Source organism: Bacteroidales bacterium (assembly GCA_013141385.1).
Lineage (GTDB): Bacteria > Bacteroidota > Bacteroidia > Bacteroidales > Tenuifilaceae > UBA8529.
This window is the reverse complement of record JABFRB010000022.1, coordinates 57,672-115,342: the sequence shown is the minus strand read 5'-3', so window position 1 is coordinate 115,342 and position 57,671 is coordinate 57,672. Positions and strand designations below refer to the sequence as shown.

The window sequence follows — 57,671 nt, the reverse complement described above, 5'->3', positions numbered from 1 at the left end:
GAATTAGAAGCAGAATCGTTCTCTAAAATGTTTGAAAACGATGGTTCTGAAGGAATGAAGGCATTTCTCGAAAAAAGAAAACCAAATTGGAATTAGTTAATAAAAATGTAAAAGTTTATCATAATGAACTACGAAGAAAAACTTCAAAACGTATCGGTATTGGGAGCCGCTGGTAAAATGGGATCAGGTATCCTTTTATTAACAGCGGTTGAAATGGCCGATTTACAATTAAAGCCAGAGAATAAGGCTAAAAACTTTATTCTAAATGCCATTGATGTTTCTCCTGTTGCTTTATCTGGACTTTATGGTTATTTAAGAACGCAGGTGAAAAAAATTGCTGAAAAAAAGGTTATTCAACTGCGTCAAGTTTATAAGGATAATTCGGAATTAATTGAGAACTCTGAGGTTATCGATCAGTATGTTGATGATGTAATGAAACTTGTACTTTTTAGTACTCGTATTGAGTCAACATATGAATCAAGTTTAATTTTTGAGGCCATAGTAGAGGATTCTGATATTAAGGTTAAAATTTTCTCTCAAATTTTAGAAAATAATAAAAAGAACCCTTGGTTCCTAACAAATACATCCTCAGTACCAATTGCTGAGTTGGACTCTAGGTCGGGATTAAAAGGAAATATTTTAGGTTTCCATTTTTATAATCCTCCTGCAGTTCAAAAACTTGTTGAATTGATTACAACCAAGAATACCAATAAAGAGCTAATAGAATTCTCAAAAATCTATGCTAAAAATCTGAATAAAAAGTTAGTTCCATCCAATGATTTTGCCGGATTTATAGGTAATGGACATTTTATGCGTGATTTGCTTTTTGGCATTAAAAAGGTTGAAGAATTAGCAATGGAAATGTCGCTTGTAGAAGCAGTTTATACTGTTAATAGAGTAAGCCAAGATTTCCTTATTCGACCTATGGGTATTTTTCAGCTGATGGACTATGTAGGTGTTGATGTTTGCCAGAAAATTCTTCAAGTTATGAAATCGCGTTTAAAAGATGAAAACCTTCATAGTTTTTTAATCGACAAGCTAATATCACTAGGTATAAAAGGTGGACAGAACTCAGATGGTTCCCAAAAATCAGGCATTTTTTTATATGAAAAAGGAAAACCCGCAGCCATTTATGATTCAAAGAAAAAGGATTACGATCATATTGAAGCTTTTAGATCTTCAATAGATATAAAACTTGGAAAACTTCCAACTTCTCATAAACCATGGAAGGATGTTATTGCTAACAAGCAAAGGGATGAGTTTCTCAAGAATTATTTCAAAGAACTATCATCTTTAAATACGTTTGGTTCAAAGTTGGCTATGGAGTATCATATCAACTCAAAAAATATTGGATTAAATCTGGTTAAAGAAGGTATTGCTGATAATGATGAAAATGTTAATACAGTTATGCTAACTGGATTTTTCCATGCTTATGGGCCAATAAATAGTTTTCTTGACTAATAGACTTTATAATTTGAAAAATAGATTGCTATGAAGCGAAAAATATATATGACTGCTGGTTATAATACCATCTCACTTGGAACTGGACGTAAAGAGTTTAATCCCAAAAAACCTCGACCTAGTATTGAGCACTATATTAAAGAGGCTGGAAAGGCTACTGTTAAATCGCTCGGAGGTGCAAAAAATGTAGATGAGGGCGTAATTGGTAATTTTATGGCCTGTCGTTTTGTTAAACAAGCTCATCTTGGTGCATTTATGCCAATTATTGATGATGGATTACGCTATAAACCTTCGCTTAGAGTCGAAGGGGCTTGTGCTTCGGGAGGATTAGCGTTAATTTCTGGCATTAGATCAGTCCTTTCAGAATCAGCAGATGTTGTACTAGCCATGGGAGTTGAGGTTCAGAATACAGTTAAGGCAATCTATGGTGCCGATATTTTAGCGGGTGCAGGATGGTTTGCTGAACGTAAAGAGGGACATGCCTATTTTTTCCCAGGACAATTCAGCAACCGTGCTGGAGCCTATTATGACAAGTTTGGTAGGGATAAAACGCGCCAAGCTTTTGCCGTATGGTTTAAAAATGCAATTGAGAATGCAAGGCTATGTCCAACAGCACAAGAGTACGAAAATAAAGTTGAGGATCTTATTGCTCTTGCTCTCACAGAGCCTAACCCAAAAGGTTTTACCGATTTTCTAAATGTGTTTGATTGTTCAAAGGTTTCTGATGGTGCTTCGGCAATTGCAATATGCTCAGAAGAGGGACTTAAAAGAGCAGGTATCTCAAAATCGGACGCAGTTGAAATAGTTGGATGGGCTCAGATTGTTGATAATATTACTGAAAAACCGAAAGATCTTACCAAACTTATAGCTATCGAAATTGCTGCAAAGAGAGCGTTAGAATCAGCCAAAATTACCATAAACGATTTGGCAACTATTGAGGTTCATGACTGTTTTACAGTTGCTGGTATTTTAAGCGTTGAAGCACTTGGGTTGGCTAAATATGGAGAGGGTCCAGAATTTGTAATTAACGGAAATACTTCACGTAATGGTAAAATTCCTATTAACACAACTGGCGGGTTAATTGGTTGGGGTCATCCAACTGGTGGCACAGGTGTTCATCAGGCTGTTACCATTTGGGAGCAACTCACAGGTAAGGCAGGTGCAGCACAAATCGAAATTCCAAAAGAAAAGCCATATGGAATGACAATTAATATGGGAGGTGATGATAAAACAGTTGTTGCAATTGTCTACAAAAAAAATATTTAGTTTCATATATATTTATGATTATCAATTAGTATAGTTTCTATAATATTAAAATAAAATTATTATGAACTTTAATTATAGCGAAGAGCAATTGATGATAAAGAAGACCGCTCGTGATTATGCGCAGCGAGAGTTGTTTAAAGATGTTATTGAACGCGATACAAATGCAGTTTACCCCGTACAGCATATTAAAAATATCGCCCAGTTGGGTTTTTTTGGTATGCTTATTAGCCCTGAATACGGTGGTGTTGGTCTTGACAATGTTTCGTATACTTTAGCTCTTGAGGAGATATCAAAGGTTGATTCTTCGGTTGCCGTTATTATGGCTGTTCATAATTCACTAACTGGATATGGTATCGAAACTTTTGGTACCAAGGAACAGAAAGAGAAATATCTGCCCTTATTGGCTAGCGGTGAGAAGATAGGTGCTTTTCTGCTAAGTGAACCCGAAGCAGGCTCTGATGCTTCTTTCCAAAAAACATCCGCAATCGATAAAGGGGATCATTATGTTATCAATGGCATAAAGAATTGGATTACAAGTGCTAATACTGGAGGTCTTTATTTAGTAATAGCTCAAACTTGGCCTGATAAGTGTAATAAAGGGATTAATGCTTTTATTGTTGACCGTAATTCAGCGGGGATTACACTTGGCCCACACGAGGATAAAATGGGAATGCGTAGTTCCGACACTCACTCAGTAATGTTCACCGATGTTATTGTACCAAAAGAGAATAGGATAGGAGAGGATGGTTTTGGTTTTAAGTTTGCCATGAAACTTTTAGAAGGAGGTAGGATAGGTATCTCCGCTCAGGCATTAGGAATAGCCACTGGTGCTTATGAATTGGCCTTAAAATATGCAAAAGAGCGAAAAACATTTGGAACAGAAATAATACACCATCAAGCAGTTGCATTTAAGCTTGCAGATATGGTTGCTCAGATTGAATCTGCTCGATTGCTCGTTCATAAAGCGGCATGGTTAAAAGATAACCATCAACCTTACGGAACGGCAAGTGCAATAGCAAAACTCATTGCAACTGATGTGGCAATGAAAGTAACTACCGAAGCAGTTCAAATTCATGGTGGGTATGGCTATGTTAAGGAGTATCACGTTGAACGGCTAATGCGTGAAGCTAAATTAACTCAGATTTATGAAGGTACATCAGAGATACAAAAACTAATTATATCAAGAGCAATATCAAAAGAATAATCAGCTAATCCAAAACAGCAAATATGCCAGCAACAGTGCAATATACAGCACCTGATCACTATTTGGTTGATGATCTCTATACCGATGAGCATAAACTTGTTCGAAACTCTGCTAGAGATTGGGTAAATCGGTCGGTAAAACCAATAATAGAAGAGTATTGCGATAAATCAAAATTCCCTTTACACCTTGTTAAGGAGATGGGTGAGTTGGGCGCATTTGGCCCTTTCATTCCAGTTGAGTATGGAGGTTCAGGATTAGATTATATATCTTATGGTTTGATAATGCAAGAACTTGAGCGTGGCGATTCAGGTATTCGTTCTATGGCATCAGTTCAAACCTCTTTAGTAATGTTTCCAATATTCAAATATGGAAGCGAAGAGCAAAAAAAGAAATACCTTCCACGATTGGCTGCTGGTGAGATTATTGGCTGCTTTGGTTTAACAGAACCCGATCATGGCTCCGATCCTGGAAGCATGAAAACAAGAATAAAAGATAAGGGTGATTATTACCTTCTTAATGGAGCTAAAATGTGGATCACAAACTCTACAATTGCAGATATCGCTATTGTTTGGGCTAAAGATGAAAAGGATAGAATTAGAGGGCTGATTGTTGAAAAGGGATGGAAAGGATTTACTGCACCCGAAACTCATGGAAAATGGTCGCTAAGAGCCTCAGTAACAGGGGAACTTGTTTTTGATGATGTCAAAGTCCCCAAAGAGAATATTCTTCCTAATATTGAAGGGTTAAAAGGACCTCTTGGCTGTTTGGATTCAGCTCGTTACGGAATTGCGTGGGGAGTTATCGGTGCAGCAATGGATTGCTACGATGCAGCCCTACGTTATGCATTAGAGAGGAAGCAGTTTAATAAACCAATAGCATCATTTCAGCTACAGCAGAAAAAACTGGCTGAAGCATTAACCGAGATTACAAAAGCTCAACTTTTAACATGGAGACTTGGCGTACTTCGGAATGAAGGAAGAGCCACAGCTGCACAAATATCAATGGCTAAAAGGAATAATGTTGCTATGGCATTGAATATTGCTCGTGAAACACGTCAAATTCTCGGTGCAATGGGCATTACCAACGATTTCCCCATGATGCGCCACATGATGAACCTTGAATCGGTGATTACATACGAAGGAACTCACGATATTCATTTACTAATTACAGGTAACGAAATAACAGGTATACCAGCTTTTAAGTAGTATCGCATTTTGCGATATTATTAGGGGATGAAAATAAACACCCTTTTATACACTTATCAATGCACAGAGAAAATATAGATTTGCTTTGAGTAAAAGGCATTATGGAAGATGTTATTATGTTATCTTTAAAAATTCATATATCTTTAAATATCTTTCCAAAGATTTTGATTTGTAAAAATGTCTTATTAACAATACTTTACCGATGATTAAACGAATTTTCTTCCTCCTAATTGCGCTAATTATTAATAGCCAAATACTACTAGCCGTTAAAGCTTACCCTTACCCAGTTGAAATTACACAACCAGATGAAACAAAAATTATCATAATCCTAAAAGGTGATGAACATGTAAAATGGGCTCAAACAGTTGATGGATATTCAATTCTACGCAATAGCAAAGGTGTTTATGAATATGCAATGCTCGATTCTAATAACGATATGATACCATCAGGTATACACGCTAAAAATCAGAAGGAAAGGGGCAATTCCGATATCAAATTTTTAAATACAATCAAAAAAGGTATTGTTTACTCAAGAAGTCAGGTTGGTATAATGAAAAGCATTTCGAAGATGAACCAAAAGGGTTACCAGAAATCTTTTCCAACAACAGGAACACTAAAACTGGTTTGTGTTTTGGTGGAATTTACCGATACCCTATTTAAAAAAACCAAAACTGATTTTAATAACCTTTTTAATCAAGTTGGATATAATGCTGATGGTGCAACAGGTAGTGTATATGATTACTACAAAGAAAATTCATGGGGAAACCTTAGCTTAAGTGTAACTGTTGCTGGACCCTATAAGGTAGCCCATAACATGGCATATTATGGTGCTAATGATGCAAGTGGGAATGATCTTAAACCACAAGCGTTAATTACTGAAGCCGTAACTCTTGCAAATACTGATGTTAAATATTCCGATTTTGATAATGATGGTAATGGGGTCGTTGATGGAGTATATGTAATTTATGCAGGATACGGGGAAGAAGTTTCAGGTGTAAGCCCAGATGCTGTTTGGGCACATGCTTGGAGCATATCACCATTAACTTTAGATGGTGTAAGCATTCGCAACTACTCCTGTTCAGCTGAACGAAGGGGGAACAGCGGTTTTGGAATAGCTCGAATAGGTGTTATATGTCATGAGTTTGGTCATGTATTGGGTGCTTCGGATTATTATGATACAGATTATGCAAATAGTGGGGGAGAGTATGATGGAACGGGCGATTGGGATCTTATGTCCAATGGTTCGTGGAATAATAATGGGGTAACACCAGCTCATCATAACCCCTACACTAAAATAGTAGATTATGGATGGACAACAGCAACTACATTAACCACTGCTGGAGCAGTAACTTTAAACAATGCTGAGCTTTACTCGAATAGTTTTTATCGTATTAATACTTCTACACCAAATGAGTACTTCTTGATTGAGAATAGGCAGAGGCATAAATTCGATAGCTATCTACCTGGTCATGGAATGATTATTTACCATGTTGATGGTGACTATATTGAATCAAATGCTGGTAGTGGTGATATTAACACTTCAAGTCATCAAGGAATGTACCCAGTTTGTGCAAGTTCTACTGGAAATCCACCTTTAGAGTATGGCTCAACTAGTACTGATGGTTGCCCTTTCCCAGGATCTTATTTTAAAACTTCCTTTGATGATTATTCAACTCCTTACTCAAGATCGTGGGCTGGTGCAAATACATACAAAGCAATATCAAATATTGTTGAGAATTCAATAACCAAAACAGTAACGTTTAACCTTTCATTAACAACAGGAATAGAGTTGAATAATGGAGAAGTTGTAAGTAATCTCTCCCAAAACTACCCAAACCCCTTTGATCAATCAACTACAATAGATTTTTATCTGGTTAAACCAAGTTTTGTGAAACTTACTGTGTTCAATAATCTTGGAAAAGAAGTAGATGTGATTGTTAATGAATATCTGCAAGTTGGTAATCATTCAATCCAATGGAATCCGAAAGAAATACCAGCAGGAATTTACTTCTACCAGCTTAAAACCAATGGAATTAAATTAACAAAACGATTAGTTAAGAAGTAAAGATAGTACCTATAAAGAAAAGCCATCATTCAATTGAATGATGGCTTTTTTGTTGAAAAAGGAGATGAATTATCTATAACAATGGTTCGGTAATCTTTTTGGTGGATTTTTGTGACTTTGTGATTTAGTGACTTTTAATATTTTTTAGCCACCAAAACTCAAAAGCACCAAATTGCACCAAATCAGTAACTTAAAAATATTTGTTAAAAATTTACCGAACTATTGCTATAAAACAAACTATCCTAATCCAAAATCGTTATTATCATTTTCCTAGAAGATAAAGGAACATTATGTTGTAGAACTTATAATTTCTGTACCTTCTAACTATATGATTCTGTAATCAGCAAATCCTTATTCATTAATTTTTACTTATTTTTGTTCACGTTTTACTTTATCATTCATCAAACAATAAACTCAAAATAGAATGAGCAAAACAATTACTATTGGCAATAAGGGCAAAGGTGTTCGCTCAGACTGCTCTGTTACACTTGAAATTACAGAGAGCGGTGGCATTCAGCTACAGATTGACAGTAAGGTAAAAGCCATTTATGGAAAGCAGATCGAAAAATTATCTCTTGATATCCTTGCTTTCTACGATTTAAAAAACGTTAATCTTCTTGTTGAAGACAGTGGTGCTTTGCCTTTTGTTCATGCCGCACGCTTGGAAGCAGCGATTAGAAAAATTACAGGTTCTGAGAAGGAATACCTTCTCCCTTTCTTGGATAATAATAAATATCAAACTGCTCGCGATAAGAATCGTATTTCAAGGCTTTACCTGCCTGGAAATACCCCATCTTTAATGATAAATGCAGGGATTCATACTCCCGATGGGATTATCCTCGACTTGGAGGATGCTGTTGCACCTGACAAGAAGTATGAGGCAAGTTTCTTGGTACGAAATGCTCTTCGTAACATCGATTTCTATGGAGCCGAGAGAATGGTTCGTATTAACCAAGTTCCAAGAGGATTGGAAGATTTAGATTTTATTGTACCTCAAAACGTGAACCTTTTATTAGTTCCAAAGTGCGAGAGTGCTGATCAGATAAGACAGGTAAATGAACGTATTGAGGTGATCAAGAAAAGGCATAATATTCAGGGCAATATATGGTTAATGCCTATTATTGAAAGTGCTTTGGGAGTACTCAGATCATTCGAAATTGCCTCTGCTGCTCCAAACGTTGTTTCGTTGGCCATTGGACTTGAGGATTATACAGCTGATTTAGGTGTAAGACGTACATTAGAAGGCAATGAATCATTCTTTGCCCGCACACAGATTGTAAATGCATGCCGTGCTGCTGGTATTCAAGCAATCGACTCTGTATTCAGCGATGTTGCTGATATGGATGGACTAAAGGAGAATGTAAAAAGATCAAAGAGTCTTGGTTTCGATGGTATGGGATGTATTCACCCACGACAAATCAAGGTTATTCATGATAGCTTTGCACCCGAAGCTGAAGAGATCGATAAAGCCAAAAAGATTGTTAATGCCTTCATGGAGGCTACCGAAAGAGGATTGGGTGTTGTATCATTAGGAACTAAAATGATAGATCCACCTGTTGTGAAACGTGCACAACACACCATCGATATGGCCATTAAAACGGGTAAGTTAAATATAAATTGGAGGGCAGAAGAAAATGTCAACTAAGCTTGTGAAAAATGCTGTTGGGCGTCTAGTACCAACCGAAGTAAACGGTAAACCTCAGGTTCCTTATATGGGAGTTGGAAAGTATAAACCTACTGGTCGTAAATTTGCTCCTCCTATCGTTTCATGCGCTGACTACCCAGCCGATGGAAATAAAATAGTACCTTCATTAAAGGATGCACTTATTAAAGCCGGTTTATGCCATGGAATGACAATATCAACCCATCACCATTTTAGGAATGGAGATTTGTTAGCTATCCAAATCTTTGATATTGCCCATGAAATGGGCATAAAGGATCTAGTTTGGACTCCTTCTGCTTCGTTTGAATGTCATAGTCCGCTCACTAAATATTTGGAGGATGGAACTATCCATCACATTGAGGGTAGCATGAATGGTGCTCTTGGTAAATTTACTTCCGAAGGGAAGATGAAAGGTACTGGGATTTTACGCTCCCATGGAGGCCGATACCAAGCGGTTCAGGATGGTGATGTTGTTATTGATATTGCAGTAATTGCTGCACCAACTGCGGATTTCTTTGGCAATGCCACTGGTGATCGTGGTCCTGCTGCTTGTGGTCTTTTGGGTTTTGCTTTGGCAGATTCACAATACGCTAATAAGGTGATTGTAGCTACCGATAATCTTGTACCGTTCCCTTGTATACCATGGCAAATACATGGAAACTATGTTGATTACGTTGTAGTACTCGATAAAATTGGTATTTCGGAGAAGATCGTTTCTGGAACAACTGAGGTTACTAAAAGCCCCGACCGCTTACTTCTTGCTGAAATGACAGCTCAATTCTGCGATGAGGCTGGAATTATTCGCGATGGTTTCTCTTTTCAAGCTGGAGCAGGGGGTACAGCCCTTTCAATTGGGATCTACTTTGCCGAAATGCTAAAGACACGAGGAATGAAATCTCGTTGGGCTCGTGGTGGTAGCAATAAATACCTCGTTAAAATGCTTGAGGATGGATTATTAGAGTATATCCTCGATGGACAAACTTTTGATCTCGATGGTGTTCGCTCAATGCGTGAGAATCCAGGCCATTTGAATACAAGCCCTTTTACAAGCTATAACTACCATGGTAAAGGTAATTTTGCCTCAATGGTTGATGTTGTAATTCTTGGCGCAACAGAGGTAGATGTGAACTATAACGCTAACGTGGTGACCCATTCTGATGGAATGTTGCTACATGGTATTGGTGGATGGCAAAACTGCATTTTCTCAAAATGCACAATTCTTCCTATTCCATTGTTCCGCGACCGTATCCCTGTTATTCGTGATGAGGTTACAACTATTTGTGGTCCCGGTGAGCTAATTGATGTTATAGTTACCGAAAGGGGTATTGCAATAAATCCTTTACGTAAAGATCTTTTAGAGAAACTAAAGGATTCGAAACTTCCAATCAAAACTATTGAACAGCTAAAGGATGAAGCCGAAGCTATTTGTGGTAAACCTGAAAAAATTGAATATACCGATGAACCTGTGGCAGTAATTAAATGGGTTGACGGAACTATAATTGATACTGTTTGGAAAGTAAAAAAATAAGCAATAAAAAGCGGGCTTTTGACCCGCTTTTTTTATAGTACAACACTGATAGGGTTTTAAACCCTATCAGTGTTTAAAAATATTTATGCATTTTTTAGATAGTTGATCAATCCTTTTGCTTCAAATACTGCTAATAGTTGATCTGGCAATGGTGCAAACTTGAAAACTTTATCATTTATCTTAATTTCACCATTGGCAAAATTTACATCTACCTTATCTCCTTGTTTGTAATTGTTCACAGCCTCTGGTACTACTAGAATAGGTAATCCTTGGTTTACGGATGAACGGTAGAATATACGGTTAACCGATTTGCATATAACAGCTTTTACTCCAGCATGAGCTAAACCAACTGCTGGATGTTCACGTGAACTGCCACAACCAAAATTATCTCCTGCAACTATAATATCATTAGCCTTAACATTTTCTGCAAACTGCTCATCGAAACCTTTAAAAAGGTGAGGCATAATTGCTGGAGGATCAGAACTTAGTACGCTGTAGGTAAGATTTCCAGCAAACATCTGGTCGGTATTCAGGTTATCAGCATCTGAATAATTCCAAACTACATCAGCTTTGCGATTCTCACCTTTAGGAATTGAAACAGTTGTTCCAACTTGAACACTTGTCACAAACTTATCGTTGCCTTTGATTCCACGGGGATCGGTAATTTCACCATATATGGCTGAATAGGCAACTGCTGCAGGACTTGCTAAGTAGATTGAAGCATTCTTATTGCCCATTCTGCCTTTAAAGTTTCTGTTAGCTGTTGAGATAACGGTGAAACCATCAGCAGGAATACCCTGGCCTGTACCTAAACAAGGACCACAAGATGATGCTAGGATGGTTGCTCCAGCCTTCATCAATTTGGTGATATATCCTTCCTCAATAGCTTGCATGTAAATTTCCTTAGATGCAGGGATTACAAGGAGTTGAAAATCCTTTGCAATCTTTTTACCATCAAGAATTTCAGCAGCAATACGGATATCATCTAACCTACCGTTGGTGCAGGTTCCAATTACAGCTTGATTTAGTTTTGTGCCTTGAACCTCAGAGATTGCCTTTACATTTTCTGGGCTATGAGGTGCAGCAACTACTGGGAATATCTCGCTTAGGTTAATTTCCATAACCTTATCGTAGTGTGCATCAGCATCAGCCCAAACACCATTCATCTTATCAGTACCTAAATGCTTTGCAAGAACCTCATCAGCAGGGAAAACGGCATTCTTTGCGCCCATTTCCGATGCTAGGTTGGTAATTGTCATTCTTTCTGAGATAGATAAGGTTTTTACACCTTCACCATGATACTCAATCGACATGTAGTTAGCACCATCTGTGCCAATCTTTCCAATAATCCAAAGGCTTAAATCCTTGGCATAAACGCCTTTATTGAGTTTGCCTGTAAGGGTAATCTTCATTGATTCGGGTACACGAAACCATGTTTCACCCTTTTTCCATAATCCAGCTGATTCTGTACGGTCGATACCAGCTGCCATTGCGTTGAAAGCTCCAGCAGTACTAGTATGACTATCGCTACCAACTATAATCATTCCTGGTTTTGCGTAGTACGACATGATTTGGTGGCAAATACCATCGCCAGCATCATGAAACTTTTCTATTCCTTGCTCACGAGCAAATGTTCGAATAGAACTATAGTCGTTGGCTAGTTTATCATCCGTAGGAGGTGCATTGTGGTCAAGCGTAACCAATAGTTGGTTAGGATCAAATAACTTTTTCCCACCCATTTTCTCCCAAGTTTTGCGGATACTAGCAGTATTATCGTGGGTTAGCACGATATGTGGTTTGGCAAATACAATAGCTCCAGTTGGAGCACCAAATATTTTTTCTGCAAATGTTTTTCCCATATATCTTATCTATTAAAGATTTTGAAATACTATTTTAAAACTATAGAACGTAGATGACACTGACTTAACAGATAATCACAGATTAATAACTTTGCGTCTTTGCACCTTAGCGTCTTCTCTACAACAATCCCCCATTACGATATATCTCAATCTGAACATCGGTAAACTTATTGATATCAGAAGTCTTGCTATTCTTTAAATTAGTTACCTTACCGTTTGCCATATCAACCCGAATCTTATCACCATCCTTAATATCAATAGACTCAATTAAGCCGGGTTTGTAGGTGAGAATTGGAAAAGCTGCATTAATTGCATTTCTTTCGTAAATCGCACCATAAGATTCAGCAATTATGCAAGATATACCCAATGAAGCAAAGCAATCAACCGCTTGCTGACGTGAACTACCAGCACCAAAATTCTTGGAAGTAATTACGATATCGTTTGGCTGTGCCTTTTTAGCAAAATCCTCATAACCCTTTAGGTTATCGAAAGCGTATTGTCCCATCTCTTTAATATCGGTGATGGTAAGGTAGCGGTTGTGGAAAATCATATCGGTATCGATATCATCCTTAAGAATTACCCAAACACGACCTTCAACAACGAGTGGTTTATCTTTTTGTGCTTCTTTCTTAACTCCAAGTTTAAATCCTGTAACCTCTGGTTTTACAAATTCGGTAGGTTTTGCAGGGATCTCATCAGGTGTGGTAATAAAACCTGCAACGGCAGATGCAGCCACAATACTTGGAGATGCTAGGTAAACAAAACCGCTTCCTTGTTTTCCTTCGAAGTTACGGTTACCTGTGCTGATAGTTACCTCTTTAGGTCCATTCTGACCAACTTGGCCTGCTGCGCAACCTGCACAACCTGCATTAGAAACCATTGCACCAGCATCTTTGAAGATTTGGATTAAACCTTCGTCCATAGCCTGTTTCCAAATAGGATCGGTGGAAGGAACGATTTTAAGAACTACACCAGGTGCAACTTTTCTGCCCTTTAAGATCTTGGCAGCTTCCCTCAAATCTTCCATACGACCATTGGTACAGCTACCAATAAAGGCAGAATCAATTTTTTTACCCTTTTCATTTGCAACGCTAGAATTATCGTGAGGTTTCCCGGGACGAGCAAGCATAGGCACAAAACTACTTATGTCGATCTCTTTGATATCCTCGTATTTAGCGTCATCATCTGCTTTAAGAATCTCTAGTTTTTTTCCAACTTTCTTTTCGCAGTATTCGTGAATTGCTTTGCTGGCTGGAAATAGGAAGATAATAGCACCCATTTCAGTTGCCATTGAGGCAATGGTGATACGTTCATCAAGAGTTAGCGCATCAATGGCTTCGCCATAAAACTCAACAGATAAACCGAGGAGTTTATTTGCGCCAAAAATCTTCAGAAGATTTAGTGTGATGTCCTTTGCTGAGATATTTGCTGGACGTTTTCCTTTAAAAACCAGTTTCACTGATTGCGGTACCTTAAACCAAAGCGAACCTTTTGCCCAAGCAGCAGCAATATCCTGATCACCCATTCCCTGTCCGAAGGAACCAATTGCACCCATAATATTGGCGTGAGAATCGGTACTAACAAAAGTACTACCGGGCCAAGCAAGACCGCCATCAATGGCAAGGTGGGTTCCAATTCCTGCATCAATATCAAATACTTTGATATTATTCTCCCTTGCATACATTCGGCAGTACTGCTGGTTTGCAGCATACTTCTGATCTGATCCTGTGGGATTACAATCGAAAGTAAAAAAGGTACGTGCAGGATCATTAACAGTTAAACCGTTGCTTACAAGATTTTTAACCACGTTTGCTCCGCCAAAGTCACGAGCTGCACGGGTATCAATTAGAATATCGACGATTTCGTCGGCGCAAACAATTTTCTTGTTGCTATGATTGGCAATAATTTTCTCTATTAGGTTCATGGATGATGAATTTTATCTATCGTTTTCAGTTTGACTAATCAAGATTTGTTTTCAAATCTATCAAAGAGTCTTCTCTACTTTTTGATTTAAGAACAAGGATTAACGAATTTTGATTTAAGATCTTTGTAAATAGGTTTGTTTCTTGAGAACTTCAAAAATTTTAAATCGTTAATCATCATTCGTTATTCAATTCAAAGATTATAGTTTCAACCTATCCTTAAATGGCTCAAAGGTCATAAAATCGGCATGATGAACAACAAAAGCCTCAGTAGTGCGCTTTACCATATCGCCTTCACCAGCGTGAGTAGCAATAATATGGCAAACTGCTGGTGGAACATCGCACATTTCGGCTAAAGAAACGCCTGAAAATGGGTGTCTTAGATATTTACCGTAACTACCTTGAATTGATTTACCATCTTTCATCTCGTACTCAAGAAGTTTTCCAACATCAGCAAGAATAGCACCTGCAATGAGTACGTCCATATTAACAGGAAGATCAGTTTTGAAGAATTTATTCATCTGATCACCGCAATCTTTTGCAATATGAACCACTGCACGTTTATGCCCCATGAAGGTAACCTTCAAATCTGGACCACAAAGAAGGGTAAATGGAATAGTGTTTAAATCGTCAGGAGTTAAAACACTTTTTTGAAGAGCTAATGCCCATGTACGAGTTGTTTGTTCTTTCAACTCACTATTTTTAATCCATTCAAGTTCAGGCCATAATTGCTTGGCTTGTTCAATGAACTTTGATTCAATTTCTATCTTCATCATAGTTTTTCTTAATTAATGGTTATAAAAATGGCCTTAAATTTCAAGGGAAGAAAGATAAGGCCATTAAGAAATTAATTTATTTAAGTTTTGCTATAATTGCGTCAGCCATTTGTGTTGTTGAAGCAGCTCCGTTATTTATAACTTCTTGCTTACCGCTCATTTTCATCATATCGTAGCATTTTACTTTACCCTCTGCTACTACTTGTAAAACGGCATCTTTAATGCGGTTAGCAATTTTATCTTCACCAATATGCTCAAGCATCATAACTGCTGAAAGAACCATTGCAATTGGATTTACAATACTTGGATTTAATTCAGCGTATTTTGGAGCTGATCCGTGAGTTGGTTCAAAAACACAAACTCCAGTTTCTGGGTTAAACTGGGCAGAAGTTGCAAAACCTAGTCCGCCAATTAAACCAGCAAATGCATCGGAAACGATATCACCGAACATGTTTTCAGAAACAATTACATGATAGTTTTCTGGGTTTTTGGTCAACCACATCATCATTGCATCAATATTAACATCTTCAACCCAAATGTTAGGATACTCATTTTTACTCATATCCTGAGCAATTTTTAGGATCATTCCAGATGTTTCGCGAATAACATTTGGTTTCTCGCAAACTGTAATCTTATCAAAACCACGTTTTTTAGCGTATTCAAAAGCGGCTTTAATTATTCTTGTGGAATATTTCTTTGTTACAATTCTTGTTGAGATAGCTAATTCTGGTCTTGGACACCAAGCAAAATTCTCTTTGAATCTTGGATGTGTCATGAATGTATCATAAACCTGATCGTTAGGATTTGTCCATTCAACACCACCGTATAAACCTTCGGTATTTTGACGAAAAACCATACAATCAACAACAGGCTCATCTACTCCACCTTTAGCGTTGCGACGAACGAAATTCAATGGATTACCGGGTAGGGTAATACATGGTCTCATACAAATATCCAAACCGAATTTTTGACGCATGGTCACGATTGGACTATAGTATATGAATCCTTTATCTTTTAATTTAGGATCTAATTCAGCTAAGGTTTTATCCTTTGGTTTTGAAGTAATTGCACCAAAAAGACCAATTTTGTGTTGCTCAAGTAATTTAATAGTACGATCAGGAAGGGGATTGCCTTCTTTACACCAAAATTCCCATCCGATATCACCATTAACATATTCAGCATCGAAACCGGCTGCATCAAGTACACGAATTGTTTCATCTAATACAACTTTTCCAATGCCATCACCGGGCATGGCTACGATTGTTCTTTTTGCCATAAATTTTGATTTTAGAGTTTATTGTTTTTTAATTTCTTTTCATTTGTTTGTTAAAAACCAATTGCTTCTTTAGTAACTATTATTTCTAAATTTCACGGTAAAACTATATATTTTTTAAATACGAACAAATTGAAAGATTGAAGTAAAAATGAAAAATTTGACTTGTTTTTTAACATATTAATAATTACAATAAACTTAAATTTGCTTCTGTTTTCTTGCTATATAATTCGAATAAATATTGCCAATTACGATGAAAAAAATAGTAGCAATAATACTTGCATAGGTTTTGTCTATATCAAACCACCCCATTTTCCGTGCAATAAGGCTAAATAGGATAGCTAATGTTCCTCCGATGAAAGCAAATCGAACAGCGTGCTGAGATATCCAATTTAACTTGTAAATACCTAATAGAATAACTATTGCGCCAATAGCTCTTATTGCATACGAGATATACCCTGCATCGAGAACTGCTCCATGAATAAAAATAGCCATTGGAACTGTAATGAGGTTAACAAGTATTACAAGGCGACGTGCAAATTTGAATATTTTCTCATCTGAAGCATTTTTGTTTATTAATCCTTGGTAGATGTCTTTTGTAGCAATTGTTACTATGGCAAAGTTAACAGGGCCTATAGTTGATAGTATTGCTGCAAGTATTGCTGCCAGAGCAATACCACCTAGTATAGGATGAATAAATGAAGGCGTCATCAGAAGAGTAGGGAGAACCTCTTTAGCATCAGCAATTGTGGATGGATCGATGAATATACCGCTACGTGCCATAAGACCTAGATAAGCGGTCATTATACCAAAGGGAGCGATGAATAATGCCGATAATATTGCGGCACGTTTTGCAGTCACTGGATTTTTTGCGGCAAATATGGGTTGAATGCTTGCCTGAGCAGCCATTCCGCCTAAGATTCCTCCAAGGATTAAGCTGAATGCTGCTGTCCAACCTACACTGAATGGGTTATAGTAGTTATGAGGAGCTCCAGCAGCCACTAACTTTTCTGATAGAATAGACATATCGCCAATTGCGATTATACCAATAATAAGTGCAATGCCGATGCCAATATAACGAACCACCAGATTTATAATTGCAACTATTGTAAGGGCATGCATTCCACCAATATACATGTAGATAGTTGTAATTAACGAACCTAGGAGTACTGCCCAAACCCAGTTGATATGTAGGATTGGTGCAAGTACATGCGAAAATGTAGTTAATTCTACATAAGCAAGAGTGATAAAGGCAATTAGAAAAGCGATAGCGGATATTGTTCTGACTTTCTTTCCAAAGATATTCTCTATCATTTCGCTAACAGTATGTACTTTATTCTGACGATAATGCTTTGCAAGTGTAAAACCAAGGATAAGCATTCCAATTGCTGTAGAAATATTGTAGAGTATTGGTTGTAACGATTTTGTGTTAAACGCTTTTTCGCTAACGCCAATAGTGCTTAATCCACCAAGCCATTCAGCAGCTACAACAATTGCGCAAACTAGAACACCCAGATTTCGACCTGCTATTAAATATTCAGATGATGATTTTGAAGCAATTTTTTTTGTCAGAAAAGAGATACCAATAACTAACGCAAAATAGGAGAGAACAACCCAAATGTAGGGGTTAGAAAATATTGAACCCATATATTATTGATTAGTAAATGAGTTTTTGAAAAATTTGCTGTGAAGATATTAAAATCTAAAATTGAAGAGGTAGAATTTTATTTTTTGATCTTAATTGATCATAAAATCATCAGCATCCAGATGCGCTGGAAATGAGGTACGAAAATCAAGAACCTCTTGAATAGAGATATTTGATGTTATTATCTGATTCTCGTTAGGTTTTGCACTTACCAATATTTTGCCTTTTGGGTCGATAATTTGAGAATCACCAGAATAGTTAACCTCGTTTCCATCCTTTCCAACTCTATTACATGCCACAACAAAACATTGGTTTTCTATAGCTCGTGCTGATAACAACGTATTCCACGCGTTGCGACGGGCTTCGGGGAAGTTAGCTACAATTAGAATCATATCGTAATCGTTACGATTTCTGCTCCATACTGGGAAACGAAGGTCGTAGCACACAAGCAATAGAATTCTAAAATCTTTATAGGTTACAATTTTGCGACTTGTTCCAATATCATAATATTTATGCTCGCCCGACATTCGGAATAGGTGGCGTTTATCGTAGTGCTCCAGTTTTCCATCGGGATGAACAAATACCAAACGATTATAATACTTATTGTCATCCTCAACAATCAAACTACCCGTTAATGCAACTTTCTTTGATATTGCAACCCTTTGCATCCATTTTACCGAAGGGCCAGGCCATTTCTCTGCTAGGTTTTCTGGTGACATCGAGAAACCAGTGCTAAACATTTCAGGTAGAACAATCAAATCAATATTACTTTCGATGGTACTAATTTTTTCATCGAACATCTCCCTGTTTTTCGAGGGTGATTCCCAATACAAATCGGATTGAATTATTGATACGTTCATTTTATGAAACTTTAAAATTTGAAATGTCCCTTGCAACAGCATTATAATATTGCTTGGTCAAAGAAATTATTAAAGGTAATTCAACTCTATATATATGGTTATCAATTGAAGCAATTGGAAGTATTCCGGGAGAGGTACCTGTTAGTATAGCACCATCAAATGATGAAATTTCATCAGCAGTAATTAATTCTTCTTTAACTTGTATTCCAATCTCTTTCGCTGCATTTACAACTACCTGACGAGTAACTCCATTCAAGATCATTTTCAAAGGAGCGCTGATTAGGTAATTATTTTTAATAAAGATAACATTGGATCGACTTCCCTCAGTGATATAACCATCTTTATTTATAAGGAGAACATCATAGCACCCAGTTTCTTTAATAATGGCATTAGCGTTGGCCCTAAGATTAATATTTTCAATTTTGGCATTTGGATTATCTCTATTAGCATTTAGAAATTTAATTTTAATGCCATTTGTTTTCTGACTTTCGGTTGGGTAAGTGCTGGGAATAAAGTAAATGAGTAGATCTGGTTTTGAATTCGAGTTGTAAACTAATGAAATTCGAATATTGTTCTCAGCAACGGGGTTTGCTTTAAGTAGTTCAGTAATTTTTCTTGTAATAACACCTCTCTCAGGAGCATATAAACCCATCAACTTTATTGAATTGAAAAGCCTATCGAGATGAAGTTCCAAGAAAATAGGGGTAGAGTTAATAACTCTAATCACCTCATATATAACTTTATCAGAGTCAGAATATGTATAGTTAAAATCAACCACAGATAGAATTGATTCATTGAATGCAATAAATTTTTCGGTTAAATTGAGGTGGTTTGCCATGGTGAATTAGCATATGATTGAAGTTCAAAAATAGCTATAATAGCCAAAAAGAACATTCAATATCTGCCATTTAAATTTTAGTAGAGTTTATTAAATCCACATAGTAATTAGTGTCCGATGATGTTGGGTAGCACGATTTACCAATACAAATTTTAATATTGTTAGCAGTCTCAGTGCATTGTGTGGATGATAAACTAACAGAAGTAAATATTGTTGAACATAGTACTTTGCTAAGTATTTGATTTAATTGAAATTTATGTATGTCAGGGTTGATAGTTAGATGAATGGCAGACAATTGTTGCATAAGCACAAGCTTAGCCCAACCAAATACGTAAGGTCCACCATGATTTAGGGAGTCACTAATATTTGCAAGCATTTGATTCGACATTAGGATGTATTCATCCTTTTTAAGTATTGTACCAATTTCAAACAACGCTTGAGCCATAATCGATCCTGATGATGGAGTCACACCATCGGTTAAATCCATTTTTCTTGCAATTAGTTTATTTTCAATTGTTGAAGCATAAAAAAACATACCTGATGATTCATCGTAAAAATTTTCAATTACAGTGGTCAAAAGTGATTCAGCATTATTTACCCATTTTTTATCCAGAGTGATTTTGTAAATTGATACGTATGCTTTTATAAGATGAGCATAATCTTCCAACAGACAATTAATTGCTAGTTTACCTTTACAGTAAACTCGTTTCAATTGATTATCAGAATAATGATATTCCTGAATGTAATTAGCGCATCCAGTAGCAGCTTCAAGATAATTCGCTTCACCAAAAGAAATATACGCTTCGGTAAGTGCTGAAATCATTAAACTATTCCACGATAGAATAATTTTATCATCCAATGCAGGCTTAACTCTGAGTTTTCTATGTTCAATAAGTTTATGTTTTGATTGCAAGATTTTCAGTTCAACGGTTTGAATATCTAATGAAAAAATGCTTGCAAGTTGCTCGTTTGATGCCGATTGAATGAGAACATTACTTTTATTAAAATTGCCAGTAGCTGTTACTCCATAAGCGACTGAGAAAAGTTCTGCATCCTCTTTTAAAATTGCTTCGAGTTCTTGCTTTGTCCATATGTAATAGGTGCCTTCATGACCTTCGCTATCGGCATCATAGGATGAATAGAACCCCCCTTCGGGAGCTCTTAATTCGTTGATTACAAAATCTATTGAATACTTTACAGCGTCCAAGTAATGTTTGTCTGGATTTATACGGTATGCCTTTGAGTATATTGAAATCAGCTGGGCATTATCGTATAACATTTTCTCAAAATGTGGAATATGCCAGTTTTCGTCAACTGTATAGCGAGAAAAACCACCTCCTAAATGATCATAAATACCACCTGATGCAATTTTATTGAGTGTTAAAAAAACATAATCAAGCATTTCTTTATCAGGCAAATGGTAAGCATACTCAAGAAGATAATCCAATAAACCCGGCATAGGAAATTTAGGAGCCCCTTTAATGCCTCCATTTCTTGTATCAAAAAGTTTTTTTAGAGAGCTAGAGTAATTTTTAAGCACATCGGTAGAAAAAGTGTCAATATCTCGTTTAAACCTAATCACCTCTGTACCTCCAACACTTTGTGATAATTCTTCAGCAACATCAATAATTCGATTTGAATCATTAATCCACGTATTATTTAGATTTTTAAGTACATCTAACCAATCCTTAATTGAAAAATATGTACCACCAAAAACAGGCTTTCCATTTGGGAGAGTAAAGCAGTTCAAAGGCCATCCACCATTTCGATTAATAATTTGCACCGCATTCATATATATTTGATCAATATCGGGTCTTTCTTCCCTATCAACCTTTATATTCACAAAATTATTATTCATGAATTCTGTAACCTCAGTATTTGAGAAGGCTTCACGCTCCATAACATGGCACCAATGGCAGCTACTATATCCAATACTTACAAGCACAAGTTTATTTTCAAGTTTTGCTTTGTTGAAAGCCTCATCACCCCAAGGATACCAATCAACGGGATTAGTTGCATGTTGAAGTAAATATGAACTTGTTTCGGATGCTAGCCTATTTGAAAAAATGCTCATTTGATTTTTATTTGATATAGTGATTTAACAGTTTTTAACCAGATTTGTTAATTAAAATGAAAGAAATGACATCGTAGGATTAAAAGATTCAAATAATTTTATTGCTACTTTTGATTGTTTTTTCTGGAATACATTTTGATTCTATAATATTTATTGGAATTAAGTAAATATCAAATCAATGAGAAAAATTACTTTCGTTTTAACCCTCTGCATTACAGCTATCTGCAGTAATCTATTTGCTCAAGGTCATAAAATTGTAATCCAGATTGATGGGATTAAGGATTCAACTATTCTTTTGGGTTACCATTATGGGGAGAAGAAATTTGTTCAGGATACAGTTAAAATGAATTCCGAAGGTATTGCAGTTTTTCAGGGCGACTCAGCTCTAAAAAAGGGAATTTATTTAGTAATTCTACCTACAAAAACTTATTTTGAAATACTTGTTGGTGACAATCAGCTATTTGAGGTTAAAACATCTTTAAAGAATTTAGTAGATAAGTTAACTTTTACTAACTCAAAGGAGAATAGCGCTTTTGCCGATTATCAGCGTTTTATGATTGAACAGCAAAGTTTGGCAAAAGAATATCAGGATAAGTTTAAAACGGTTTCAGCAAAACCCGATTCGGTTAAAATCATACAGGAGAAGGTTAAAGCGTTGGATAAGAAGGTTAATGACTATTGGGATGGTATAATTAGAGATTATCCAAATACACTGTTTTCTCTTATTGCAAAATCGATGAAGAATGTTGAAATACCTGAATTTATAATACCAACTGGTACTAAAAATGTTGATTCGTTAAAATGGGTATTGAGCTATCGGTTTAATAAGGAACATTTCTTTGATAATATTCCAGTAACAGATTCAAGACTTTTACGTACTCCTATTCTTGAAACTCGAATAAATACATTTTTCGATAGAGTTTTAATTCCAACGCCCGATAGCATTATCCCAGAAGCCATTAAATTAATCGAAACATCTAAGGCTAATAAAGAGGTATTTCAGTACTTACTTCCTTATCTAGTAAACAAATTTTCTACATCAAATATTATGGGTTTTGATGCAGTATTTGTTAGCTTATCAGAAAAGTACTATTTATCAGGTCAGGTTTGGTGGACAGATAAAAAGTTGATTGAAAAGATTCAAGAACGAGTAACGGCATTAAAACCCAACCTAATTGGTAGCCAATGCCCAAACCTATCGCTACCTGATATGGCAGGAATTACCAGAAAAATTAGTGATATTAAAGCTAAGATAACCGTTGTTTATTTTTGGGATTCTAGTTGTAGCCATTGTAAGAAAGTTACCCCGGAACTAAAAAGAATATACGATAAATTTAAAGGAAAAGGGTTGGAGGTTTATGCTGTTTACACCCAAGGAAATCAACCTGAAGTTGTTGAATATATGACCAATAATCAGCTTAATTGGATTAATGTTTGGGATCCTGCTCAGAATTCAAATTTTAGAAAATTGTTTGATATTTATCAGACTCCAGTTATTTATGTACTCGATAAAAATAAGAGAATAATAGCCAAAAGGATAAGTGAGGAGTCGTTAAATCAGATGTTAGAGTTGGAGTTGAAATAGGCGGAAAGTTAATCAATCCAAGTTGCTAGTTATTGAAAAATTAGATTTTAGAACAAGGATCAACGATTTTTGATTTCAAGAAGTTGTATTAAATTTAGCATCATAATCCTTAATACCAATGTTTTGTGTTTTTTTTATTTCAAAAATCCTAGGTCGTTAATCGATATTCGCTAATCAATTCTTTAAAGAATTATTATAAGTAGTAACTTAGGTTAATTAGTCAGTAGAGTTAATTATTACCTGAAAGGCAGAATTTAGCAAAAGTTTCCATAACATTTTCAATGTAAGTCTTAGATACAGGTAGATCTATTGCATTAGGCATTTCAAGTTCTAACCATAAATCGTTTTTATCTTTCCGAAGGATTTTTACCCTATCGAAATTTACCATATAGGAGCGATGACAGCGGATTATTCTAGTTTTTCTTAAAGATTCTTCTAACCTTTTTATATTGTTCCTAAGAGTAAACCTTGCGGTTTTATCCTTATCAAGGTAGTAGATATTTACGTAATTATCTGCTGATTCGAGGTATATAAAGTTCTCCAGTTTAATGGAGAAGCGCAATTCTCCTTTCTCATCGTGGAAAGGAAGCATATTTTTGGAGGTCTCTGATATTGGTCGATTTTCTGTTAGCTGAATTAGCTGAATTTTCTTTTCCCTCCACGAAAAATACAACCAAAGAATAGAGTAGGGCAGAAGGATTACCAGTGCTGTATTTTTTATTGATGCTTGGAATATATCACCAACAAACCGAACATCATGTAAAAATAACTTCTCGAAAAGAGTATAGAACACAGCCATAAAAAAAACCTCGGCAAATACCCAAATTAAATAATGCCACAGAAATAAGATGTGTTTTTTTGATATATGGTACATTAAAATTCGGCTGATAACAACAACAAGCACACCTGTTAGAATAACAAGGCTTGAGTAAGCTAGCAATTCCCATTTGGTTACGTTATACCAAGTCTCAACACCAAAAGGTGCGTAAATATTGATAAAAACCAATGCAAATAGTGCCGTGAGTATTATCAGTCGTACAATATTTCCCTTATCGGTTAAATAGGCTGGAATTGGTTTCTGAGTGTCTAACATCATTATATAATCTACCTGCAAAGTTAGCTAATCAACTTAAATAAAGAAGAGAAGAGTACGTACCAAAACTACCCCCATATTTTAAAATTCACCCCGCTATTAATATTTTCGACCCAATTCCTTAAGTAATAACCCTCTTATTTGCTTTGTGGGTGCTTGTTGTCGTAGCTTTGCAATAAAAAAGAAAAATGGAGTTCACCAATAAGTTCAATGAACTAAAATCCCTATTTAATTTGAATAGGGAAATCAATAGCATCGAGAATTCAAACATTGAAATTAGGAATCAATATTTTACCTCCAATACAAGTTTAGCATTTCCTTTTGAGGATGAATATGATTCATATAATTCAAAGCAAGCAATTGTTTTAAGCGATAAGGGAATTAAGGAGAATGAATCCTTTTCGTACCCAGTTTTTATTCCAAAGAGTAACTCAAAATCCGATAAAGCAATTATTCTTTTACATGGGTTGAACGAAAAGAGTTGGCACAAATACTTGCCTTGGGCTTACTACTTGGCAGAGAAAACAAACCGACCTGTAATTCTTTTCCCCATTTCGTTTCATATGAACCGTTGCCCTGAATCGTGGGGCAATCCAAGAGCAATGATGACTCTATTAAATCAGCGACAGAATGATAGTAAGCTAAAACTTTCAACCTTTGCCAATGTTGCATTAAGCGAACGTCTTTCAGAAGAACCTCTTCGTTTTTTTAGATCGGGACGACAAAGCGCAGAGGATATAGTAGATTTATTGCAAAAAATAAAGCAAGGTAATCACCCTTTTATAGCACCAGATGCTCATGTAGATTTTTTTGCATACTCAATTGGTGCGTTTCTTTCTCAAATTCTTTTTATTGCTAACCCAAAGAATTTATTTGCCGATTCAAAACTATTTCTTTTCTGTGGTGGAGCACTTTTTAGCCAAATGCAAGGAACCTCCAAATTGATAATGGATAGTAATGCTTTTATTAGCTTAAGAAAGTATTATTTAGGAGATTTTGTAAATGAATTAAAAACATCAACACCTTTCTCTACTTATATAAAGAATAGTCAATTAGGGAATGCTTTTAGAGCTATGCTGGCGCCAGAAAGTTTAAGAACCTTTAGGAATAATGTTTTTCAGGGTTTTAACGAAAGAATAAAGATAATTGCTTTGAAAAAAGACCAGGTTATACCTGCAAAATATATCCAATCAACATTTGCTTGTATAAAACATAGTGTAAAAAATATGGTTGAAGTTTTTGATTTCCCCTACGATTACTCACACGAGATACCTTTCCCAATATTAAATAGTCCAGGTTGTTTACAGGTCGATAAGAGTTTTGAAAAAGTTTTTATGTCCGCTTCTGAGTTCTTTTTATAGATTGAAATCGAATTATAAGTTGCTTTTAAACCTATCGCAAGAAATTGATTAGGCAAATTGCAGTGTAAAAACGGTCTTAACGCTTGGCTTTGATTCAAAGGTCAAGGATCCTGCATGCAATCTCATTATTTGGCGTGATAGACTTAGCCCAATTCCAGAGCCAGTTTCTTTAGTAGTAAAAAAAGGGATAAAAATTTTAGAGCAATTTTCAGGCTTTATACCTTCTCCATTATCAATGAATTTAATAAGTGGTCTGTTATTATTTTCTTCTATAATAATCTCAATTCTTTTATTACTGCGCTTCTTTAAAGCATCAATACTATTTTTAAGAATATTATTTATTACCTGCTCAATTAGATTGGGATCGATATTGGCTATAACATTAATGGGGTTAATCTTTACCTCTATATTTTCTTTTTTGAATATCTCCAAAAAATTATGAGCGCAGCTGTTAATAATATCGGCAAGATTTATGTCTTTAAGAGTTGGCTGTGGTATTCTAATTAATTTCCGGTAATTCTCAACAAATTCTTTTAACCATAAACTTTTATTATAGATTGAAGAGAAGGACTTGTTCAAATGATCAAGATTTTTCTCAGTAAATTTTAATGGATTCTCAGTATTCCTATCGTTACTTAATATTTGTAATCCAGATTCAGCAAGAGAGATTATTGGAGTGACTGAATTCATAATCTCATGGGTCATTGTTCTAATCAAATTATTCCATGCCTGCATTTCATTCTGGTCGAGAACAGTTTTAATGTTTTGAAAACTAATGATTTTAATCAAATCATTTTGTAGCTTAATGGTGGAGATAGAGTAGGATAGCTGAATTGTATCCTTACTTTCTGTCAGGTTTATTAACTCGTTATTTACTGGATTATTCGATTTAACTTGGTTGGCGAAAAGAGGGTATCTATTTTCTAGAGTACTCCACTGAAAGGAACCGCTGATACTAAGAATAGTTTTTGCTGATTGGTTTACATTCAGAATCTTATTCTCGCTATTCAATGTAATAATACCAGACGGGACATTTTCAATTAGTATTTTAAGAAAATTGAATTGGACTTCTCTTTCAAGCCTAACTTTTTGCACAACATTTTGGATACGCTCAAACGCTTTTTCAACCTCTTTGTACTTGGATCGATGCTTTGTAATCCTAATTTTTGATTGGTAGTTATTCTCCTCAAATGATTGGATTAAATTTTCAATATCATTTTTATAACGAAACGAGTATCTAAAAAATTCAATAACAAGAATAATTAATGTAAGTCCAATTATAATTGAAGAAAAGAACCAATTGGATTGAGTTGCTAGGAATGAAAAGGTTAACATTACTAAAAGTAATCCAACAATTCTAATTATTAGTCCTATTCTATAGCTATTTAATCCCATACTTTTCGAGTCTACGATAAAAAGATGAACGTGTTAAACCTAGTTCTTTTGCTGCTAATGTCATATTTCTATCATTTTTTTCAATTGCTTTTAATATTAAGTTAACCTCAGTATTTGCAATATTTAATGATGAATTATTTATTGATTTGATCTGTTTTTCCGAAAGTAGTATATTTTTAAGATCAAGAGTTTTCCCATCACTAAGTATGACAGCCCTTTCAATAATGTTAATTAATTCCCTCACATTTCCAGGCCACGAGTAATTTGTAAAGGCATTTAAAATTCTTGAGTTGATTTTCAGATTAGGTTTCTCGTACTGCTTTGCAAATTTTTCGATATAAAAGTTTGCAAGTAGAGGTATATCTTCGATTCGCTCACATAATCTTGGAACATGTATCTCGAAAGTATTTAACCTGAAATAAAGATCCTCACGGAACAAACCAGATTTTATAAGTTCTTTGATTGGTTTATTTGTGGAACTGATAAGCCTAATATCAATATCCTTCTCGATTAGTGAACCTATTCGGGTAATCTTCCTGTTTTGGAGTAACGAAAGTAGTTTCGATTGCTGACTAAGATCCAGTGATGTTATCTCATCGAGGAATAGGCTACCACCATTAGCAATCTCGATTTTTCCGGGCTTTGATTCTTTAGCATCAGTAAATGCACCTTTTTCGTAGCCAAAAATTTCGCTTTCAAATAAAGAAACATGAATTGATGCTAGATCTAGTTTAAAGAATATTTCATCCCTACGCTTAGATTTATTATGTATTTGCTTTGCAACTAGATCTTTTCCGGTTCCACTATCTCCTGTAATTATTACGTTTGCTTCTGTTCCAGAAACTTTATCAATTGCATCAAGGACTCTTTTGATTTCTTTACTTTCACCCAAAATATCAATTGTTTTGGTATTTGGATCAGTCTTAAAGTAAGACTGAATTTGTTTTAGGCGCGAAGTATCCTTTAAACTCTTACTTAGTTGAAGAGCTGAATAGATAATACTTATAAGTTTTCTATTATCCCAAGGTTTTAATAAAAAATCGAATGCGCCTTTCTTTACTGCGTTTACTGCTAGTTCAACATCAACATATGCAGTAATTGGTATAACAACAATTTCAGGGTATTCTTTAAGGAAGAAATCGAGCCAATGGATACCTTCGTGTCCATCGGTATTACCCTTTAAATAATTCATATCAAGGAGAATAACAGATATGTCTTTGCTCTTCAGAATTTTTTTACTATTCTCAGGGTGTTGTATACAAAAACAGTTAAAGCCTTCATTTTCAAGCAATACTTCTGAAGCAACTAGAATATCTTTATCATCATCAATAACCAAAATATTAGCCTTGCTCATCCTATAATTTTTTCTTGCAAGATATTAAATTGTCCCAATATCGGACTCCTATTTGTGCAATTTCGAACGCTTTAATAATTGTGAGCATTAATTTCATTTTACATAAAGATCATAATTCTAATGAGATGTGATAATTGGCACAAAATGAGTATAAGGTCTTATAAAAACTAAAAGTTAGAGTATGTTATATCTTGAATATATAAAATGTTAAAAAATAGAATATAAAATTTATATAAGAAATGGAGTAAACCGAAAATCCAAAAAAGAGTAGGTACATATCACTAAATTTTATATAAAATGAAAAAAAGACTTGTAGAATTAACAGCCGAAAAGTTTAATCTCGGCGAATTGATGAGTGCAAAAGCTCTAAATGAAATTAGCGGTGGGGTTTGCAATGGTCAAAATGAAACTTGTATATCTGGAATGATGAGATGTACAGACGTAAGTAAAAGTGGTTGTATAGGTTCTTCAAGTGGAGGGGCATGTGTTGGTGGTTTAGGTGACTGCTGGAGTAGCAATGCCATCGCATATTAGTCATTTTGCAAGGCATTTAAACAATTATTTTAAAAATATAAAGTAATTGTTTTAATCAAAATACAGTTCTTCTACATAATTCAATTATTCATAGATGTAGAAGAATTGTTTATTTTTTATTCATTTTAAAAATCATTCATTATATGAAAAGAATAACAGAAACACAATATATCCTAAACCCTGATTATAATTTCAGAAATGATATCAAAAGAAGTGTAATTATTGCAAATTCAGAATCGCAATGCGAATATTCAAATCAGGAATGGTTATCCTTCATTCATCCAGTTCAGGCAATGATTTTATCATTTTTTTCTTCTCCAATAGCTATTGATAATGTAGTTGAAAACTTAATTGATTTTTTGAATTTAAACAAAGAAGAAGTATTAAATCTTATTAATCCATTTATCGAAAATAAGGAAACGATTTTCACACAATATAATGGGGCTACTTTTAAATTCCCTAAGCGTATAATTGTAAAGTACGAAAGTCATCTTAAAATAAATTACACTTACGCTCCCGAAGATTTTATTTATAAAGAACTGGATTTTGAGACTGCACGTTTAATGAAAAGTCCGTCAGCTATAACCGTAATGGTAACCAATCGTTGCGTTACTAATTGTATTTATTGCTATGCCGATAGAAGTAAGGAAATGTCCTGTATAATTCCTTTTGAACGTATAAAAGAACTAATTGAAGAGGCGAAAATTTTAAAAATAAAAGATGTACACGTTAGTGGGGGTGAATTTTTTCTTTATGAACGATGGCACGATCTCTTGGAGGAACTTTACAAACATGGTTACGAGAAAATATTTATCTCAACTAAAGTTCCTATCAAGGAAGAAGATATAATCAAACTTAAACAATTTCCTAATTTATCGTTTCAGTTTTCGTTCGATTCACTTTCAGGTGATAAACTTCAAAGAATTCTTGGAGTTTCAAGAAGTTACTTAACAAAAATGAAGAAAACGTTTGAGAAGATGGATGAGTATGGTATTTCATACCATGTTTTATCAATTCTAACTAAAATTAATTCTGATAAAAAAGATTTACTAGAGCTACATAATTACCTTTCAACATTAAAAAAAATTAAAAAATGGCAAGTACGTATTGCATTTAAATCGCTTTATAGCTCAACCGAGTTTGAAACAATAAAACTTCAAGAGAATGAGCGTATAGAAACACTTAAATATGTTGATGAGCTAAATAAATTGCAAAAAATAACGGTAGAAATTGATAAATCAAACCTTGAACGTGGTTATTTCTCAGCTGAAAAAGGTAGCAAATCATTTTCTGGTGCGTCATGCTCAGCAAACCGTTCACATATGTTTATACTCCCCGATGGGAATGTTACTATTTGTGAGCAAATGTATTGGAAAAAAAGATTCATAATTGGGAATATTCTTAATAATTCAATTGAGGAAGTATGGAATTCTGCCGAGTCATTAAAATGGGTTAACTTAACAAAGAATGATTTTCGTGATGAAAGTGCTTGTAAAAACTGTGAAATGCTTGATGAATGCTGTAACAAGTATCCAAACAAATGTTGGGCAGATGTATTAAAAGTATATGGTGATGAAAATTGGGACTTTCCGGATCCTCGATGCAATAAAGCACCTAAATTTCTATACGATATAATATAGTTTAGTAAATTGAAATTTGGAAATATAAATATGCTAATCGGAAACAGCTCTTAGGCTATAAATACAAAGTTTATTGAGAATTCTTTCAATATTCGTTGTCCCATAATCGGACTACTAATTGAATCAATACGTACACTTGTGATAATAATAGATTCGCTTTCAAATTATGTAATTATCATAATATTAGTATTTTATTTCCTTTGGCATGGAATAGGTATTAAACTAGCAAAAAAAATATTATGATAAAGAGTTTTATAAAAATTGCGATTAGAAGTTACTTTAAGAATGGAACAACTTCTATTATTAACTTTTTAGGCCTAACTGTAGGTCTAACAAGTTGTTTCTTAATTTTTATCAATGTTAATCGTGAATTAAATTACGATCGCTTTCATGAAAAGAAGGATAGAATATTTAGGATTCTTTCCATTGATAATGCTATTGGTGTTAGTAACAACACTGTAGGAATTACAATTCCTGCTCTTGGGAATGGAATGAAGAAAGAAATTCCTGAGGTTGAAAATGTAGTGAATATATCACCAGTTGGAAAAAGCTTGGTAAAGTATAAAGAGAATACCATCTACTCTGAAGATCTAATTTATTCTGAACCAAGTTTCTTTGAAATTTTTGATTTCAAACTAAAGGAAGGAAATCCCGCAACATGTCTTAAAGATCCTAAAACAGCTATTCTTACCGAAACAATGGCAAAGAAAATATTTGGTGATGAAAACCCCATGGGTAAAGTATTTTCGGCCGACGGTTCAGATGATTTAGTGGTTACAGGTATTCTTAAAGATGAAAAAAGACCATCACATTTTAAATTTGATATTATTCTTTCAATAAGTCCTTCTATTTCAGATACTACTACTGCACAATTCTTAAACTCATGGCAATCTATAGCTATGACTGAATACGCACTTTTAAGGAATCCCAATAATGCTAAGCAAGTGATTGTTGATATGGACTCACTCATGCGAAGGAATAAGGTGCTTGCTGCATGGAAAGCTACGCTTCAACCCCTAAAGGAGGTTCATCTATATTCTAACGATATAATCTTCGATGAATTCAATAAGAGTAAAGGAAATATCAAATATGTTCAATCCCTTTCCTTAGTTGCAATTATTATACTATTAATTGCGAGTTTTAACTACATGAACCTTTCAACCGCCCGATCAACAAAAAGAGCTAGAGAAGTTGGTGTTCGAAAAACCATGGGAGCCTTGAAATTCCAACTTATTTCACAGCATTTATCGGAGGCGTTTATTCAAGTTTTACTATCAATTTTTGTTGCATTGGGAATAGTTGAACTAATCAATCATTACTTCGTCTTTATTGATTCTACAGTTATTGGGTATATTATTTCAAGCCCAATAATTGCTCTATACATGTTAGGATTAGTATTTATTCTAGGTATTATTTCTGGTACATATCCTGCTTTAATCCTTAGTTCATATAAGCCACAAGTTGTATTGAAAGGAAAATTTGAAACAGGTAAAAAAGGATTATGGTTAAGACGTTTTCTCGTTTCAATTCAATTTATAGCTGCATTTGTGATGATTTTAGGCACTGTAGTGGTTGTAAAGCAAGTTAGGTACAGTTTAAGTAAGGATAAGGGTTTTAATACATCTCAAATTGTAAATATTCAGCTTGATAATAATGATGTTAGAACAAAGTATGATGCGTTAAAAACTGAACTGCAAAAACTATCCGGGGTTAAGATGGTTTCTGCATCTGGCTCAATGCCGGGCTTGGGCTTTGGCCGAACGGGTATAACACCTGAAGGTGCGCAATCAACAGATACATGGATTACTAGTATATTCTCAATTGATGAAAATTACATTCCATTAATGAAGATGGAAATGGTTGAAGGGGAGAATTTCCGAAAGGACATATCTCAACAGCCAATTCCTGTTATTGTAAATGAATCGCTGGTAAAAGCGGCTGGATGGGATAAGGGCCTTAATAAGAAAATTAAACTAGGAAGAAATCGTGATGCTATCGTAATTGGAGTCGTTAAGGACTTCCATTTTACGTCAATGCGTCACAAGATAGAGCCAATAATGATAGTCTATAGACCAGGAGTCAATGGGATTCTATCAATAAAAGTTGCTGAAGCAAATATCAGCAATACTTTAAAATCCATTGAGCAAACATGGAAAAGCATTAACGGAAGCATTCCTTTGGAGTACAAGTTTTTCGACGAATCATTTAATCAGCTCTTCGAAAAGGAGCAGGAGTTCTCAAAACTATTCTTCCGATTTACTATTCTATCAATTCTTGTAGCAATGTTAGGACTTTTTGGACTTGCAGCATATTCTGCGGAACAGCAAACAAAGGAGATTGGTATTCGCAAAACTTTTGGTGGAACAACTAAGCAAATGGTATTATTACAATCATATGAATATATAAGACTTGTAGCAATTGCTATATGTATTGGAGTCCCTGTTGCAGTATTTATTATGAGAACTTGGCTACAAGGGTTTGAGTATAGAGTAAAACTTGATGTATTACCATTTGTACTTGCAGCGCTAATTATTCTAATTGTAACGCTTATCACAGTTAGCATTCAATCATATAAGGCTGCTCAGATGAATCCAACTGATTCGTTGAAATATGAATAGTTTTAGATAAATAAAAAAAATGAAAAAAACTTTAAGGATTTTACTGTTATTCATTTTGATTTTATGTCTTAATATTATTACTGCTAGAGCTCAAACCGACTTATCCGAGGGCTGGGAGGTTAAAGTAATGAACGAACGACAACCTCCTAAGCAAATAATGGATTCAATTGGTGTTAAAAAGGGTATGGTTATTGGCGAAGTTGGGGCAGGTCGAGGTCGTTTTACCGTTTACCTTGCTAGAGAGGTTGGTTCAACTGGCAAAATTCTCGCAAACGACATTGATGAAGGTGCGATCAATTCTCTTAAAAGCCGTATTCAACGATTAGGATTTACTAATGTGCAAACTATATTGGGCAAACCTGATGATCCACTATTCCCGAAGAATTCACTGGATATGGCGATTATGGTTTGGGTATACCATATGATCGAAAAACCTGATGAATTGCTAAAGAAGGTACGGTTGAGTTTGAAATCTGGTGCTACTTTAGTTATTCTTGATCCATGTGATGCTGAGATTGATGAGGAGTTTCATATCGATCGAAAAAATTCGAAAACTCATATTCCAACAATTAAAGAGAGGATTGAGAAAAGCGCCAAGGAGAGTGGGTTTGAAATTATCAAAGTAGAAACATTTCTACCCAAGGATAAAATTTATATTCTTAAAATAAAGAATTAATGAATAGTGATAGTTAATCAAGTAATTATAATAGTAACCTATTAATCTTAAGAATTTATGAAAAAAGCAATTATCCTTATTACAATAGTATTAATTACATACTCCGTTGGAAATAGTCAGGAAATTAAGTGGTATTCATGGAGCGAAGGTTATGAAATTGCCAAAAAAGAAAACAAGAAAGTACTTGTTTTTATTTATGCTGACTGGTGTCACCTTTGTAAACGTATGCTTGATAAAACGTTTACTGACCAAGAAGTGATTTCGAATATTAGTAATAATTATGTAGCCGTAAAATTCAACTACGAAATAGATAGCCCAAAAAAGATGACTTATCGATTCAATGATAAGGACTTGACAATTCAAGAGTTTATATTAATGCTTTGGAATGCCGAAAAGGGTCAGCCAGTTCAGCTAGCAGTACCAACTTCGATTTTTTTTGATATTAACTCTAAAAAATCTGAAAAGATTTCAGGTGCATTATCTCCAGCAGACTATATAATAGATCTGAATAGGTATTCTTCAAAATAATCATAACAGTACGTTGCCGATTAATACTCATTTAACATGACATGAGAACACTATTATATTCTTTGATTTTTTGGTGTGTGATTGGAAATATCCAAGTTTATGCTCTGAGCTTAAATGATTTTGTAGACGATAAATTGTTTCTAAACCAAGAGGATGAAATTCAAGTTACTTCAAAAATAAAAACACCAGAACTTGTTTGGGAGTATGATGGAATAGGAAATGGGTATAGCTCACCAGCCATCAATTCCGATTTTGTTTTTGTTACGGGTGAAATTGACACCATTGGATATCTATTCAAATTTAATCGAAATGGTGATCTGATTTGGAAGAATTCATATGGTAAAGAATGGTCACAAAATTTTCCTGGAACGCGTAGTGCGCCAACTATTTATAAGAACCTTGTCTTTGTTTGTTCCGCTTTAGGGGAAATTACATGTTTTGATATTAGTTCCGGACTAAAAAAATGGTCGCTTAGTATGATCACAGATTTGAAAGGAACTAATAATGTTTATGGATATTCAACACAATTGCTAATTGATAATGATGTTCTGTTCTGTTTGCCAGGTGGAAGTGATATAAACATTGCAGCACTTGATTGTTTTACCGGAAAGTTTATCTGGACTTCAAAGGGTAAACAAGAAACCCCAGGATATGGGAATGCAATAATGGTAGAATTTCCAAAGCGAAAAGTGTTTATCTGTTTTACCGAATTCTCATTGCTCGGACTTGATGCCAAATCGGGTGAACTATTATGGTCACAAAATTTGGATGATTTTGGTGAGATACCCTGTAACACTCCAATATATGACGATGGGTATTTGTACTATTCAGCTGGAGCCAAAAACGGAATGGCAAAGCTTCAAATATCCGAGGACGGCTCCTCAATTAAGGAAATATGGAAGAACCTTAAGTTTGATGTGTATTTTAGTGGATTCATAAAGATTACTAATTATTTATATGGCTCAGCCAATAGCTATTCTTCATTGGTTGGAATTAATGCTCAAACTGGCGTGATTGGGGAACCCATAAGTTTCAAGAAAGGCTCAATTGTAGTTGCCAATGGTTTGATTTACTGTTACAATGAAGTTGGTATTGTTGGCATAGTAGAACCTAACAATGGTCAATTGAAACTACTTAGCTCATTCAAAATTACCAAGGGAACAAAAGAGCATTTTGCACATCCAGTTTATAATGAAGGAGAGTTATTTATTAGGCATGGAGATACGCTTTTGGTTTATAATATTAATGCAAAAGATTAGTACTTACTATTCAAATAAAGCACAAATATTCATCTAAAAAACAATTCAAAATGAGAAGAATGCTAGTTATTTCCTTCTTTCTTATGTTTGGTTTTTCTGCTTTCTGCCAGATAACACAAACAGATAGATCATTAGTGGCTTACTTCCCTTTTAATGGAAGTTTAAGCGATGAAAGTAGTAGTAAATTAAATGCATTAGCATTTAATGTTGCCCTTACTACCGATGTAACAGGCAAAACTAATAGCGCATACTACTTTAATGGAGTGAATGCCTATATTGAGGTAAAGAACAAACCATCTATTAACCTAACTGATGCTTTTACCATCAGCTGCTGGATTGCACCTGAATCAAGATTCAACTTTGAATCATGGATATCAAAGTCGGTTCCAAACTCCCAATGGCGTTTTGGATATGGAGATATACGTCTTAAAGATTGGGGTTTTGGTAACTGGAATGGTGATAGAGCAGACTATTTAACAGCTGCCGATTCAATTCCCCTTAAGCAATGGTCATTTGTGACTGCAACGTACAGTAAGGCAACAAAAATGATTACGTTATATTTAAATGGAAAACAAGTTGATGCTTTTGAAGTTGCTTATGATTTTGTTGGTTCAGAACTACCGCTGTTTATTGGTTATCAAACGGATGATGTTTGTTGGTTTAATGGGAATATTGATGAAGTTAAGCTTTTTAACCGTGCATTAAGCGCCATAGAGATTGGTAATTTATATCAAGAATTTGCTGGAAAAATAACTAAACCAATATTCATTAATAAATCTGAAACTTATACCTCACAAAATGGAATGAAGAATTTATTCCATCAATTAGAGCCAAGCATAGTTCCTCTAAGGTTTGCACCAGATTTATTTTGTACAAGAAGAGCAGAAAACAGTTCTCCTACTTTTTCGCCAGATTTGAATGAGGTATACTGGTCAGCTACTCGTCGAAGTAGGGATACAATTTACCAGGAGATTCTTTTTACAAAAAAGGTTGGCGATAAATGGACAGATCCACAGCGAGCCGCTTTCTCATCAGGAAAACTTTACGAGGGTGGACCTGTATTATCTGCCGATGGCAATAAACTTTATACCTATCGTGGTCAACCAATTTTCAGATGGGGGAGAGTACCTAGGAGTTGTCAAATAATAAGCTATACAAAAAATAATAACGAATGGACTAATCCGCAAGTTCTTGCTGATGGTATATATCCAACAGTTACCAAAGAAGGAACATTATACTATAATAGTTTAGACCTTAATACTTTAAGGATTAGGTTTAAGGATGGAAAATATTCACAGCCTGAAACTATCACTAATATTGCATTTCCCGTTGGACGTAATTACCAATCCTTTATTGCTCCAGACGAAAGTTATTTAATTTTTACCAACGCATATACTAACGGAGATAATGGGGATTTTTATATCACATTTCGTGATAAACAAAAAGATTCGTGGACAAGTCCTATACTTATAGACGCAATTAAGACATTTTATGCAGAATACTTTCCTAGCTTAAGTCCAGATGGTAAATACTTCTATTTCGTAAGCTTAAATTTTGAAACAGGGCAGGATATTTATTGGATTAAATCTAGTTTTATTGAAGACATCAGAAAAAAACAGCTAAGTAAAAAATAGTTATTAGAGCTATGTAATGTTTATTATACCTGGTCTTGACGTGATTTAAATAAAAAAAATAATTATAACTTATTAATTAAATACGAAAATGAAAACTAAAATATATTATTCATCAGCCGTCCTGTTTTTTCTACTGCTAGTTGTTGGGCTAAATAATATTTACGCGCAATGGTCGCAGTGGCGGGGTGTAAATCGCGATGGTATTTGCCATGAAGATAATCTGCTTAAAGAATGGCCAGTTAATGGGCCAAAGCGATTATGGGCAGTTAATGTTGTAGGTGAAAGCTATTCTTCTGCTGTAGTTAATGAGAATATTGTTTATACAGTAGGTAGGATTGACTCACTGGAGTATTTATCGGCACTTGATATTAATGGAAATACTATATGGCAAAAACCATTTGGACGAGCTCATAAGGGTGATTTTCCTGAAAGTAGATGTACTCCAACCATATACAAAAATATGATTTATGTTTTTTCGGTATTTGGTGATTTTGCTTGCCTTGATAGTAAAACTGGGGATATTAAATGGAAAATTTGTATTAAAGATAAATTTGGAGCTATTGGGAATCCTGTTTATCAATTTTGTGAATCACCATTAGTTATTGATGATAAGGTGATAATTACTACTGCTGGAATTCAAACAACTTTGGTTGCACTCAACTATTTAACAGGTGAAACGATTTGGAAATCGGAAACTTTAAGAGACACCTGTGACTATGTTTCACCTATTATTATTGAGTATAATGATAGAAAAATGATTCTTGCTAGTACTGCTAGGTATTTCTTTACTGCTGATTTGAATACAGGGAAAATTGGAAGTAAAATAAATAACCTCTATGGAACACTTCCTATTTTAGTAAATAATACAAGTATATATTGTAACGATGGGCAAAGGGGAAGGTTGTTTTCTTATGATCCTCAAAAAAACGATTTCGCTTTTACATGGTGTGATTCGACTTCTGGTTCAAACTATGGTGGTGGCGTGGTTGTAGGAGACAAAATATTTGAATCAAGCCGAAATCCTTCAATCGGACTGCATGCAGTTAACATAAATACCGGAAAAATTGCGTTCTCAAATAAAACTATAAAAGAATCATCTTTAATAGCGGCAAAGGATAGAATTTACGCTTATGATAACATGAACGGCAAAGTATATCTAGTAAAATTAACTGATAACAATGCTGAGATTGTAGGATCATTCAGGGTAACAATTGGAACCGGTATGCATCTCGCCCATATGTCTATTGCAAATGGGATATTATATATTCGCCATGGTAAAGCACTTATGGCCTATGATATCAGACAATCTTCAATTGCCGAGAAATGATACGAAAAACTATAAATCCTATTATCATTCTTTTGTGCATAATTGTTTTATTGCCTTTATCAAATTGTGCACAAGAAGAATTAACTAGCAAAGATAAAGTTGATTTGATCGATAAGGCATCAAAACTACTTAACGATAATTATGTTTTTCCTGATGTAGCATCGAAAATTGAAAAGCACCTTAAATCACAACTATTAAAAGGTGTTTTTAATAGTATTACAAATCAAACTGAGTTTGCAGAGAAGTTGACCAGTGAAATGCAGTCAATTAGTAATGATAAGCACATGCGTTGCTTTTCTAGCAATGGAAGATCAGTTAAAAGACAAAAAAGGAATTCGCCCCTTATTGGAAATGAGTATAATCAGCTAAAGAACGAGCAAGGTTTCTCTTTTTGCAGAGTTGGAATAATTGATAATAACATTGGAGTATTAGATATATACGGTTTTCCGGAATCAAAAAGTGCTGAGAAATCGGTTGATGAGGCTATGAATGCTATTTCATCAGTATCTGTTTTAATAATTGATCTTCGCAGAAATGGCGGGGGAAGCCCAGATCTTATTCGGTATATCTGCAGCTACTTTTTTGATAAGCCAACTCATATTAATAGTATCTATTGGCGGTCAACAAATAAAACAGTTGATTTTATTACTTCAGAGAAGGTAGTAGGGAAAAAGTTAACCAATATACCTGTTTACGTTCTAACTAGTTCATTCACCTTCTCAGGTGGCGAGGAGTTTGCCTACAATTTTCAAACCCAGAAAAGGGGAACTCTTATAGGTGAGGTCACTGGTGGTGGCGCTAATCCAGGTGATGTATTTCCAGTTAATGAATATTTTGAAATTTTCATTCCTACTGGTAGAGCAATAAATCCAATTACCAAAACAAACTGGGAGGGTAATGGTGTAAAACCTGATATTGAGGTTGAAGCAGCAAAGGCATTTGAAGTTGCAATTAGTAAAATTCAAAAATAGTTAATTCAAAAATTGAATATCAAATGAAAAATCTAACATTCACATTCTTACTATTGGTTTTCGCAATACCTCTATTTTCGCAAACCAATATTTCTGAATCTGAACTCGATAAGAAAGTTCTAGCATATCTAAAAAATAACGATTCAAAGTGGGAAAGCCACCATATCCCTGAATCGGATGGAAAAGCATTCTATGATATTATTATCAAAAATCAGTACAAAAGTGTAGTAGAAATTGGAACATCTACTGGGTATTCCACCATTTGGCTTGCTTGGGCGCTGAGTAAAACAGGTGGAAAACTAATTACAATCGAAATTGATAAGGAACGATATGAAACCGCGCTTAAAAATTTTAAAGAGGTTGGTTTAGCTGAATTTATCGATGCCAGATTGGCGAATGCTCATGAGTTTGTTTATAAGCTAAATGGTACAATAGATTTTGTGTTGATGGATGCAGATATCAGCACAGATTACTTTAAAGCGTTAGCTCCGAAGTTGATTAAGGGTGGTGTATATATAACTCATGGTAATAGGAGTGAGGATAACGATTATGCGAAGTATCTTAAGGGTTACAAAGATTTTGAAACCAATTTTAAGACCGGGGGAGGTTTTTGTTTAAGCAAAAAAAAGTAGAAGGAATACAATTTTTTTGAATCATCTATTGCCGAATCCATCGAGCAAGGGTATTTGGTTTATTGTAAGGATAATTAATACAAACTAAAGATGAAAAAATCTACAAAAAAAATCTCAACACTGTTATTATTATTTGCATTTACAATTACCCTTTCGGCACAAGAAATATTCGATGCTGTGCTCGAGGGTGACCTTGCAAAAGTTAAAGAACTTGTTGGGAAAGACTCGCAATTGGTTAATGCAAAAGATGCCAATCAATCGACTCCACTTCATATTGCAGCTGAATTAGATAATAAGGCAATTGCAAAGTATTTAATTGAGAAAGGGGCTGATTATACAGCCATGAATGGCAGCATGCATACTCCGTTGATGGTATCGGGTTTAGCTGTTGCCAAGCTATTGGTTGAAAAAGGTGCTGATATAAATTTCGAATCACCCAATGGAAACTCAACAGCACTTACTTGGGCGTTACTTTTTGAAAAGAAAGATGTAGCAGATTTTCTTTTAGATTCAGGAACTCATCTTCCCAAGGAGGGAACACCAAATTGTTTTATCAACCTACAGGCAGCCTTCAAGATAGGATGTTTAAAATACCTTGATAAATACCTTGCAAAGGGTTATCACCCTCTTATTGAGGACGAATCTCAAAACACCTTGCTTCATTATGCAGCAGAAGGCAACTCGATTGAATTGATAGATAAGCTAATTAACCTTGGTGTTCCGATCAATAAGTATAATATTAGTGGCCGAACCCCACTCCATATTGCTGCATTCAATGGTAACCTTTCAGTTGTCGAACTTATAGTTAAGAAAGGAGTTGACAAAAATGAGCGAACCATTGATGGAAAAACTCCCTATAACCTTGCTAATGAAGCTCAAAAAACAGAAGTGGTAAATTACCTGATATCAGTTGGTGCAGATAAAAGTGAACCCAAATTCCCAGTACTTGAGGGGGAGTATCTTGGTCAACCAAAACCAGGCAAGACGGCTGTACCCTTTGCACCAGGAATAGTTGCTGTGAATAACCGTTTTCATGGTTCGCTCACATTCTCTCCCGATGGAAACGAAGCCTACTGGAGCATTCAGGAAGAAAATAGTTTATACACCTCTAAAAGAGTAAATGGACGATGGACTATGCCCGATACTGCTTCATCCATCTCTACTGGCGATGTTCCGTTTATTTCTCCCGATGGGAGAAAGTTCTATTTCTTAGTTCAATTAGAGGCAGAAGGTCAAACTAAAGAGGTAATTTGTGCAAGTGATAAAACACCAACAGGTTGGTCAAAACCATACTTTTTACCCGACATTATCAACTCAACACCAGGAATACACTGGCAAGTATCTGTGGATGGAAAAGGCAATCTATTTTTTGGAGCTAGACAAAATGGTGGCATAGGTTCCATTATTTACTACTCCGAGTTTACTAATGGAAATTATAGTGAACCAAAAGAGTTGGAAAGTTTAAAGGGTATTAATGCTCACTCTCCATATATCTCTCCCGATGGAAGCTATTTAATAGTTTCTGTCGAAATGGATAAAGAATTTCTAATGATTCTATTTAGGAAGAAGGATGGCACATGGACACAAGGAAAGGATATTACCGACCTTATTGGAAAAACAGGAATGTGCCCCATTGTCACACATGATGGGAAGTACCTGTTTTTTATTTCTGATATTCCATATTGGATAGATGCCTCATTTATTGAAGATTTAAGACCGAAATAGTAACTAATCGATTAGTTGAGTAGCAATAATATTAGTTGTTAATTTGTATTAGTTAGAGAAATATCTGAAAACAATACAATAATGGAATATTATGAAAAAGCATTGAAGTTGAACACTCGAAACACTAATGTTGCAAAGAAACTTAAGGGGTTGAAAAAGATTGATAGTTTATTTTATGTTTTTTATCTAATTCTGTTAGGGTTCAAAGTCCTGACAGATTTACATTTAATAAACATTCAAGTCAATTTCATTGCCTTCAACGAATGTGGCAATTTTACCCATTTTCTTTTGAATTACTTTAAAGTGATGCTCATCTTCTGGTGTGATAAATGAGATAGCTTCGCCACGTGATTCAGCTCTACCTGTTCGGCCAATTCTATGAATGTAGTCTTTCGGCGAGCGGGGTAATTCGTAATTAATGACACAAGGTAAAAACTTGATATCAATCCCTCTTGCCATAAGGTCAGTTGCCACCAAAACTCTAATTCTTCCTGCTTTAAACAGACTTAAAGCGGCTGTTCGCGAACCTTGACTTTTTTTACTATGCATGGCTGAAGCATCAATTCCGTTCTTGTTAAGTTTTTCAACCACCATATCGGCACGATGTACTGTAGATGTAAATACCAATACTTGCTCAAGATTGTTATGAATAATAATATATCTCAGCAATGGCCCTTTTTTCTCTTCGGCGATACGATAGGCAGTCTGCTCAATTAAATCCAAATTAGCTATCTCTTCATCAACCTTTATGATAAGTGGATCGTGAAGTAGATTTTTATTGATGGTATTTATGTCATTACTAAGCGTTGCTGAGAATAAAAGGGTTTGACGTTTTGTAGGTAATAGATCAAATATTTGTGCCATCTCCTCTTTAAATCCAAGATTTAGCATCTTATCTGCTTCATCCAAAACCAATACTTGAACAACCGATAGCGACACCGCTTTTGATGAAATTAATTCTAATAATCTACCGGGAGTTGCTATTAAAATTTCTACGCCCTGTAATTCTATCATCTGGGGATTAATGGAAACTCCTCCATGAACCGCTAAACATTTTATTTTAGCAGGTAAATAGCTCCCAAAGGCGTTAAAAGCATTATTTATTTGTATGGAGAGTTCTCTGGTGGGCACTAGTATCAATGCTTTTATATGCCTATTTATTGATGGTGTTGTTTGATGCTGAAATTGTTCTAGAATGGGTAAAACAAAACTTGCAGTTTTACCAGATCCTGTTTGTGCAATTCCTAGAATATCTTTTCCATTCAAAATAGCAGGGATAGCCTCTTTTTGAATAGGGTAGGGTGTTGTGTAATTTTGTTCTGCTACTGCTTTTAATAATGATGATGATAATCCGAGGGATGAAAATGGCATAGGTATATTTTTAATTTAAAAGATATGTTTCAGGGGCAAATATAGGTCTTAAAATTATACTTCTTTTTAAATTGTATATTTGCAGATAATTAGAGACAACATAGTTTCTAAAACTAATCTGAAGCCTTATAAATCGAGGCTTTTTTTAATATGACCCACTCAAATATACTTTCGCGTTTTAATATCACTACCTTGAACGACATGCAGAATGAAATGCTTATAGCAATTCATCAACCAAATGATGTCGTACTGATTTCCCCAACAGGTTCCGGTAAAACTATAGGTTTTTTACTGCCTATCTTACAATTATTGGAAGTAGATAAGATTGGGGTTCAAACTTTAATAATTGTGCCAACAAGAGAATTAGCCATTCAGATTGAGCAGGTATTTAAACAGATGGGAACAGTACATAAAATTAATTGCTGTTATGGAGGGCATGAGGTTCGTATCGAAGAGAATAATTTACAACACCCACCAGTCATTCTTGTTGGTACTCCCGGAAGGTTGGCACACCATTTACGACGAAAAAACTTGTTGTTAGATGATACCTCAATACTAATTTTAGATGAGTTTGATAAATCATTAGAATTCGGATTTAAGGAGGAGATGGAATACATTATAAATCAATGCAGAAACCTTAAAAAACGAATTCTTACTTCAGCAACTGCTTTGAAAGAAATTCCCGATTTTGTTGGTGTCAAAAACTGTACAGAGTTAAATTATACGGATAGTCAAATAGAGTCAAAATCAATTTTAACTATTAAATCGGTAAGGGTAAAGAGCGACGATAAATTGGAGGCTTTAATGCTTTTATTGGGTCAGATTAAATCGCAAGCTACCCTTGTTTTTTGTAATCACAGGGAAGTGGTAAATAGAATATCAGATCAATTAACACAAAACAAGGTGGATCATGGTTTTTACCATGGCGCTCTAGAACAAATTGATAGGGAGAGAACGTTGATTAAATTCAGAAATGGAAGTATTAATATTTTGATTACTACGGATCTTGCTGCTCGTGGTTTGGATATCCCTGAAATTGATGCGGTGATTCACTATCAATTACCAGCTACGGAAGATGTGATGATTCATCGAAATGGTAGAACAGCCCGGATGCATTCCAATGGAACAGTCTATTTTTTATTAGATATCGATGATTATTTACCACCTTTTGTTGGGACAATTGATGGGGAAGAAGAACTTCCTAAAACATTGACTTTGCCGAAGCCATGCGACTGGAAAACCATGTATATTGGAGCAGGTAAAAAGGACAAAATCAATAAAATGGATATTGTAGGTATGTTAATGCAAAAGGGGCTATTACAAAAGGATGAACTTGGAAAGATTGAGGTATTGGATCATTCGGCTTATGTAGCCATAAAAAGAAGTAAAATTGTTAGGACCCTTCAGCTAATAAAGGAAGAGAAAATTAAGAACAAAAAAGTTAAGATGGAGATTTCGAACTAAAGAATGAATTTTTTTGCTTTTTCGATAGGATAAAACCACAAATAGGTATCTATTTTACATGTTAATCATCATTAAAAAATGGTAACTTATATACAGATAAGATTCAAGCAAAAGTAGCGTATTAAAGAAGCCTTTAACACCCTTATTAGATTACTTGAGCAATGATTAATTCTATGATATTAATAATTTTATACTTGGAGGTGCTATTTAACATTATTATTTTAATTGAATCAATTACTTCTAAAATAGTATGAATAAAAAACAATCTGGACGGATTTACTCATTCGTTTATATTCTAATTGCATTATTATATATAAACAGTTGTAGTAAAGTTGAGAAAGATAAGCTACCTGTTTTAACAACATCTATTGTTAGCAATATAAAACAAACAACAGCAATTTGTGGTGGTATTATTAGCTCTGATGGTGGGGCTCAAATAACCTCTTGTGGTGTTTGCTGGAGTACATCAACAAACCCAACTATAACATGTAGTAAAACATCCGATAGTAATGAAAATAGGAAATTCATAAGTTCAATAATTGGCTTAGTTCCGGGTGTAACCTACTATGTTAGAGCATATGCTATAAATATTGTAGGTACAGCATATGGAAATGAGATAAGTTTTTCAACAAACCCAACTTTGTTCACTTTAAAGGCATCATCTGTAACGAAAACGTCAGCAATATGCGGTGGTAAAATAACTAGTAATGAAGGGAAAACAATAATATCTCGTGGTGTTTGCTGGAGTACTTTTTGTAATCCTACTATTAATGATGATCATACAATAGATGGTTCAGGTGCTGGTCTTTTTACAAGTACTTTAACAATGTTAAAGAAAAGTACTACTTATTATATAAGGGCTTATGCTGTTTATGTTGATACAATTAACTATGGTAACGAAATCAGCATAGCTACTTTTTCTGATGCTGTTGTTGATATGGATATTGATGCTGACGGTAATAGGTACAATGAGGTTATAATTGGAACTCAAACATGGATGAGCGAGAATCTAAGAACCACCAGATTCCTTGATGGTAGTTCAATACCAAATGTAACTGATGTTAGCCATTGGAAAAACGAAACCGAGGGAGCATACTGTTGGTTTAAGAATGATATAACCAATAGGAGTGTTTATGGAGCTCTTTACAATATTTATACAGTGTTAGACAATCGAAAAATATGCCCTTTAGGTTGGCGTTTACCTTCGGATGATGATTGGGTAATTCTGGAAAATTTCTTAGGGGGAAGGGATGTTGCGGGTGGCAAGTTGAAAGATTCATCAATATGGGCAAATCCAAATACTGGCGGCGATAATAGTAGTGGTTTTTCTGCACTTCCTGGTGGATATATTATTGGGCCAGGTATGTCTGGTTTTGCAAGGTATAGTTGTTGGTGGTCAAATACTATAGTCGATGCACCAGATTTTTGCCTATGGTCTAGAAGATTGAGTTTCGATGAAATGTCTATCGAAAAGGAAGCAGTACACGTCAACACTGGTTTTTATGTTCGGTGTATTAAGGACTAAAATGTATTGTACTAACTTTAACTTGATTTGAATAATGCAGTAAAATTTTAATCATCAGTAATTTAAATATTTTTCTGTTTTTAAAAATTGAAGTATTGAGATTTATTACAATATTTTTCTTGCATTGTAGATTTTGTAGAACTCTGATTCGGTTTCATTTTTTCATCCTTTCAATCTATAACTTTTATAATTACAATGAATTTATGTCAATATTTATTGTCCAGTATATAAAGTAAAAAAGCCCAGTAATGGGCTTTTTACTCCGTATGTTGAGAATTATTATTTTGAATACTGTTGAATCACATCAACAATACTTCTTTGGCAAACCTTACAGAATACCTGATGCCTTGTATACATGATGCAATCCAATTGCGAACGATACATACCTTTTGCATTGTAATTCGCTCCTTCAAATGCGCCAACTTTATCTTTGAATTTTTCAGTAGCAAAAAACTCATTTTCTTTATCCATTTGTCTTGTGAATAGGGCTTCCATAATATTTTCAGGAACTTGTGCATTCCTCAAACTATCACGCTCTTTTTGAATCTTGTAACCATGTGCATCAAACTCAGCTTTATTCCATGGGGTTGGAATTGGTGTGCCTTCGTCAACAAGGTCTTTCCATTTTAGATTAATTTTATCGAAAAGTGCTGTAACATTGGTTTCCCAAGGCTCAACTGTTATTTCGGGAATTTCATAGGAAACTGCCGAAGTATAGTACTCATCAGCAAGTGCAGCCATGTGATGTCCCATTTCATGAACCATTATGTAATCAGAAAACTTATTGTCGGCAGCAACAGTGGTGTATAGATTGTAAATCCCGCCGCCACCATAGGTTCTTTCGTTTATTAAAATCACCATAAATTCATATGGAACTGCCGAAGCAACATCTCTCACAGTTTTATTGTCATAGGTCAATGCATAACGTTCCGAATCGAATGCGCTATAGCTTACTGATAGCCGTGAATGCTTAAAAACGCCATGATGTGGCTTATTAACACCCGATTGCTCAGAAGGACTCTCAACGGCACGAATATTAATATTTTTACTCTGCGATTTAAAGGGTTCAGAATTCATTAGTACATTTCCTAATCGCTTTGCATCATTACGGAATTTATCCATCTCTTTTGCCGAATAGCCATCACCTAGAATAACGATATCCAATTTTTCCTGAGCAGGACCATTTTCAACAATCACATCAACTTTTTCGCTATGTATAATGTCCGAAGGATTCACCTGTCGATATGAAGGATCAATATTCGTTGTCCATATAGTTTCAAATTTATTTTGAGCATCCCTTTTCTTCATAAGGATTGTAACGGATTTTTTAGGCCAAGGAAAACGTAGCGATTCATGAAATGTTCCCCAACGGACACTCGCTTCTGGAATGGTTTGCCATTCGCCGAAAACGCTTGCAAATCCCCTAGAGTAAAGAAGTATATTGGTCTCTTTATCAAGAATTTCAAAGAAGTATAAACCTAACTCAAGTTTATCTATTAAAATCTTTTTACTTCCGCCCCAAATACCATCGGAGAGAACTTTATCAAGGGCAAATTTTTCCTCCTTTGCATTGCCTGTATGGAAGTAATCCATACGCATGGTTTTTTCAACAAAATAGGTATCAAAATCAACATCCCCCTTGTTAATTGCTGCAATCGAAGAGTCGACTTTAGTTACTGGTTTATTAACTTGCTCCTTGTTTGGTTTACAGGATATTAACGCTAGTCCAATTAGAACTAAAATTAAATTTTGTTTCATTTTGGTTTGGTTAGGGTTACGTATAAAGTTTCTGGTTGCTTAATAATTACATTTTTAGACTTCGATTTATGTATTTTGAAAAATCGATCAACTTTGGAGTATACTCAATTTCAAGCAATGGTGAGCTAATAAGAAAATCGGCTGTTGAACGGTTTGTTGCTGTTGGTATATTATAAACTGAGGCAAGGCGTAATAGCGCCTTAACATCCACATCGTGTGGTTGCGCCTGCATTGGATCCCAGAAAAAGATTAGGATATCAATATCGCCTTCAGCAATTTTGGCCCCTAATTGCTGATCTCCACCTAGCGGTCCCGATTTTAACTTTGATATTTGAAGATGATCATATATTCCATCGCCAATCATATGAATTAGCGCCTCTTCAACTAATCTACCTGTTGTACCCGTACAGATAAGCTTATGCCTCATTAATTTCTCCCAATTCCATTCCACCCATTCTATCATATCCGGTTTACGGTTATCGTGCGCCACAAGTGCAATGGTTTTTACCTTTGATTTCTTCATTCATTTAATTTTTTGTAAAAATAGTAAACAGAATTAAACCCTTTTAAAATATATTGTCAAATCATTTTGATTTGTAAATTAGTCAGATTATAAATGTAAAACTTTTTGTTATGAATAAACAAAGAATATCGTTAATAGTTCTTACTATTCTGCTAGTATCATCAGTAGTAGTAAATTTTTATCTATTCAAAACAAGTGATACTATTCAAGATAAAATCTTCTCTACCGAGAAACTTTTTGATCTAAAGTTTTCACCTGCTCAGCGAGATTCTATGGTTGATGGTATCAAAGGTTATTTAGATAGGTATAAGGAGATTCATAAATACAACCTTGATAATTCGGTTTCACCCTCTTTTATCTTTTCACCTGTTCCTATTTATTATCAGTTCGGAAAAGATCAAATAAAGATTGATTGGAATCCACCCAAAGAGGTTTTGATGCCCGAAAAAATCGAGCAACTTTGCTTTTCTTCCGTTGCTGAATTATCTGTTTTAATTAAGTCAAAGAAGATTTCATCTTTGGAGTTAACCAAGATGTACATTGCGAGGCTTAAAAAATACGATCCTGAATTACATTGCGTAATTACACTACTTGAGGATAGAGCTATAAATCAAGCTAAAAAAGCCGATGAGGAGATATCAAAGGGAATTTACAGAGGTCCACTACATGGGATACCCTATGGGGTAAAGGATTTGCTTGCACTTAAGGGATACCCATTTACCTTTGGTTCAAAAATCTATAAAAATCAAATTCCTGAGATTACATCACCTGTAATCCAAAAACTTGACGAGGCAGGAGCAGTGCTTGTTGTAAAATTTTCGTTGGGTGAATTGGCAATGGATGATACTTGGTTTGGAGGTCTTACTCGTAATCCTTGGAATACCGAAAAGGGTTCTAGTGGATCATCAGCTGGATCTGCTTCAGGAACATCAGCAGGCCTAGTAGCATTTTCAATTGGTTCAGAGACATGGGGTTCAATAGTTTCACCTTCAACAGTGTGCGGGGTAACTGGACTTCGTCCAACCTATGGTAGGGTTAGTAGGACAGGGGCGATGGCTCTCTCATGGACAATGGACAAGATTGGTCCAATTTGTCGTACAGCAGAGGATTGTGCATTGGTTTTTGACGCTATCAGAGGTAAGGATGGGCAAGATCCAAATCTTGTTGATTTGCCTTTCAACTACAATCCCAAGAAAGATATTAAAAGTTTAAGGATAGGTTATGTTGAGGATTACTTCAAGGAAAAATACGATTTTAGAACAAATGATAGCCTTACCTTAAAAGCATTACAGGAGATGGGAATTAATCTGATCCCAATAAAACTCCCTGAGCATATCCCTTCGATGGCGATTAGCATTATGCTTGAAGCGGAGGCTGCTGCGGCTTTTAGCGATCTTACATTAACCCAAAAAGATACCATGATGGTATTGCAAAAGAAAGGGGCATGGCCAAATATTTTCCGTCAAGCAAGATTTATACCTGCCGTTGAGTACATTCAGGCAAGTAGAATACGTACCCAGCTAATTGCTGAATTTATGAATGTTTTCAAAACCGTTGATGTTATAGTATGTCCAACGTGGGGCGGTAATCAGAACTTGATGACCAATTTAACTGGCCACCCTGCTTTACTAATTCCCAATGGTTTTGGAAAGGATGGACTTCCAACAAGTATTACCTTTTTAGCCGATTGGTACAATGAGGCAGATTTATTGCTTGTAGGTTCTGCTTACCAGAAAAAGGCAGGATTTTACCAAAAACATCCTGATAAGTTCTTGCCATAATTATTATTTTAGACTCATTTTAAACTGTAAAGGTATGGAGAATGCAGATACACAATGTTCTGCAAAATCCACAGCTTTACGGTTTTATTTTTAATACAATCCTTTTAAACTTCAAAGATTGAATTCAATCAAACGTTTTATAGTTTTGTAAAAAATAAAATTTGAATCGATACCTAGACATAAACCTATATTTTAATAAGGTTGGATTTGCTTTTCGCGCTCTAAAGAGTAAAAATTTTAAACTCTTTTTTATAGGACAAATAGTATCGTTACTTGGTACTTTCATTCAGCAAATAGCATTAGGATGGCTTATTTATACACTCACAAACTCAGCAGTATACTTAGGCGTAATTGGTTTTGCAGCGCAAATACCTGCTCTTATATTAACACCAATTGCAGGCGTTTATGCTGATAGGATGAATCGTCGTAAGGTTTTAATAGCAGCACAAACTGTTGCGATGTTTATGGCATTGCTTATGGCAACGCTATATTTTACTGGATTAATTCAAGTATGGCACATTATTGTGATTGCAATTATCAATGGAATGGCTATGGCCTTTGATACTCCATTTAGACATGCCTTTTTGCTTGAGATGGTTGGAGATAAAGAACTGCTTCAAAATGCAATTGCGCTTAATTCAACGCTAATTAATTCGGCACGGTTTATTGGTCCCATGATTGGCGGCTTTATTATTGCGTTAGTGGGTGAGGGTTACTGTTTTTTAATAAATGGTTTGAGTTTCTTGGCCGTAATTATTGCATTGATGTCGATGAAGGTAATTCCTGCAAATAAAGGTAAAACGCATGGTTCAATATTTAGAGACCTTATTGAGGGTTTCCAATACTCTTATAGCTTTAAACCAATAAAATATTTACTGCTACTAGTAATCACTACGGGTTTTTTTGGTTTATCGTATCAGGTTTTTCTTCCCGTATTTGCTCGTGATATCCTTCATGGGAACTCTCAGATGTTAGGTTTTCTGACAGGTACAATGGGTGCTGGGGCGTTAACTGGGGCTTTCTACCTAGCATCACGAAAAGGTATTTCTAGGATACCAAAGCTTATTCTTATATCTGCTATTACCTTTAGCGTTGCATTGATGGGATTTTCAATTTCACAAAACACCGCTATTTCACTTATATTGATGTATTTCGTTGGATTTGGTATGATAGTTCAGTTTGCATCAACCAATACTCTTATTCAAACCATTGTTGATGAGGATAAGCGGGGTAGGGTAGTCGCTTTATATGGGATGTCTTTTATGGGCATAACCCCATTGGGAAGTTTGCTGCTTGGTACAATTACTCCTTGGGCAGGGGTTCAGTATACAATATTCACATCTGCCTTTATTTGTTTTGTTGTAGCCATTAATTTTTCACGAAGGCTGCCAATTGTACGAAAAGCGATATGTAAATAAAGTAGGACTGAATTAGCTCTCAGTCCTACTTTTATTTTTTTATTTTAATGCGAGTCCAATGTAAGTATAACATATTGATCCTAAGCATAGTGTTAGATTGTTGCTTTGTCATGCTGAACGAAGTGAAGCATCTGTTTTATAGACTGTTAGATCCTTCGCTTCGCTCAGGATGACACCTTACATTGAACTGACGTTATTTTACCTTTAGTTTAGTGTAAAAGTGATTGGGAAAGTGAATGATACTCGAACTGGTTTTCCTTTTTGCTTTCCTGGATTCCATTTCGGTGAAGATTCTACAACCCTTATTGCCTCTTTATCGAGAATTGAATTAGCACTGCGTACTACCTTTACGTTTGTAATACTACCATCTTTCTCAACAATATATTGCACAAACACTCTTCCCTGAATCCCCTTATCCGCGGCCTCTTTAGGGTATTTCAAATTAGCAGCAATCCAGGCTCGGAATCCATTAGCATCTTCCGTTCCAAAGCTAGGCATTTGTTCTACAACAAGGAATACCTCTTCATCGTTTTTGGAAGTAATCTTTTTCTTTAATGTATCGACTTTTTGTAAATCCTGATTATCCTTGCTTTGAGATAAAATTGATTCATTAAAAGTAACCACCATCAATGCATCTGCTCTTTTAGAGGAGAGATTAGATACTGATAAGCGATAAGCACCAGTTTGTTTTGGAACAAAGGTTGTTTTAGAAGAGTATGAAAAATTGAATTCCTTCTCTAAAACCAATTCTTCTGGTTTTCCGCTTTCTATCTTGGCAACAAGTTTATCTTCTTTACTGCCTGAAAAGAAGTATAGGTTGAAAATACAATCCTTTTTTAAAATCACAGAATAACTACTATAATTGTCAGGAGAGGCTATTGTATTTGAGCCTTTTGGCTGTACATTTATATAGAAATCTTTTAGATTTACATCTTTAAGTTCTTTCCGAACCCTTGCCATCAATTCTTCTTTTCCCGATAAATTATTGTTTTGGGATATAATTGATTTCGGTGTTTTGTATGTAACCTCGTTTTCTATTGATTCTTTAGGCGAAAATGCTGATATTCCAATAATTAGAATTACAGCTATGGGCACTAGAATTAAAAAGTTAATCCATCGTCCGGTTTGGTTCATCGGTTTTCCTATCATGGCTATTCGTTTTTTAGTGATAAATGCACTTAGTTGGTTTCCTGCGCTTGGCAGGCATGAAGAAGTAACAACCGAAAGCAGAAGATTTTGATAGGAGTAGGGGTCGGCACCATTTCTGATTACACCGTTATCGGCAATAAACTCATGAAGTTCAATCAGTTTACGTCGTGCGATGTATGCAAAAGGGTTAAACCACTGCAATACGATAAGAAGTTCAACTAGCATCAGGTCGATTGAGTGAAAATGTCGTATATGTTCACATTCATGCTCTATTATCAACCTTTTTTCTTCATCAGAAAATTTTAAAGGGTTAATAAAAATATACCTTAGAAATGAAAAAGCATTATCTGTTTTATCAGTAAAAATCAGGTTTAATCCTTCTTTTGATTTCACTTTTTTCCCAGAAGTGTGAATAAAGATTATTGAACCAAAACGGTAAATGAATCGAATGAATAGAAGAAGGGATATTGAAAATACAATTAACCCAATATTTCGTAAAGAATTTACACTCCAATTGGAATAATTCTTTAGGTTTGATTCATCTATTTTATCTTTTATTAAGGTTAAATCAATCGATTCAATTTTTTCATGTAACACCTTTTTTGATTCAAAGCTGAATAATGGGTTTATCCCCAAATCAATTGGCATTGAAGGAATTAGAAAAGACAAAAGAATAGAGGCTATCAGATAAAACCTACATAGGTTAAATTGATTACTAGTCTTCAAGAAGATTTGATATGCAGACACGAATAGTGCAAGACAAACTCCCACTGATAAAATATACAATAGTAGATTATTCATTTTTCTTTGCTTTTCGTTGTTCTATTTGATCATCGATAAGCTTTTTCAGCTCTTCTAGCTCCGAGAGAGTTACCTCATTCTCGGAGGAGAAGAATGAGGCGAACTTTTTCCATGAGTTGTTATAGTGCTTTGTTAGCACATGTTTGAAGCAAAGCCTTGCATATTCCTTCTTGGTAACTAAAGGATAGTATTCATGATTTTTGCCGTAGGCATTAAACCCCACCATACCTTTCCGCTCTAATATTCTAACCATGGTAGAGACGGTAGTATAGGCAGGTTTAGGCTCTGGAAAGAGTTCTAGGATATCCTTTACGAAAGCCTTATTAAGCTTCCATAAATACTCCATTACTTCTTCTTCTGCTTTTGTTAGTTCCTTCATGAAACAAATATAAACTAAAACATTTAGTTATGCAACTAAAATTGTTAGTTATTTGTAAAATAATTTTCATATAATTGGAAATCAGTGCGTATTGTTTAATAAAATGGTTTCTTAATTTTGTAAAATGAAATTATACCTTAAAATAATCATATGAAATGTCCATGTTGCTAAGGAACACCAAGCGCAATGATCAAAACATGGACATTCCATCTGAGTTTAGGCAATTAATATTACTAGAAGAGAAATGATAATCAATTATATATCAATTATTTATAAAATTTTAAACAGATGAAAAAGTTACTATTTCTAATAGCAGTACTTTTCCCATTAATCTCATACTCTCAGGATGAGCAGACTTTAAAAAGCGAGATTTCAAAGCTAAAAGAGGATAATGTGGATCTTAATCATCGCTTAGACCAGCTACAAAAAATGGTTGATGATGGGCTATGGTACAATAAACTTGCCGATTATGCATTCATCGATAAAGTATTTATGTACGGATCTCCGCCGGCTAAGGTAAAAAACCCAACCGCAATGGGGGCAAAGAATCCTCTTAAATTTTGGTCATACATCTTTATTCCTAAAAATATTGATCTGTCTAAAAAATACCCTTTATTGGTTTTGCCTCATGGTGGAGTACATGCCGATTTTACAACCTATTACACTCATATTATCCGTGAAATGATGGCTCAAGGGTATATTGTTGTTGCTCCAGAGTATCGTGGAAGTACAGGGTATGGCAAGGGATTTTATGAGCAGATTGATTATGGTGGATTAGAGAATGACGACTGTGATGCCAGCCGCCAGTATATGATAGAAAATTACGATTTTATTGATAAGGATAGGGTAGGCATTATTGGCTGGAGTCATGGTGGAATGATTGCTTTAATGAATATATTCAATAATCCAAATGCCTATAAATGTGCCTTTGCTGGTGTTCCTGTTTCAGACCTTATTGCTCGAATGGGATATTCCACGGAAGATTACAGAGAAGAATTTTCTGCCGACTTTCATTTGGGAAAGACAGCTCACGAGGATGTAAACCTATATCGTCAGCGTTCTCCTGCATGGAATGCTGCTAAATTACAAACCCCATTATTAATCCATACCAATACCAACGATGATGATGTATACGTTTTGGAGGTTGAGCATTTGATTCAAGCATTAAAAGCGGAAGGGAAAAAATTTGAATATGAGATATTCAAGGATATTCCTGGTGGTCACTCGTTCGATAGGATTGATTCAAAAACGGCAAAAGAGATTCGTGTAAAAATATATAAATTTCTTGCTCAGTATCTTAACCCTCCAAAGTCGATTAAAAGTGTTGAGGAAATTAATAAAGCAGCGTATCTTCCTTTGAAATAGTTAAGGGATAATAAATAAAAATGCAGTATTGCTCAGAAACAATACTGCATTTTTATAAATACTTTATCACTTAATTTAGCATCCCTTCCACTTCATAGAGTTTACCATCAACAGGTTCAGGCTTTATTCCAAGAATATGAGTAATTAAGGGGTAAAGATCAATATTCATAAATGCAGGTTGATGATAACCTTTCTTAAAGGCTGGGCCAAATGCATAGAAAATTCCTTGCATATCGGGGTATTGGTTATCATAACCATGAGTACCGCCAGAAAATCGCTCCCTATCGCTACCCCAATTTACACTATAACCTAAATCTGCTTCAATAAGAATATCTGAAACTCTGGGGTTTTTACCATAATGATATCTTTTAGGAATACTATCCCGTTCCCAAACTTTGAGGTTAGGAATTTTTTTGAGTATCTCCAAGGCTTGTTTAGAATACTGCTCTTTAGGTTGAAGGCTATATACTGGATTTCCACCAGCTACAACATCAAACCAATCCTTATCTATATAACTTGAAAGATTTACGACTTTATCCTTAGAAATACTAGCCATCCCATGATCGGAAACGATTATAATATTGATTTTTGATGCATTGGGAAGGGCTTTAACTTTAACAATAAAAACTCCAAGTAAGCTATCGATATTTTCAACAACCGCCTTGGTTTTTGGCGATACAGGACTATATTCATGGCTAGTCCAATCGGGTTCTTGATAGTACCATGTAATTAATCTTGGTCTTACACTTTTTGGTAATGATAGCCAGTGAATAACCGTATCTATTCTATTAGAAAGGGGGATTCTCTGGCTATATTTTTTCCAGTAGGTTGGTTGAACACCTTTTATTTGCGATTCGCTGCCTACCCAATAAAACGAAGCCGATATTACACCCTGCTTCTCTGCGGTAACCCATATTGGTTCACCACCATAAAAATCAGGAAATTCTACACTTTGCCTATCACCTATTGAGTAGAAACCGAGAACCGAATCAAAGAAAGAGTTATTTACTATTCCATGATTATCGGGGTATAGTCCAGTAGCCATACTGTAGTGATTGGGAAAAGTTTTAGATGGATAGCATGAAATCATTGCATCCGCTTTTACACCATTTGCTGCAATCTGGTTTAGATTTGGAGTCTTATATACGGTTGAATAATCCCATCTAAAACCATCAAGCGAAAGCATTACTACATAATTATCGGGTAGAACTGTATCTTTAACCTGTGCATTGGAGGTTATAGAAAGCAGTAAACTAATAGCAATAGTTGCTATTTTTAAAATATTTATGCGCATATATTTGCTAGGTATTATTGCCATAGTACCACGTATTAAAAAGTTTTTAAAGGTAAGAATAATTCATCTTTATATGCAGATTTAATCTTTTGTGCATCTAAAAATTGGTAAACGAGTTAAAATTTAGATTTAAAAGTTTTCACACCTCATTAAATTATACGTAACTATTCTGCGTGTTAAAAAATTCGCACGTAAAGTCGCAAATAAATTAAGGTATTATTCCGTAGAGGTTATAATAAAGGCGATGAATTTGGAGAAACTATAAGAAAAGCAACAGCAAAAACACATCAATATAGTTTTATCGAAAGTTTGAGAATCTTGGAATGACTACAACAAGTCAGCGCAAAGGGAAAAAACTTTTAGTTTTTTCTTTTTCGCGAACTTGGCGACTTTGCGAGAGTTATTGCTGCAAGAATAGCGTGTATAATTGACTTTTTTTTTCTTTCAAAATTATGTACCTGAGTAGTTACAATTATACTATTTTGAGAAGGATATAATGATGAGGGAAATCATCTATTAAACAATCATTTTTTCTGATCTTTTCAGTAATTTACAATTCTATTTTTAGGAAAATATATTTGAGTATGTTTTCTCTTTTATCAATAGGAAAACCATATTTTTTTAAAATTTTTCTAATTCACTAGAGGTTGTAGTTAATCTCTATTAAACCTTAATGAAAGGATTTTAATGAAAAAAAAAATAATCCCTTTAGATACAGTTACTGATGCCCTAGACAATATACGGTTTGGAGACCTATTTGACATTGATGAGTTCCAACACCTACAAGATTTGTTTTCTGAAGCATGTGGAGTAGCATCAATTATTACACATATCGATGGTACACCTATTACTAAACCAAGTAATTTCTGCCG

Annotated in this window: 44 protein-coding genes (2 of these 44 cut by a window edge); 27 read left to right on the top strand and 17 right to left on the bottom strand. The window is 34.9% G+C overall.

The genetic code is table 11. The annotated features are described in order from the left end of the window. The 8 genes from HOO91_14075 to HOO91_14040 form a co-directional block, all read left to right on the top strand. A protein-coding gene (locus HOO91_14075) for a crotonase (protein NOU18680.1) crosses the window boundary here: on the top strand, positions 1-96 show its 3' end. Its footprint begins 675 nt before the window's first position; the window shows 96 of its 771 coding nt (coding positions 676-771); its start codon lies off the left edge, out of view; the stop codon is at positions 94-96. Between the two features lie 27 nt (positions 97-123). Then, a complete protein-coding gene (locus tag HOO91_14070; GenBank protein NOU18679.1) occupies positions 124-1,461 on the top strand; it encodes a 3-hydroxyacyl-CoA dehydrogenase family protein in 1,338 nt (445 codons plus the stop codon). 30 nt (positions 1,462-1,491) lie between these two features. Next, positions 1,492-2,727 carry a 3-ketoacyl-CoA thiolase gene (locus HOO91_14065; GenBank protein NOU18678.1) on the top strand — a complete coding sequence of 412 codons (1,236 nt, stop codon included), beginning with the start codon at positions 1,492-1,494 and terminating at the stop codon, positions 2,725-2,727. A gap of 61 nt (positions 2,728-2,788) precedes the next feature. After that, positions 2,789-3,931 (top strand): acyl-CoA dehydrogenase, encoded by a 1,143-nt coding sequence (locus tag HOO91_14060; protein NOU18677.1) that lies wholly within the window; start codon positions 2,789-2,791, stop codon positions 3,929-3,931. 23 nt (positions 3,932-3,954) lie between these two features. After that, positions 3,955-5,136 carry an acyl-CoA dehydrogenase gene (locus HOO91_14055; GenBank protein NOU18676.1) on the top strand — a complete coding sequence of 394 codons (1,182 nt, stop codon included), beginning with the start codon at positions 3,955-3,957 and terminating at the stop codon, positions 5,134-5,136. Positions 5,137-5,338: 202 nt separating this feature from the next. Next, complete coding sequence (locus HOO91_14050; protein ID NOU18675.1) at positions 5,339-7,201, top strand: M6 family metalloprotease domain-containing protein; 1,863 nt, start codon at positions 5,339-5,341, stop codon at positions 7,199-7,201. 424 nt (positions 7,202-7,625) lie between these two features. Continuing rightward, positions 7,626-8,846, top strand: a complete 1,221-nt coding sequence (locus HOO91_14045; GenBank protein ID NOU18674.1) for an HpcH/HpaI aldolase/citrate lyase family protein — start codon at positions 7,626-7,628, stop codon at positions 8,844-8,846. Further along, positions 8,836-10,392, top strand: coding sequence for a citrate lyase subunit alpha (locus HOO91_14040; GenBank protein NOU18673.1), 1,557 nt, complete (start codon positions 8,836-8,838; stop codon positions 10,390-10,392). Before HOO91_14045 ends, HOO91_14040 begins: the two co-directional genes overlap by 11 nt. Before the next feature lie 83 nt (positions 10,393-10,475). Here HOO91_14040 and HOO91_14035 read toward each other — a convergent pair whose 3' ends face one another. From HOO91_14035 to HOO91_14000, 8 genes are all read right to left on the bottom strand, one after another. Next, complete coding sequence (locus tag HOO91_14035; GenBank protein NOU18672.1) at positions 10,476-12,251, bottom strand: 3-isopropylmalate dehydratase large subunit; 1,776 nt, start codon at positions 12,249-12,251, stop codon at positions 10,476-10,478. 118 nt (positions 12,252-12,369) lie between these two features. Then, on the bottom strand, positions 12,370-14,175 hold the full coding sequence (locus HOO91_14030) for a 3-isopropylmalate dehydratase large subunit (protein NOU18671.1): 1,806 nt from the start codon (positions 14,173-14,175) through the stop codon (positions 12,370-12,372). Positions 14,176-14,373: 198 nt separating this feature from the next. Then, the gene (locus HOO91_14025) at positions 14,374-14,946 is read right to left on the bottom strand and encodes a phosphohydrolase (GenBank protein ID NOU18670.1); all 573 of its coding nucleotides are present in this window, start codon (positions 14,944-14,946) and stop codon (positions 14,374-14,376) included. A 79-nt stretch (positions 14,947-15,025) separates the two neighbouring features. Next, on the bottom strand, positions 15,026-16,225 hold the full coding sequence (locus tag HOO91_14020; protein ID NOU18669.1) for an isocitrate/isopropylmalate dehydrogenase family protein: 1,200 nt from the start codon (positions 16,223-16,225) through the stop codon (positions 15,026-15,028). A 195-nt stretch (positions 16,226-16,420) separates the two neighbouring features. After that, positions 16,421-17,869: a sodium:solute symporter family protein gene (locus tag HOO91_14015; GenBank protein NOU18668.1), complete on the bottom strand. Its 1,449-nt coding sequence runs from the start codon at positions 17,867-17,869 to the stop codon at positions 16,421-16,423. A 90-nt stretch (positions 17,870-17,959) separates the two neighbouring features. After that, positions 17,960-18,727 carry an amidohydrolase gene (locus HOO91_14010; protein ID NOU18667.1) on the bottom strand — a complete coding sequence of 256 codons (768 nt, stop codon included), beginning with the start codon at positions 18,725-18,727 and terminating at the stop codon, positions 17,960-17,962. A gap of 1 nt (position 18,728) precedes the next feature. Further along, positions 18,729-19,565 (bottom strand): aminotransferase class IV, encoded by an 837-nt coding sequence (locus HOO91_14005; protein ID NOU18666.1) that lies wholly within the window; start codon positions 19,563-19,565, stop codon positions 18,729-18,731. A 70-nt stretch (positions 19,566-19,635) separates the two neighbouring features. Further along, positions 19,636-21,639 carry a thioredoxin domain-containing protein gene (locus tag HOO91_14000; GenBank protein NOU18665.1) on the bottom strand — a complete coding sequence of 668 codons (2,004 nt, stop codon included), beginning with the start codon at positions 21,637-21,639 and terminating at the stop codon, positions 19,636-19,638. Positions 21,640-21,817: 178 nt separating this feature from the next. On the opposite strand from HOO91_14000, the gene HOO91_13995 reads away from it, so the two are divergent. Next, complete coding sequence (locus tag HOO91_13995) at positions 21,818-23,224, top strand: redoxin domain-containing protein (protein ID NOU18664.1); 1,407 nt, start codon at positions 21,818-21,820, stop codon at positions 23,222-23,224. A 229-nt stretch (positions 23,225-23,453) separates the two neighbouring features. On the opposite strand, the gene HOO91_13990 is transcribed toward HOO91_13995, so the two are convergent. Next, on the bottom strand, positions 23,454-24,317 hold the full coding sequence (locus tag HOO91_13990; GenBank protein ID NOU18663.1) for a LytTR family transcriptional regulator: 864 nt from the start codon (positions 24,315-24,317) through the stop codon (positions 23,454-23,456). Between the two features lie 188 nt (positions 24,318-24,505). On the opposite strand from HOO91_13990, the gene HOO91_13985 reads away from it, so the two are divergent. Further along, positions 24,506-25,678 (top strand): hypothetical protein, encoded by a 1,173-nt coding sequence (locus HOO91_13985; protein NOU18662.1) that lies wholly within the window; start codon positions 24,506-24,508, stop codon positions 25,676-25,678. A 48-nt stretch (positions 25,679-25,726) separates the two neighbouring features. On the opposite strand, the gene HOO91_13980 is transcribed toward HOO91_13985, so the two are convergent. Together HOO91_13980 and HOO91_13975 are read right to left on the bottom strand one after the other, a co-directional pair. Then, a complete protein-coding gene (locus HOO91_13980; protein NOU18661.1) occupies positions 25,727-27,073 on the bottom strand; it encodes a hypothetical protein in 1,347 nt (448 codons plus the stop codon). Further along, complete coding sequence (locus HOO91_13975; protein NOU18660.1) at positions 27,060-28,427, bottom strand: sigma-54-dependent Fis family transcriptional regulator; 1,368 nt, start codon at positions 28,425-28,427, stop codon at positions 27,060-27,062. The genes HOO91_13980 and HOO91_13975 overlap by 14 nt, the downstream gene beginning before the upstream one ends. A 297-nt stretch (positions 28,428-28,724) precedes the next feature. On the opposite strand from HOO91_13975, the gene HOO91_13970 reads away from it, so the two are divergent. The 11 genes from HOO91_13970 to HOO91_13920 all read left to right on the top strand — a co-directional run bounded on the left by HOO91_13970 (position 28,725) and on the right by HOO91_13920 (position 41,971). Then, a complete protein-coding gene (locus HOO91_13970) occupies positions 28,725-28,961 on the top strand; it encodes a hypothetical protein (GenBank protein ID NOU18659.1) in 237 nt (78 codons plus the stop codon). Positions 28,962-29,104: 143 nt separating this feature from the next. Next, on the top strand, positions 29,105-30,601 hold the full coding sequence (locus tag HOO91_13965; protein NOU18658.1) for a radical SAM protein: 1,497 nt from the start codon (positions 29,105-29,107) through the stop codon (positions 30,599-30,601). 239 nt (positions 30,602-30,840) lie between these two features. After that, the gene (locus HOO91_13960) at positions 30,841-33,219 is read left to right on the top strand and encodes an FtsX-like permease family protein (protein NOU18657.1); all 2,379 of its coding nucleotides are present in this window, start codon (positions 30,841-30,843) and stop codon (positions 33,217-33,219) included. A 19-nt stretch (positions 33,220-33,238) separates the two neighbouring features. Then, positions 33,239-33,895, top strand: coding sequence for a class I SAM-dependent methyltransferase (locus tag HOO91_13955; GenBank protein NOU18656.1), 657 nt, complete (start codon positions 33,239-33,241; stop codon positions 33,893-33,895). Positions 33,896-33,952: 57 nt separating this feature from the next. Beyond that, positions 33,953-34,423 (top strand): DUF255 domain-containing protein, encoded by a 471-nt coding sequence (locus tag HOO91_13950; protein NOU18655.1) that lies wholly within the window; start codon positions 33,953-33,955, stop codon positions 34,421-34,423. A gap of 41 nt (positions 34,424-34,464) precedes the next feature. Beyond that, positions 34,465-35,682, top strand: coding sequence for a PQQ-binding-like beta-propeller repeat protein (locus tag HOO91_13945; protein ID NOU18654.1), 1,218 nt, complete (start codon positions 34,465-34,467; stop codon positions 35,680-35,682). A 50-nt stretch (positions 35,683-35,732) separates the two neighbouring features. Then, positions 35,733-37,316: a hypothetical protein gene (locus HOO91_13940; GenBank protein ID NOU18653.1), complete on the top strand. Its 1,584-nt coding sequence runs from the start codon at positions 35,733-35,735 to the stop codon at positions 37,314-37,316. Positions 37,317-37,404: 88 nt separating this feature from the next. Continuing rightward, the gene (locus HOO91_13935; GenBank protein NOU18652.1) at positions 37,405-38,643 is read left to right on the top strand and encodes a PQQ-binding-like beta-propeller repeat protein; all 1,239 of its coding nucleotides are present in this window, start codon (positions 37,405-37,407) and stop codon (positions 38,641-38,643) included. Further along, on the top strand, positions 38,640-39,614 hold the full coding sequence (locus tag HOO91_13930) for a S41 family peptidase (GenBank protein NOU18651.1): 975 nt from the start codon (positions 38,640-38,642) through the stop codon (positions 39,612-39,614). The genes HOO91_13935 and HOO91_13930 overlap by 4 nt, the downstream gene beginning before the upstream one ends. Positions 39,615-39,637: 23 nt before the next feature. Then, positions 39,638-40,246, top strand: coding sequence for a methyltransferase (locus HOO91_13925; protein NOU18650.1), 609 nt, complete (start codon positions 39,638-39,640; stop codon positions 40,244-40,246). 90 nt (positions 40,247-40,336) lie between these two features. Beyond that, positions 40,337-41,971, top strand: coding sequence for a hypothetical protein (locus HOO91_13920; protein NOU18649.1), 1,635 nt, complete (start codon positions 40,337-40,339; stop codon positions 41,969-41,971). 225 nt (positions 41,972-42,196) lie between these two features. Here the strand turns inward: HOO91_13920 and HOO91_13915 are convergent, their stop codons facing one another. Beyond that, positions 42,197-43,342 (bottom strand): DEAD/DEAH box helicase, encoded by a 1,146-nt coding sequence (locus HOO91_13915; GenBank protein NOU18648.1) that lies wholly within the window; start codon positions 43,340-43,342, stop codon positions 42,197-42,199. A 150-nt stretch (positions 43,343-43,492) separates the two neighbouring features. On the opposite strand from HOO91_13915, the gene HOO91_13910 reads away from it, so the two are divergent. Continuing rightward, the gene (locus HOO91_13910) at positions 43,493-44,806 is read left to right on the top strand and encodes a DEAD/DEAH box helicase (GenBank protein NOU18647.1); all 1,314 of its coding nucleotides are present in this window, start codon (positions 43,493-43,495) and stop codon (positions 44,804-44,806) included. Between the two features lie 250 nt (positions 44,807-45,056). Then, positions 45,057-46,331, top strand: a complete 1,275-nt coding sequence (locus HOO91_13905; protein ID NOU18646.1) for a hypothetical protein — start codon at positions 45,057-45,059, stop codon at positions 46,329-46,331. A 279-nt stretch (positions 46,332-46,610) separates the two neighbouring features. Here the strand turns inward: HOO91_13905 and HOO91_13900 are convergent, their stop codons facing one another. Together HOO91_13900 and HOO91_13895 are read right to left on the bottom strand one after the other, a co-directional pair. Next, positions 46,611-48,089, bottom strand: coding sequence for a peptidase M64 (locus HOO91_13900; GenBank protein NOU18645.1), 1,479 nt, complete (start codon positions 48,087-48,089; stop codon positions 46,611-46,613). A 46-nt stretch (positions 48,090-48,135) separates the two neighbouring features. Beyond that, positions 48,136-48,612 carry a methylglyoxal synthase gene (locus HOO91_13895; GenBank protein ID NOU18644.1) on the bottom strand — a complete coding sequence of 159 codons (477 nt, stop codon included), beginning with the start codon at positions 48,610-48,612 and terminating at the stop codon, positions 48,136-48,138. Positions 48,613-48,746: 134 nt separating this feature from the next. Here HOO91_13895 and HOO91_13890 point away from each other — a divergent pair, with 134 nt between their 5' ends. Next, positions 48,747-50,393, top strand: coding sequence for an amidase (locus tag HOO91_13890; protein ID NOU18643.1), 1,647 nt, complete (start codon positions 48,747-48,749; stop codon positions 50,391-50,393). A gap of 161 nt (positions 50,394-50,554) precedes the next feature. Then, positions 50,555-51,811 carry an MFS transporter gene (locus HOO91_13885; GenBank protein NOU18642.1) on the top strand — a complete coding sequence of 419 codons (1,257 nt, stop codon included), beginning with the start codon at positions 50,555-50,557 and terminating at the stop codon, positions 51,809-51,811. A 204-nt stretch (positions 51,812-52,015) separates the two neighbouring features. Here the strand turns inward: HOO91_13885 and HOO91_13880 are convergent, their stop codons facing one another. Beyond that, complete coding sequence (locus HOO91_13880; protein ID NOU18641.1) at positions 52,016-53,761, bottom strand: M56 family metallopeptidase; 1,746 nt, start codon at positions 53,759-53,761, stop codon at positions 52,016-52,018. Beyond that, positions 53,754-54,140, bottom strand: coding sequence for a BlaI/MecI/CopY family transcriptional regulator (locus HOO91_13875; protein ID NOU18640.1), 387 nt, complete (start codon positions 54,138-54,140; stop codon positions 53,754-53,756). The genes HOO91_13880 and HOO91_13875 overlap by 8 nt, the downstream gene beginning before the upstream one ends. Before the next feature lie 288 nt (positions 54,141-54,428). Here HOO91_13875 and HOO91_13870 point away from each other — a divergent pair, with 288 nt between their 5' ends. Next, on the top strand, positions 54,429-55,505 hold the full coding sequence (locus tag HOO91_13870) for a prolyl oligopeptidase family serine peptidase (protein NOU18639.1): 1,077 nt from the start codon (positions 54,429-54,431) through the stop codon (positions 55,503-55,505). A gap of 70 nt (positions 55,506-55,575) precedes the next feature. On the opposite strand, the gene HOO91_13865 is transcribed toward HOO91_13870, so the two are convergent. Then, the gene (locus tag HOO91_13865; protein ID NOU18638.1) at positions 55,576-56,799 is read right to left on the bottom strand and encodes an alkaline phosphatase family protein; all 1,224 of its coding nucleotides are present in this window, start codon (positions 56,797-56,799) and stop codon (positions 55,576-55,578) included. Between the two features lie 687 nt (positions 56,800-57,486). Here HOO91_13865 and HOO91_13860 point away from each other — a divergent pair. Next, positions 57,487-57,671, top strand: partial view of a PAS domain S-box protein gene (locus HOO91_13860; GenBank protein ID NOU18637.1) — the beginning only. 3,253 nt of this gene lie beyond the right edge of the window; only the first 185 of its 3,438 coding nucleotides appear in the window; it begins with the start codon at positions 57,487-57,489; its stop codon lies off the right edge, out of view.

What these genes read in the sequence shown, in the direction of transcription:
- HOO91_13935 (NOU18652.1), top strand. Translation starts at nt 37,405, where the DNA reads ATGAAAACTAAAATATATTATTCATCAGCCGTCCTGTTTTTTCTACTG.
- HOO91_13880 (NOU18641.1), bottom strand. Translation starts at nt 53,761, where the DNA reads ATGAATAATCTACTATTGTATATTTTATCAGTGGGAGTTTGTCTTGCA.
- HOO91_13945 (NOU18654.1), top strand. Translation starts at nt 34,465, where the DNA reads ATGAGAACACTATTATATTCTTTGATTTTTTGGTGTGTGATTGGAAAT.
- HOO91_14065 (NOU18678.1), top strand. Translation starts at nt 1,492, where the DNA reads ATGAAGCGAAAAATATATATGACTGCTGGTTATAATACCATCTCACTT.
- HOO91_13940 (NOU18653.1), top strand. Translation starts at nt 35,733, where the DNA reads ATGAGAAGAATGCTAGTTATTTCCTTCTTTCTTATGTTTGGTTTTTCT.
- HOO91_13905 (NOU18646.1), top strand. Translation starts at nt 45,057, where the DNA reads ATGAATAAAAAACAATCTGGACGGATTTACTCATTCGTTTATATTCTA.
- HOO91_13995 (NOU18664.1), top strand. Translation starts at nt 21,818, where the DNA reads ATGAGAAAAATTACTTTCGTTTTAACCCTCTGCATTACAGCTATCTGC.
- HOO91_14020 (NOU18669.1), bottom strand. Translation starts at nt 16,225, where the DNA reads ATGGCAAAAAGAACAATCGTAGCCATGCCCGGTGATGGCATTGGAAAA.
- HOO91_14005 (NOU18666.1), bottom strand. Translation starts at nt 19,565, where the DNA reads ATGGCAAACCACCTCAATTTAACCGAAAAATTTATTGCATTCAATGAA.
- HOO91_13965 (NOU18658.1), top strand. Translation starts at nt 29,105, where the DNA reads ATGAAAAGAATAACAGAAACACAATATATCCTAAACCCTGATTATAAT.
- HOO91_14055 (NOU18676.1), top strand. Translation starts at nt 3,955, where the DNA reads ATGCCAGCAACAGTGCAATATACAGCACCTGATCACTATTTGGTTGAT.
- HOO91_14045 (NOU18674.1), top strand. Translation starts at nt 7,626, where the DNA reads ATGAGCAAAACAATTACTATTGGCAATAAGGGCAAAGGTGTTCGCTCA.
- HOO91_13955 (NOU18656.1), top strand. Translation starts at nt 33,239, where the DNA reads ATGAAAAAAACTTTAAGGATTTTACTGTTATTCATTTTGATTTTATGT.
- HOO91_13930 (NOU18651.1), top strand. Translation starts at nt 38,640, where the DNA reads ATGATACGAAAAACTATAAATCCTATTATCATTCTTTTGTGCATAATT.
- HOO91_14050 (NOU18675.1), top strand. Translation starts at nt 5,339, where the DNA reads ATGATTAAACGAATTTTCTTCCTCCTAATTGCGCTAATTATTAATAGC.
- HOO91_13985 (NOU18662.1), top strand. Translation starts at nt 24,506, where the DNA reads ATGGAGTTCACCAATAAGTTCAATGAACTAAAATCCCTATTTAATTTG.
- HOO91_14070 (NOU18679.1), top strand. Translation starts at nt 124, where the DNA reads ATGAACTACGAAGAAAAACTTCAAAACGTATCGGTATTGGGAGCCGCT.
- HOO91_14030 (NOU18671.1), bottom strand. Translation starts at nt 14,175, where the DNA reads ATGAACCTAATAGAGAAAATTATTGCCAATCATAGCAACAAGAAAATT.
- HOO91_13975 (NOU18660.1), bottom strand. Translation starts at nt 28,427, where the DNA reads ATGAGCAAGGCTAATATTTTGGTTATTGATGATGATAAAGATATTCTA.
- HOO91_13870 (NOU18639.1), top strand. Translation starts at nt 54,429, where the DNA reads ATGAAAAAGTTACTATTTCTAATAGCAGTACTTTTCCCATTAATCTCA.
- HOO91_14010 (NOU18667.1), bottom strand. Translation starts at nt 18,727, where the DNA reads ATGAACGTATCAATAATTCAATCCGATTTGTATTGGGAATCACCCTCG.
- HOO91_13865 (NOU18638.1), bottom strand. Translation starts at nt 56,799, where the DNA reads ATGCGCATAAATATTTTAAAAATAGCAACTATTGCTATTAGTTTACTG.
- HOO91_14000 (NOU18665.1), bottom strand. Translation starts at nt 21,639, where the DNA reads ATGAGCATTTTTTCAAATAGGCTAGCATCCGAAACAAGTTCATATTTA.
- HOO91_13970 (NOU18659.1), top strand. Translation starts at nt 28,725, where the DNA reads ATGAAAAAAAGACTTGTAGAATTAACAGCCGAAAAGTTTAATCTCGGC.
- HOO91_13920 (NOU18649.1), top strand. Translation starts at nt 40,337, where the DNA reads ATGAAAAAATCTACAAAAAAAATCTCAACACTGTTATTATTATTTGCA.
- HOO91_13895 (NOU18644.1), bottom strand. Translation starts at nt 48,612, where the DNA reads ATGAAGAAATCAAAGGTAAAAACCATTGCACTTGTGGCGCACGATAAC.
- HOO91_13960 (NOU18657.1), top strand. Translation starts at nt 30,841, where the DNA reads ATGATAAAGAGTTTTATAAAAATTGCGATTAGAAGTTACTTTAAGAAT.
- HOO91_14035 (NOU18672.1), bottom strand. Translation starts at nt 12,251, where the DNA reads ATGGGAAAAACATTTGCAGAAAAAATATTTGGTGCTCCAACTGGAGCT.
- HOO91_13900 (NOU18645.1), bottom strand. Translation starts at nt 48,089, where the DNA reads ATGAAACAAAATTTAATTTTAGTTCTAATTGGACTAGCGTTAATATCC.
- HOO91_13980 (NOU18661.1), bottom strand. Translation starts at nt 27,073, where the DNA reads ATGGGATTAAATAGCTATAGAATAGGACTAATAATTAGAATTGTTGGA.
- HOO91_13925 (NOU18650.1), top strand. Translation starts at nt 39,638, where the DNA reads ATGAAAAATCTAACATTCACATTCTTACTATTGGTTTTCGCAATACCT.
- HOO91_13990 (NOU18663.1), bottom strand. Translation starts at nt 24,317, where the DNA reads ATGTTAGACACTCAGAAACCAATTCCAGCCTATTTAACCGATAAGGGA.
- HOO91_13875 (NOU18640.1), bottom strand. Translation starts at nt 54,140, where the DNA reads ATGAAGGAACTAACAAAAGCAGAAGAAGAAGTAATGGAGTATTTATGG.
- HOO91_14025 (NOU18670.1), bottom strand. Translation starts at nt 14,946, where the DNA reads ATGAAGATAGAAATTGAATCAAAGTTCATTGAACAAGCCAAGCAATTA.
- HOO91_14015 (NOU18668.1), bottom strand. Translation starts at nt 17,869, where the DNA reads ATGGGTTCAATATTTTCTAACCCCTACATTTGGGTTGTTCTCTCCTAT.
- HOO91_13910 (NOU18647.1), top strand. Translation starts at nt 43,493, where the DNA reads ATGACCCACTCAAATATACTTTCGCGTTTTAATATCACTACCTTGAAC.
- HOO91_13950 (NOU18655.1), top strand. Translation starts at nt 33,953, where the DNA reads ATGAAAAAAGCAATTATCCTTATTACAATAGTATTAATTACATACTCC.
- HOO91_14040 (NOU18673.1), top strand. Translation starts at nt 8,836, where the DNA reads ATGTCAACTAAGCTTGTGAAAAATGCTGTTGGGCGTCTAGTACCAACC.
- HOO91_13915 (NOU18648.1), bottom strand. Translation starts at nt 43,342, where the DNA reads ATGCCATTTTCATCCCTCGGATTATCATCATCATTATTAAAAGCAGTA.
- HOO91_14060 (NOU18677.1), top strand. Translation starts at nt 2,789, where the DNA reads ATGAACTTTAATTATAGCGAAGAGCAATTGATGATAAAGAAGACCGCT.